Raw genomic sequence first — 57671 nt, 5'->3', positions numbered from 1 at the left:
CTTCATCGATTCAAGGGTCATCATCAGATTGATTCCTTCATTCTTGACCGCAATGATGACCGATACAGCCGGTACATTCGTTAGCATAAAGTTTAACCTCACTTACATTGGAAATACTAACTCGATATATACTTCCATAATAACCCAAATAAAACTATAAGTAAACATTTATAAAACTGTTAGCTTATTAAGTTTACCTCTCATATTCACTAATTTTATAGTAGGAGGGGTTATATGAATTATGATTCACTCGGCAAACGGCTGCGGCAGGAACGCCGCAAGATGCATTGGACCCAGGAAAAGTTGGCAGAGAGAATCGATGTCTCCGACGCATACATAGGGCAGATTGAGAGAGGAGAACGCAGCTTATCCCTCGATACGCTGATCCGGCTTGCCAACGAGCTGGGCGTAACGGTAGATTACCTGCTGCAGGACTCCATAGAAATCACAGATGATCAGTTCATAGACCAGCTCCGGCAGATCATGATGAACCGCTCCTCCAAGGAGAAGCAGATGGCCCTGGATGTGATTAAGCTAATGTTTACCCATCTTGATGAACTCTCATCATCCCCGTCCAAAGAATAACATGTCCAAAAGCCCCCGTCTCCGGGAATCCTAACTCCGGCTGACCGCGGGGTTTTTGAATCTGCGGCCGCATGAACGTTTCCCAAGTAGGGCTTAAACAAAAAGCCGAATCTTCTGTCTTAGAAGATTCGGCTTCTTATGTATATCTAATTAAATTACATAACGGAAAACCATGAAATATACAATAACAATCATCACAATAGCCAATACCGAGCTAAGAGTACGGATCTTGCCAATATGATCTGTGGCTTCCTTCTTGGCGCGGATAGCTTCCCCGGCAAGACGCAGCGGCTTGCCAATAATGCCGCTAAGTGCTCCGGCAGCCAGGAAGAGAACAATCACTACGACCATCCAAGTTACGGAATAGTTCCCTTTACTGATAAGGTATCCCCCCGTGAGGAACTGGAGAATCAAGCCGTACTGTCCAAAGCGGTTGAGTGTTCTTACTGCAGACACTGTCCCTTCCTGGGCGGGCAGAGACAGGCTGCCCACACGTCCGACAACAAATGGAAGAACAATGTAGAAGCCAAGTGCTAGTGAGCCAAGAACGTGCAGAAAAATCATCGCATTTGTCACAACATTTTGCCACCTTTCACTTATTTAGATTAATTATAAACTATTATATCCATTATCCAGATTAAAGAAAAGGTACAAGGGAGAGATAGAATAAGCAATCTGTTAAACCGTGAACATATTAAGACAAATCCCCGAATTAAACGGCTCAAATCACGGAAAATAAACCAAACCGGCCTCCAGTCCGCGTTTTCAGCAGATTGAAGGCCGGTAGTAGGATTGCCCGGCTTCGAAATCTTAGCCTTGGACAATCTTGATGACACTGCGTACCGATTCAGCCGACTTATCTAAAGCCGCTTTCTCATCCGCTGTCAATTCAAGCTCGAATACTTTCTCAATACCACTGCCGCCGAGAATCGCCGGCACACCCAAGAACAGATCGTTATACCCGTATTCCCCTTCAAGCAGGGCAATCACCGGAATAATCCGTTTCTTATCCTTCAAGACAGCTTCCGCCATCTGTACCAATGAAGCAGCCGGAGCATAGTAAGCACTGCCGTTGCCCAGCAGGTTTACGATTTCTCCCCCGCCAACGCGGGTCCGCTGTACGATGGCTTCAATACGGTCCTTCGGAATCAGAGTGTCAATCGGGATTCCACCGACGCTGGAGTAACGGACGAGCGGAACCATATCGTCGCCGTGTCCACCAAGCACGAAGCCGCGAACGTCTTCCACCGACACATTCAGCTCCTGGGCAATGAAGGTGCAGTACCGGGCGGTATCAAGCACACCGGATTGGCCAATGACGCGGTTCTTCGGGAAGCCTAAAGCTTTGTAAGCCGCATAAGTCATGGCATCCACAGGATTGCTCAGAATAATAACAATGGAATCCGGGCAATATTTCTTCACGTTCTCACAGACCGAAGTCACAATGCCTGCATTTGTGCTGACCAGGTCGTCGCGGCTCATGCCAGGCTTGCGGGCAATCCCGGCGGTAATAATCACAATATCCGAACCTGCGGCATCCTCATAGCTCGAGGTACCCACAATGTTGCTGTCGAAGCCCTGTACAGGACTTGCTTCCAGCATGTCAAGCGCCTTACCTTTAGTCGGATTCTCCAATTGAGGAATATCAAGAAGAACAACATCACCGAGTTCTTTCTGCGCAAGCATCAAAGCGGTAGTTGCGCCGGTAAATCCGGCGCCCACAACCGTAATCTTTTTACGTTGAATTCCCACTTGGACAGTCCTCCTACATGTTTTTGATAACTTGATTAGCGAACTCCGAGCACTTCACTTCTGTTGCGCCTTCCATCAGGCGGGCAAAGTCATAAGTCACGGTCTTATTGTTAATGGAGGTTTCAAGGCCTTTGTAAATCAGGTCTGCAGCTTCCTGCCAGCCAAGGTGCTCAAGCAGCATAACGCCGGACAGAATAACCGAACCCGGGTTGACCACATCAAGATCCGCGTACTTCGGAGCCGTGCCGTGAGTGGCTTCAAAGATTGCATGTCCAGTTACATAGTTAATATTGGCACCCGGAGCGATCCCGATACCTCCAACTTGCGCCGCCAAAGCGTCGGACAGATAGTCCCCGTTCAGGTTCAGCGTTGCGATGACATCAAAGTCAGTTGGACGGGTCAATACCTGTTGAAGGGCGATATCCGCAATCGCATCCTTAATCAGGATTTTGCCAGCATCCAAAGCTTCCTTCTGGGCAGCGTTCGCTGCATCCGTACCGGATTGTTCTTTAATTTGGTCATATTGTGCCCAAGTGAACACCTTGTCGCCGAACTCCTGCTCAGCAACTTCATAACCCCAGTTTTTGAAGGCGCCTTCTGTAAATTTCATGATATTGCCTTTGTGAACGAGCGTGACACTCTTACGTCCGTGATCGATAGCATATTGAACCGCGGCACGGACCAGACGCTTGGAACCTTCTTCAGACACAGGCTTAATTCCGATTCCAGAAGTTTCCGGGAAGCGGATCTTCTTAACACCCATTTCGTTCTGTAGGAAGGAAAGAACCTTCTTCACTTCTTCGCTGCCTTCCTTGTACTCGATACCGGCATAGATATCCTCGGTATTCTCACGGAAAATAACCATGTCAACAAGCTCAGGACGCTTCACCGGTGAAGGCACACCGTCGAAATAGCGAACCGGACGCAGGCAGACATACAGGTCAAGCTCCTGACGCAGCGCCACGTTCAGGGAACGAATGCCTCCGCCGATTGGCGTAGTGAGCGGTCCCTTAATAGCTACGATGTATTCACGGATCGCAGTAAGCGTGTCCGCAGGAAGCCATTCACCGTATGTATTGAATGCTTTCTCTCCCGCGAAGACTTCGTACCAAGCGATCTTCTTCTCTCCGCCATAGGCTTTCTCTACAGCAGCGTCAAGCACGCGTACGGAAGCTTTCCAGATATCCCGGCCTGTTCCGTCACCTTCGATGAATGGAATGATAGGGCGGTTTGGCACTTGAAGCTTACCATCTTGAATCTCAATTTTATCGCCTTCGGTCGGCAGGCTGAATTTCTCAAAGTTCGGCATATTACTTGTTCCTCCTCAAAAGTATGAATTATGATAGCAGGTCCAGTTAAGGCCTATACATGAAGAAGGGGTAGCCCGCATTTCTGCGGTACCCGCTTCTTCCGCTATATTCTAGCATAACTTGCATAATTATCTTAAATCAATCGGAATATACTTCTGATTGTAAAGCCCGGTATATTCGGCGCGCGGGCGGATAATCCGGTTGTCATCAAGCTGCTCGATAATATGTGCCGTCCATCCGGACAAGCGGCTGATCGCAAAGATTGGAGTGAACAGATCCTTCTCGATGCCAAGCAGGGTATAGACCGACGCGGAATAGAAATCCACATTCGGCTTAAGCCCTTTCTGGGAAGTAATCAGGGACTCAATTTTCACGGACATATCATAAAGCGTGGAATCCCCTTTCAGGGAGCTTAGCTCTCGCGACATCTTCTGCAGATGTTTGGCGCGTGGGTCCCCGTTTTTATATACACGGTGACCGAAGCCCATAATCTTATCCTTATTATCAAGCTTGCGTTGGATGTACTCTTCCGTTTTATCAATGGAGCCGATTTCGTTAAGCATCTGCATGACAGCTTCATTCGCACCGCCATGCAAAGGCCCCTTCAAGGTTCCGATCGCGGAAGTAACCCCGGAGTATATATCGGACAAGGTAGCTACGGTAACACGTGCAGAGAACGTGGATGCGTTCAGCTCATGGTCGGCATGCAGCACCAGGGCCTGATCCAGAGCTTTCACGGCTACAGAGTCTGGTTCCTCCCCAGAGAGCATATAGAGGAAGTTATAAGCCAGGCCTACCCCTTGCTTCGGCGCTACTGGCTCCTTCCCTTTGCGAATGCGGTCAAACGCTGCGATCAGGGTCGGAATCTGGGCCTGCAGCTTGATCGCCTTATTCTGGGTCGATTCATGACTGATATCGCCAGCAGTCTCATCGTACAGCGCAAGCGCAGATACTCCCGTACGTAGAGCAGCCATCGTATTCGTGGATTTGGGATAAAGCTTAATCTGTTCCAACACTTCGGAAGGAATAGCCGCATATTCACTCAATTGCTGCTTAAGCGCATCCAGTTCAGACTGGGTCGGCAGCTTGCCATACCACAGCAAATAAGCCACTTCTTCAAAACTGGCATGCTCTGCAAGCTCATCGATATTAATTCCCCGGTAAGCCAGCACGCCATCTTCGATAGAACTAATAGAAGAAGTCGCAGCCACAATACCCTCAAGGCCTTTGGTAGCTGTCATTATACATCTCTCCTTTGTCAGGCATAAATTGAGCAAATAAAATAATGTAAACAGTTACATTTTGAAAGATTAAAAGAATGCGGGTGTAAGAAATAAGATAATGTTACACCAGATGAAACTTAATTTCATCATACTGGATTTTCGAATGCATGGGAACAGCTGAATGGCCCGCTATTACATCAAATTGTTTTATCGCAACCATAAACAAAATATTAACCGCTTACAAAATTATATATTTAAATTGGTTCCAACGGCCTAAAGCAAGCCCTATTTGCCTTGACCGGGTCTTTTCCTGCATACTATAACATAATTAATAGATGGAATACATTCATCCGTAAAAGCCAATTCTTACAAAGGAGAATGCTTCTTGGACAATATTATTGTCAAACGCCTGCTTCGGGGGCTCTGGGTAATCACCGCACTTGCGCTGATTGGACTGGCATTCTACTGGCTCATCCCACTGCTCTATCCCTTTCTGATTGCCTGGCTGATAGCTTATGCGATGAATCCGTTAGTAGGCTTTCTGCAGAAGAAGGTCAAGCTTCCGAGATGGCTGGCCGTTACGCTCGGAATCCTGGTTTTCTTCGGAGGAGCTTCCGTTGTTCTGTCCGCGGTTGTTACCCGTTCCGTCAAGGAGCTCATTCATTTAACGCAGTCCTTTGACCTGCACATCGAGAAATGGAAAAGCTTCTTTATCAGCTGGACGCAAAGCGAAGGAATCCAAAACATTATTGGTGAGATCAACAAATTCATTAAGAACAATCCAGACTATCAGCACACGATTAACCAGAATATCAACCGGACAACAGAAACGATCAGCTCGGTGGTGACTAACATGGTCACCAGCTTCTTGAATGGCATTGTCAACCTGCTGACCTCGCTTCCTAATCTGGGGGTCATTCTGCTCGTCATCATTCTGGCTACCTTCTTCATCAGCAAAAACTGGGACCGGCACCTTAGGTCCATGACCGGATGGGTCCCTCTTCCTTTCCGCAAGACGGTCAAGGACGTATGGGGCGACCTGCAAAAGGCGCTGTTTGGCTATCTCCGGGCCCAGTTCATCATGATCTCCATTACCGCTGTAATCGTCCTGGCAGGACTTCTTATCATTGGTGTGGACTCCGCCTTTACCTTTGCCCTGCTGATCGGCTTCGTCGATCTGCTGCCGTATCTTGGCGTAGGAACCATTATGGTGCCTTGGCTGGTGTATGCGTATATCTCGGGTGATATCCGGCTTGGAATTGGCCTGTCTATTCTGTATGGTGTCATTCTGATCGCACGCCAGCTGATTGAGCCCAAAGTTCTTGCCAGCAGTGTCGGCCTCGACCCTCTCCCTACCTTGATCGGAATGTTCGTAGGTCTTAAGCTGTTCGGAGTCCTAGGGCTTATTATTGGGCCGGTCTCCTTCGTGGTGATATCCGCGGTGAACCGGGCCAATGTGTTCCGTGATCTGAGGAATTATATCGTGAATGGCAGGATTCATTAGACTGATAGCTATTAGCCAAAGACCGATAGCTATTAACCAAACGAGGCTGTCCTTAAAGGGGGGCCTCTGACTTTATTTAGGAGTGCGGTTTGTGTTCAAAAGGCTCCGAGAACGAAGCAGTCCTCCAATCGCTGTTACCCCCGAATATCCTGAACTCCTCTTATAAGGAAGATATATCGGAGGTAAAGCCTATGCTTTCGATGTTAGCTTTTCTTCGAAAAGCTCTTAGGCGACCGCTGCCGCTTTTCCGGAATCGCTTCGTCCTCTCCGCTGCTTCGTACATCCCAATTAAAAAACGCAAAAAGAAAACGTGTCTCTTCTTGATAAAATAGAAGTACTTAGCAACCATGCCAATGGAGTGCATCTTATTACTCTCAATTCTGCTGAAGATCTAGTAGACAAAATGACCGATCGGCAGGCCCTGGATAATCTCCTTGGCCTGCCGATCGGTCATTTTGCTTTGATATAAGATTGTCCTTTAAGCCTTGAAAAACGCCAAACAATCCAGTCAGCGCCGAAAAAAGGTAATCGAGCCGTCCTTCATTTTTTTGGCGACCCACTTCACCAGCCACAGCTTGTAAAGCGGCCGGGTCAGCGGAAATACCATGGTGAATCCGATAGCGTCTGTCACAAATCCAGGAATAAGCAGCAGCAGACCGCCAATTAGAATACAAAGCCCGTCAACAACCGTTCTTCCCGGAAGCTGCCCATTGTTCATCTGCCCACGGGCCGATTCGAGTACCTTCCGTCCTTCAAATTGAACCATAAGTCCGCCAAGAATGGATGTCGCCAGAGTAAGAAAGATTGTTTTCCCCACCCCGATGCGCTGGCCCACCCAGGCATACACGACATATTCAATAATAAACACAACCATAACTAACAGGACTGTCCATTTACGCATGAAATTGCCCCTTCTTCTGCAAGCCTTGCTTCCCAATCTGAAACCAGGTTATTGCCCTTGCCTGCGCTCTTTAAGTAAAATGCCATTAAGAGCATTGTACAGGTTCGGCAGCTTTTTATCCAGCCGGGCCGGTCTCCAGCTGAGGTCTACCCACACATGGCTGGTGGACCCGGTTACCAGAAGCTCTCCTGGCAGAGGCTCGTCATTTTCCCATATTTTCTTGCTCTGTTCCTCTCCAGGCTGCAGGCGTCTGACTTCATAAGCATAACCCAGCCGCAGCGGGGAGAAAGCTGTCATTCTCGTGAATACCGCAATCTGGTCATCATAACGGGCCGGCTGCTTGAATTTCAAATTCGCATCCACTACCGGGAGCAGAACTCCCTCTTCTTCCATCCCCTTATAGTCGAATCCAAGTGCGCGGATCATCTCGGTGCGCCCAATTTCAAACCAGTTCAAATAGTTGCTGTGGTATACCACCGCCATTTGATCCGTCTCCTGATAACGGACCCGTAGACCGGCCATATACCAGCGGCTGATTGCTTTATCCTTGTTCATCAGGTCCATTGCTGTTCTCCTTGTTCTGATCTTCATAGTATATTAAAACCGGCTTGCTATCATAACAAAAAAGCAATGGTTCAACACATCGGTTGTTCCATTGCTCTTGTTCCATTCATATTCTGATACGGCTAGCTGCGGATTTGACCGATCTTCACCAAATTCGTGGAACCCGAACGGCCCAGAGGCACGCCAGCTGTAATCACAACCAGATCGCCATCCTTCACCAGTCCGGAATCTACTCCACCCTTCATCGCACATTCGAACAGTTCGTCCGTTGAGGATGCCACGTTTCCTTTAACTGGGGTTACGCCCCATGCCAATGCAAGACGGCGCAGGGTTTGGTCAACCGTAGTAACCGCAATAATAGGCGATTTTGGACGGTATTTGGACACCATACGAGCGGTATATCCAGTTTCCGTTGAAGTGATAATAGCTTTAGCATTCAGGTCCAGCGCGGAGTTTGCAACAGCCTGGCTGATCGCTTCCGTTACTGTAGTCTGCTGTGCATGGCTTTGCTTCTCGAAAATTTCACGGTATTTCAAAGCCGATTCTGCTTTCTCAGCGATGCGGGACATGGTCAGCACCGACTCAACCGGATATTTACCGGCAGCAGTCTCACCAGACAGCATGATGGCATCCGTGCCGTCAAAGATCGCATTCGCTACGTCACTGGCTTCAGCGCGGGTAGGTCTTGGGTTGCGCTGCATCGAATCCAGCATTTGGGTTGCGGTAATAACCGGCTTGCCCACACGATTACATTTCTCAATCATCATTTTTTGAACCAAAGGCACATCTTCTGCTGGGATCTCAACCCCAAGGTCACCACGGGCAACCATCAATCCGTCGGAAACTTCCAATATTTCATCCAAGTTATCGACACCCTGCTGGTTCTCGATCTTGGAGATAATTTGAATATAAGTGGCGTTATGCTTCTCAAGAAGCTCACGAATCTCTAGCACGTCACTTGCTTTGCGAACGAAAGAAGCCGCAATGAAATCAATGCCTTGCTCGATACCGAAGATGATATCGTTGGCATCTTTCTCTGTAATACCCGGCAAGGAGATATGTACGCCCGGTACATTCACACCCTTCTTGCTCTTGATGGTGCCGCCGTTAACAATACGGCATTTGATCTCTGTACCTTGAATATCCACAACAGTCAGTCCAATCAGACCGTCATCGATCAGAATGGTTGAACCCACTTCCACATCGCTTGGCAGGTCTTGGTAGGTAACCGAGATCCGGTTCTTGTCACCAAGGATTTCTTGAGTTGTCAGGGTAATGAATTCATCCTGAACCAGTTCAATAGGCTCTACTTCCAATTTGCCGGTGCGGATTTCAGGACCTTTGGTATCCAGCAGGATCGCAACGGATTTACCTAGTTCCTGGCTGGCTTGACGAATGTTCTTGATCCGGCCGCCATGCTCTTCGAAATCTCCGTGGGAGAAGTTAAGACGGGCTACGTTCATGCCGGCAAGGATCAATTTCTTGATGTTCTCCAAAGATTCACTGGAAGGACCGATAGTACATACAATTTTAGTTTTACGCATTGGGGTTTCCTCCGTTTTCGGGTTTCTCTCTTTATCTTCTTTTTCCAACAATTAAATCTACTACAGAATTGACGATTTGTATAGGAACTTTGTCATATTAAATCATTACCCAGCTGGGCAAAATCTATAATAGGTGCGTTTTTATTTCTTTGCGACACCGAATTTTCCGATTTTCCGGAATTTTTGATACCTCTCTTCGCGCAGCTCGTCCGCAGACTTGCTCTTAAGCTCCTCCAGGTGGCGGACCACAGCCTCCTTGATGCTGTGGGCAGTCTGCTCGTAATCCTTATGGGCACCGCCCTTAGGCTCTGGAACAATCTCTTCTATGACTTCCATCTCCAGCAGGTCCTCGGCGGTAATCTTCATGGCCTCGGCGGCCTGATCCGCCTTAGATGCGTCTTTCCACAGAATGGACGCGGCTCCATTCGGAGAAATTGCGGAATAGATGGCATTTTCAAGCATCAGCACCCGGTTGCCTACCCCGAGAGCCAGAGCGCCGCCACTTCCCCCTTCTCCGATGACCACACAGATCACAGGCACACGAAGGGAAGCCATATCCCGCAAGTTGCGGGCGATCGCTTCTGACTGCCCTCTCTCTTCAGCTGTAATTCCCGGATAAGCCCCTTTAGTATCGATGAAGGTCACAATTGGGCGGCCGAACTTTTCGGCCTGCTGCATCAGGCGCAGCGCCTTACGAAACCCTTCAGGGTGGGGGCTTCCGAAGAAACGGGCGATGTTGTCCTTGGTATCCTTGCCCCGCTGTTGGCCCAACACAGTAACCGGCGTGTCATTCAGCTTGGCAATCCCGCCCACAATAGCGAGATCGTCACCGAACATCCGGTCTCCATGCAGCTCAATGAAATCCGTAAAGATAAGTTGGATCAAATCCAGCGAGGTCGGCCGCTGATGGTTCCTCGCCAGATGCATCTTCTGGGATGGCGAAATCGAGCTGTAGATCCCTTCCTCAAGCTCGCGGTACCTTTCCTCCAAGCGGTTGATTTCATCGCTGAAATCAATCCCCTTCTCGTCTCCGAACTGTTTGAGCTCATCAATCTTCTTGCGCATCTCCGTTAGAGGTGTCTCAAAAGGCATTTCTCCCGCCATTTAAACTCCTCCTTTCACGGCGTGCAGCTCAAGCAGCTTGGCCAGCATACTCTTCAGTTCCTTGCGGTGGACCACCAAATCCAACTGACCGTGCTGCAGATTGAACTCTGCGGTCTGGAAATCATCAGGCAGCTTCTGGCGGATCGTCTGCTCAATAACGATCCGTCCGGCGAAGCCGAATACAGCCCCCGGCTCAGCGATAATAATATCTCCAAGCATGGCAAAGCTGGCGGAAACGCCTCCGGTTGTCGGATCCGTAATCACCGAAATATACAGGCCTCCCTGCTCATTAAAGCGGGACAGCGCTGCACTGGTCTTAGCCATCTGCATCAGACTCAGAATACTCTCCTGCATCCGGGCACCGCCGGAAGTGGAGAAAATAATAAGCGGAAGTTTGCTTTCCGTTGCCGCCTCAATAGCCCGGGTAATCTTCTCCCCTACAACAGAACCCATACTTCCGGTAAAAAAGTCAAAGCTCATAACCGCCACAATTACAGGCTGGTCCGCAATCGTTCCTTGTCCTGTAACCACCGCTTCGCGCAGCCCTGATTTCAGGGTCTGCTGTTCCAGCTTGGTCGCGTAGCCGGGGAATCCAAGCGGATCCTCGGAAATAAGATCCTCGTCATATTCCACAAAGCTGCCTTCATCCATAATGTAACGAATCCGTTCCATCGCGTTCAGGCGCATGTGATATCCGCAGTTCGGACATACTTTGAGATTCTTGTCCAGCTCTTTGCTGTACTGGATCGTCCCGCAGCTGCCGCATTTGCTCATGAGCCCCTCGGGAATCTCACGTTTCGGGCGTTCGCCCTGCTCTGCGGTCATGTCACGACCGACCCGCTCTGAAGGAATGGTCGCGTACTTCCTTTTTTTCTGGAATAAGTCCTTAAACACAACTACACCTCTCCAGCCGTTAATTTGCTCTCCCGTATCTTGCAGTTAATCCTCTATAGCATTCTTCGCATTCTAATCTTCAGGAATGCAAGATAGAATTCAGCACTTCTTGTACTTCTTCAAGTTCCCCGGAAGGTACCAGAATTTCAAACTGCTGTTTGGATAAATTGACAGGACGTGTTTGGACAAGAAAGCCTTCTTCCGTCAGCCTATTTTTAATCCTGTCCGCAATTTTTGCGGTAGGCGCAATGTACATAACTGTCCACATGTCCTTCTCCAAGCCCCCTAACCCTCAGTTTTGAGCCCGTATAATAGAGTAATGATAACATAACCTTCATTTTTCCCGCAACAGAGGGAGACAGCGGCAGTGTCCCAAGCTTTCGGGCCGCCGCCGCTGATTACCAATATGGAATATCCAATTGTATGCCCCGCTTGTCCGGGATATTCATTCCAAAACCCCCGGGATCACACGGGGAGAGCACCGAAGTGCCCGCCATTTAACTAGGCTCGGGCACGTTCACCATCACTTCACCCGGACCGTCTGGGGTCCCAGCAGCTGCTCAATTTCCCGGAACAGCTCCGGTGAAGGCTTGATCTTGTAACGCTCGCTCAGCGCCAGCAGCTTCTGGGTGCTCTCATAGAACAGCACCGTCGGCATCACGCCCGGGTGCTGCACGAGCAGCTCCTTCAGCTGCTCCAGCATGGCCGCATGCTCCGCCGCGGCCGCAATCTTGATGAAGACCCGCTGCCCCGCAGGGGTCTTCACAGGCCGTGCGGGCGCCTCCGCAGGCGCGCCCGCGGAAGCACCCGCCGCCGCGCCAGCATGCTGCGGCGGCGCCGGCTTCACGGGCCGCGCAGGCGAAGCCGCGGCCCCGGTGCGTGCGGCCGCAGCTGTGCCCTGCGGCCGGGCGCCCTGACGGGCGCGTGCCTGCTGGCTGCGCCGCAGCTGCAGGAGGGCCTGCTCGCTTAGCGGGGCGACCTCGCCCGCGAGCAGCTTGAAGCCCTCATCCTGCTGCTGCACCGTGGCGCGCAGCGCGAGCAGCGCGCCCTTCTCGATCAGCCCGCGGCTCTTGTTCCACACCTCAGGGAACAAGACCACCTCGCAGCGCTCGATCTGGTCCTCTAGTTCCATGAAGGCCATCGCCTTGCCCTGCTTGGTCGTGATCGTCTTCAGGGACACCACCATTCCAGCCACAACCGTGCCGCTCTCATCCGGCGCTTCGGCCAGATCCATGAGCCGGTCGATCCCGTCCGCATCCAGAAGATGATCGTAATCATCCAGGGGATGTCCGGACAGGTAAAGCCCGAGAAGCTCGCGTTCAAAATCCAGCTGCTGAACCGCAGTGAACTTTGGAATATCCGGGTACTCGATATTCCAGTTCGGCGTCTCCACGAAGTCAAACAGCTGAATTTGCAGGTCGTCCCGCTCTTTCCGCCACTTCAAGGCCGCTTCCACCGTCTCATCCAGCATTGCGAGCAGCTGGGCCCGGTGACCTGGCAGGGAATCGAAGGCGCCTCCCTGGATTAAAGACTCAATGACGCGCTTGTTGCATACCCGCAGATCCACCCTGCGGCAGAAATCAAGCAGGCTGTCGAACGGCTGCTCCTTGCGGACCCGAAGGATGCTCTCCATCGCCTGGGTGCCCACATTCTTGATCGCCGCCAGGCCAAACCGGATTACACCGGGTGAACCCGCTTCGTCTGAGGCCTGCGGGGTAAACAGCACCCCGCTGTGATTCACATCAGGCTGCAGCACCTTGATGTCCATTCTGCGGCATTCGACAATATATTCCGCCACCTTGCGGTGGCTGCCCATCACGGCCGTAAGCATGGAAGCCATGAAATGCACTGGATAGTGCGCCTTCAGATAAGCCGTCTGGAAGGCAAGCACCCCATAAGCCGCTGCATGGGCACGGGGGAACCCGTAGTCTGCGAACCGGACGATCATATCATAAACGGCGTTCGCATCCTCAGCAGAATATCCCTGAGCGAGGCTGCCCTTTACAAAATGCTCCCGCTGCTCATCCAGCACCTCGCGCTTCTTCTTGGACACCGCCCGCCGAAGCAGATCCGACTCCCCCAGTGAGAAACCTGCCATGGATGAAGCGATCTTCATAATCTGCTCTTGGTAAACGATGATGCCGTAGGTATCGGACAGATAAGGCTCAAGATCAGGATGTGGATAACTGACCTCCTCGGCCCCGTGCTTGCCCGCAATATATTTCGGAATGAACTCCATCGGACCCGGTCGGTAAAGGGCGAGCACAGAAATAATATCTTCGAATTCCGACGGCTTCAGGTCCCGCAGCACACGCCGCATACCGGCAGATTCAAGCTGGAATACACCGGTTGTCTCCCCGCGCCCGAGCAGTTCATAGGTCGCAGGGTCCTCGTCTGAAATCCGGTGAAAATCCAGCTTCTCCCCGGTCTCCTCCTGAATCCACCGCAGACACCGCTCAATAATGGACAAGGTTCTAAGGCCCAGGAAATCCATCTTGAGCAGACCGATAGATTCGAGGCTCTCCATGGAATATTGGGTCAGTGCCGTTGTCTCGCTCCCTTCCTGAAGCGGAACGGCGTCTGTCAAAGGATCGCGTGAAATGACGACACCTGCCGCATGGGTTGATGCATGGCGCGGCATGCCTTCGACCTTCTTCGCCATATTCAGCAAATTTCGCGTACGCTGCTGGGATTCATACAAGGCTTTCAGATCGGGGCTTGACTCCAGCGCCCGGCGGATGCTTATCCCGAGATTCCCGGGAATCAGCTTGGCCACCTTGTCCACTTCCCCAAACGGGACATTAAGAGCCCGTCCGACGTCCCTAACAGCAGCACGGGCAGCCATGGTGCCAAAGGTGATAATCTGGGCCACATGCCCGGCCCCGTATTTGTCAACGACATAAGCGATAACCTCATCCCGGCGCTCGTCACTGAAGTCGATATCAATATCAGGCATCGTAACCCGCTCGGGATTAAGAAAGCGTTCAAAAAGCAGATTGTATTTCATCGGATCAACATTCGTAATCCGCAGAACGTAAGCAACCAGACTTCCGGCGGACGAACCCCGGCCCGGTCCGGTTGCGATCCCCTTCCGGTGCGCGTAGGCAATGAAATCCCATACAATCAGGAAATAATCAGAGAAGCCCATTCGCTCAATGACGCCGAGCTCGTACTCAAGACGCTGCTCCAGTTCCGATCTCCGCTCTGCATCGGTCCACCGCGGGGTCGCCTTGTAGCGCGCCTCCAGACCCTCCCGGCAGAGCTCTGCCAGATACCCGGACGCTGTCTTGCCTTCCGGGATGGGACGGTAGGCAGGCAGAATATGCCGGCCGAATTCGAGCTCAAGCTCACACTTATCCGCAATCACGCAAGTATTGCGGATAGCCTCTGGAATGTGGGGGAACAGACTGTGCATTTCCTGCTGATTTTTCAGATAGAGCTGGCTGGTCGGGATCTTCAAGCGTTCCTCGTCCTCTACCGATTTTCCCGTGCCGATACAGATCAACACATCCTGAACCTCGGCGTCCTGCTGCTCCAGATAATGCACATCGTTTGTGGCCACCAGACTGATCCCAGTCTCCTCGGCCAGCTGAACCAGCAGCGGATTGACCTTCTTCTGCTCAGGCAGCCCATGATCCTGAAGTTCAAGGTAGAAGTCCTCCCCAAACACCGACTGGAAACGCATGGCGGCACGCCTTGCCTCCTCATTCCGGCCGTTCAGCAGATGCTGCGGAATCTCTCCGCCCAGGCAGGCGCTGAGCGCGATAATGCCTTCGCTGTATTTCTCTAAGATCTCCCAGTCGATTCTGGGTTTGTAATGAAAACCTTCCAGATGCCCCATGGAGACCAGCTTCATCAGGTTCTTATAGCCGGTCATATTCTTCGCAAGTAGAATCAAATGATAGATCGGCTGATCCTTGCGGCTGCCTCTCTCCTTGCGTGAACCTGCCGTGAAATAAGCCTCACAGCCCAGGATCGGCTTGATCCCATGAGCCAGACATAATTTATAAAAAGGGATTGCCCCGTACATCACCCCATGATCCGTAAGCGCAAGTGCCTTCATCCCGAATCCTGCTGCCGTCTTGACCAGATCTTCCAGCCTGGCTGCCCCGTCCAGCAGACTATATTCGCTGTGCACATGCAGGTGAACAAAGTTGTCCATAAGCAGCTTCCTTCCTCCGTCACTTGAGGGCGGTAATCTTCAAAAAAATAATGTGATGCTTAACAAATATTTTATCATAGACCGTTCAAAAGCGCCCATACAATGGTATAGGAGAACCGGGACAAGCGAAAGCAAGGCTGCGATTGGATTTGGAGTGGACCACAATAGAAAAGGAGGGTAAGCATGAGCACATTTATCAGCAAGGCCCTGCTCGATTTCTTCATTGCGTTTGGCATCGTGCTGGGAGGATCTCTGCTGGGCGGGATCGGTGCCGTCGTCTCCCTTCAGCCGCCAACTCAGACGATGCTGGATGTCTCAGACCGGATCAAAATATGGGCGCTTGCGGCGGCCATTGGGGGAACCATTGATCCGATGAGGGTGATTGAGAGCAACTTTTTTGACGGCAACCTGTCGCCGGTGATCAAACAAATTCTGTTTCTGTTGTTTGCTTTCATCGGGGCCCACCTTGGCTCAGAGCTGGTCAAGTGGGTCTGCGGCGGGGGGAAGAACTGAATGGAGACCGGAAATCCAAGGAATCGTGTCCGCATCTTTGCCCAATTCACAGGGATATTTATATTAGGAATGGTTATAGGCTCAGTCATATACAACGGGATCTTCCATCTAAGCTACAATCAGCTGTGGATTGAGAACAAGGATCTGCAGATCGAACTGAACCAGGCGCTTGACGAGATGAAGACCATGAAAAAGTTCAGCAAGCGCCAGACCATTATCAAGTCCATCAAAATCCGCGTGGAAGAGAGCGAGCACACCCTGGACGCCGTGGCTTCCAAGGAAATCGTGCAGAAGCTGCAGGAGGAGCTGCAGGTTCTGCGGGGACGGAGCATGTTTGAAATCGATACTGATGCCAAGATGGCCCGAACCTTTCTTAATCGCAAAATCTATATCGTTCGTGAGAAGGAATTCTCCGTACAGATCAAGACCATGCTCGTCAGTGAAGGCGTCCTGCAGATTTGGATTGAGGTGAAACCGTATGTCCGGAGCTGATCTTTCATGGTACAATCAGTTCAGACTGTTCATTTACAAAGGAGCTGCTCTTGTACATGATTCAAACGATTGAATATGTTCTGTACGCTATACTCATTATCGCATGTGTGGGCTCGGTCTATTTCAGCCTGCGCTCTCGCCGGTCTACCGATCCTGCAGCACGCGGCCTGTACGCAGCCAAGATGAATGTAAGCATGGGTGTGATGCTGATCGTGCTTGCCATTATCCAGATGTTCATGTTCAGCGGATCAACGATCCGGGTAATCATCGGGGCCTTGTTTATGGTGCTTGGAGCCTTTAATATCTTTGCCGGTCTGCGCAATATCGGCTTCTATTCACGCAGACAGCCTTAAGAAGCTTACGCATGATCTATAGACTGGAGCGTCATCACCGCTTTAGCAACCAGACTGTCTTGATGGGTCATGGCGATTTCCAGTTTGCATGCGCGGCGGCTTATCTCCAGTACAACTGGAGAGATGACCACCGGATTCTCAATTTGCACCGGGCGCACGAAATATGTGGTCATATTATCCACAATATGATCATTGCCGCTCACATCCTTGGCGGCGCTAAGACCGGCCTGACTCATCAGGGCGGTCAACACTCCTTCTGAAATCGTCCCCAGGTTGGTTGACATTTGCGGTGTGATCATCCCGTGAAAAAACAATCTGCCGTCCTCTCCTCGCTCCTCCGCGAACCCGTTCCACATTAGATGCTCAAAGGTTTCTCCCAGTTGAGGCTGATTGCGGGCGTCCCGCATCGCCTGCAGAACCTCCTTGCGCGTGACCGAGGAGATCAGCTTGCGGTTGCGGTCCACAATCGGCAGGAAATCGATTCCTTCCCACATCATGATCTGTGCGGCTGAAGCCAGGGAAGTCTGCATGCCTGCCGTAATCGGGTGACGGGTGAGCAGCCTCTCAATGCTGGAATCTCCCGGCATATCCTCCACATCCTTACGGCTGATAATCCCGATGACCCTGTTCCACTCATCCACAACTGGAAAACGCTGATAACCCGTCTCTTCAGCCAGCTTCTCGAAGTCTGACACATTGCTGCTGACCTTCAAGGTGTTCACTTTAACCCGGGAAGGGACAATATCCTCCACCAACATAATTTTCTTCTTGATCAGGCGGTCGAAGATCGCGCGGTTGATCATGGATGCTACGGTGAACGTATCATGCCTGGAAGAGATAATCGGCAAGCTCAGCTTGTCGGCGAGCTGTTTCACCTCACGGCTTGTCCCGAATCCACCGGTAATCAGAACTCCCGCCCCCTGCTCCAGCGCCAGGAAGTGAGCGTCTTCACGGTTGCCGACGATAAGAAGACTTCCCGCGTCAATATAACGGGCCATCGCATCAATCTTCATCGCTCCGATGACATATTTGTGCAGCGTCTTCTGAAGGCCCTCTTCAGCTCCGCCAAGCACATGGCCTTCCACGATGTCCACAACCTCCCCAAAGGTAAGCTGTTCGGAAATATTTCGCGGCTTCTTCTCTACCCGGACTGTACCTATGCGTTCTTTGGTAATGACAATGCCCAGGTTCTCCGCTTCCTTCACTGCCCGGTAGGCGGTGCCTTCACTTACTCCCAGGTGCTTCGCCAGCTTGCGCACCGAGATTTTTGTACCAATCTGAAGACTTTCTATATGCTGAAGAAGCTGCTCATGCTTGCTTATGGATTCCTCATGGCCTTCCAACTGTTATACCCTCCGATCAAATCTGTACTATTCTGTATCTATTATACATCTCTGAACGGCAAAATACACACCGCTTAAGTCTATCTGCCTGCAACAGCATAAAAAAGACGGTGCCTTCAAGACACCGTCCCTTCCGTTATTCCGCAGCCGGAGCTTATGAGCTTGGGCGCTCTTCATTCCGCGCCGCCCATTTTCGCTGCCATTCATTCAGCTTTGCCCTGCGTACCTGTTCAAGCGCCCGCTGCTTCTCGGCGTCCACACCGAGAATGAAATGCAGATGGGCTCCTATGACCAGAAAGGCAAAAGCTGCCCATACCATGCCAAATGCGGACACCCAGCCCGCTCCGGGCGAGAATGAGATCATGGGCAGGGCATACACGAGCATCCCCAGCGCAATCACCAAATAAATAATGTGCTTCCACTTGCTTGGCTTCGCCATCATTCAAACATCTCCTTCACTCTCTTAATCTATATTTCTACTCTATGAAGGAGATGTTCCAATTATGAGACAAGCACAAAAAAAATATGGATCAGCCGATTAGCCTGCCTCTTATTCCGAATGACCGTACAAATGCTGAAGGCTGTCGGCGATGATTTTGTTCACATCCTGAATAATCACGCTAAGGCGCTGTTCCGCTTCAAACAACCGGCGGATGTTCAGGTTAAGGCTGAGCACCTCGAACTGCTTCTCCATCTGCTCCATCTCTTCTGGTGAAGGCATGTCCCCGGACATCATCCGCTGCTGAAGCTCGTTCTGACGAGTGCGGAAATTATCCAGCATCTCTTTGCTCTGCGGATCGGCATCAATTAGCTTTACGGCAGCCATAATTTCCTGTACCTCCGGGCTGTCCTTCATCGCTTTTGCCAAATCGTGGGCCTTATCGTAAATGTTCATCTGTTGTTCCTCCTGATTCATTGTCATGATTTGTGCTGCAAAATAATCTGTCCAGCAGGAAGCGGGTCAATCACCAAGGTATATATGTCCTCATATAGTGAATTACATGCATTCCGCAGATATCCTGCTTCAAGGGCTGGATGACGGCCGCAAGCGGCATTCATCCGGCAAAATTGTATCTACCCTGATGGAATGAACCACGGCTTCATCCGGTCATTCCATAGCCTGCGGTTGGAAGGAGATCCACTTCATGTCCTCCAAAAAAATATCGGTAAAGATCATGAATCCAGGTGTGCTGGACGAAGATACCATAATCCTCGGGGAAATGATGGTCAGAAGGTGGAAAATTCCGACGAACTTCCCTATTCAGCTTTCCTTCGGATCGTTCAAACAGAACGTACGGGTGGTATCTCTCGCCAAGTATAGCGGGATTCGGGTCAGTCAGGGATTGGCGCACAAGATGGGCCTTTACTCCAAATCCACTCTCCATCTGTCCTATAAACCCGGCTCTTCCCTGCTTCGTCTCGGGCCTGTGATCGGTGTGCTTGTCAGCCGGCACGATCCTTCATCCGCTGAAAGACCCTTTGGTCCAATCACCATGTTCTGCCGGGAACTGGTAGGCGCCTGTCTTAAGCAGGGAGCCTATGTCTATTTCTTCACGCCGGATCATATCGGTACGAATCCTGGGCAGGTCAAGGGATGGGTGTACAGTGACGGCTGGCATCAGGTGGAGCTTCCCGCCGCCGATGTATTCTACAACCGGCTGACCTCCCGCAAGCTGGAGAACAAACCTAGCGTACAGCATTTCATGAAAGAAGTAAAATCCCGCTACGGCAGCCATTTTTTCAATGAGAAGTTTCTAGACAAAACGGAAGTGTTCGACGCCTTAAAGCTGGACGCCTCTCTGCTCCGCTATCTGCCCGAATCTCACCAGTTCCGCAATTATGCAATGCTCAAGGCCATGTGCACCCGTCATGCGGTCGTCTTTCTCAAGCCAGTCAGAGGCAGTCTGGGCAAAGGAATCATCCGTATCACCCGGAATCCGGAAGGGACTTACCAGACCGTGGCCACCCAAGTGGGGGGCACCCGAAAAATGAATTTTGATTCACTGACAAAGCTGTTCGCCTCCCTATCCGGCAAAATGAAAACCACCCGCTATCAAATCCAGCAGGGGCTATCCTTGATTGAGGTGTCGGGAAGACCTGTGGATTTCCGCGCCTTGGTTCAGAAGAACCGGCTCGGCAAGTGGGACGTCACCTCCATTGTCGCACGCATCGCAGGCACCCAGCATTTCGTCTCCAACCTGGCAAGAGGTGGAACCCTCAGCACCGTGAAGGACGCTGTTGCCAAGACGACCCTGCCCTCTGACGTCAAGGCTAAGTCAGGAATCAGGCTGAAGAAGGCCGCACTCGATATCGCCCAAGGCATCGACGAGCAGATTCCGGCCCACTTCGGGGAGCTGGGGATCGATCTGGCCATGGATACCAATGGTAAAATTTGGCTGTTGGAAGTTAACTCCAAGCCATCCAAGAACGATAATACCCCGCTGATGGGCGGCAAGATACGTCCATCCGTCACCCGGATGCTTGACTATGCCGCCTATCTTGCCCGTCAATAAAGGAGGAATGGAACATGAGCAGTTCTGCACCCAGGGCCTTGATGGGGGTGATGGTGACCGAAAACACGAGCGCATCGCCTCCAATCGGGGAAAGCCTATTCTGCCGCAGATTAACCCTTGCGGGAACGCGTCATGACATGACTGTGTATGTATTCACCTCCGATGGAATTGGAAGCCCGGATCATACCATTGAAGGCTACCGCTTCACTCCGGATGGATGGGTTCAGGGCACCTTTCGGGTACCGGATATCATCTATGACCGGGTCTCCTACCGGAGCAGCCGCCACCGGGGAAGCACGCGGGAGAAGCTGGCTGCTCTTGCGGAGGGCAGGCGCAAATTCCTGTATCTGGCCAGAGGGCTATCCGGCAAATGGAATGTGTATCAGGCCTTAAAGCGGGCACCTGCTCTCACCCCGCATCTCCCCGAGACGGTCCGGTATAAGGGCACTGCCAGCCTGATCCACTGGCTGTCGCGCCATGGCGGCCATGCATTCCTCAAGCCTCACAGCGGCACCCACGGTAAAATGACCCTGCATATCCGCCAGGCTGAGGATAGCCGCGGGCTAACCCTTATTGGCCGGGACCCGAATAATAAGCTTATTCATAAGCATTTTGAGGACCGGGCTGAGGGGGCAGCCTGGGTAGAGCGCTTCACCGGGGACAGAGCCTATATCATGCAGCCCTACTTGGAACTGACCAGCTCTGATGACAGGCCGTTCGATATCCGTGTGCTGGTACAGAAGAATGAATCCGGAAGGTGGAGCTTTACCGGCATGGCCGTCCGGCAGGGAGAGAAAAACGCGCTGACCTCCAACCTTCATGGTGGCGGGACCGCACTGGAACCGGTCGGCTATTTGACCCAAGAGTTCGGCGAGACCATGGCTCAAGAAGCCATCTCCACAATACGGCGTCTTTCCAGCCAGATTCCCGACCAGCTTGAGGGCAGCTTCGGCCGGCTTGCGGAGCTCGGCATCGATTTTGGCGTAGACCGTCAGGGGAAGGTGTGGATTATCGAGGTAAATTCCAAACCGGGACGTTCGGTTTTTTTTCAAATCGGAGACCAGAAGAGCGCACGGAAATCGGTGGAAAATCCGATTGCATACGCCCGCTATTTATGGCTCAGGCAACTTAGGAGGATAAATTCATGAGCATGACCTTTTGTAATGTTCATTTCACCCAGCAGCCCCAAAAGATCGTATACGTCTCAGGGGCACTGATGAAAAGCCTTAAGCTCGCCGGAAAAAAGTCCGTAAAGCTCAGGCTTGGCGGAGAGCGTATTCCTGCTTTGGTCAAACCGATCAGCAAGCAGGGCAATCACCTCTATCTGGCATCCGGCATACGTAAAGGCATAAAAGTACCTATGACCGGCGGAGTCTTCCTCCGAAACCTGGACGAGGAAGAAATCCAGCTCGGCCCGCTGATCGGGGTTTTGTCGGACGGCAATACCGGATCGCTTGTTCAGCCGTTTGGGTCCCGTACCGGTTTTATCAAGCAGCTGCTTCGGGAGGGCAGCAATCAGTCTTATATCTTTGCTTTTACTCCCCGTGACATTGACTGGCAGAATGAGACGGTCAACGGATATTTCCTAACCGATACGGACCGCTTCATCCGCAGACGGGTACCCCTGCCTGATGTGGTATATAACCGCCTGCCGAGCCGGCGTGCAGAGACATCCAGCTCCATCAATCAGCTTAGGGAGCGGTTTATCCGCAAGCGGATTCCTTTTTTCAATTGGAGCTTCTTCAATAAATCTGATATCTACAAGCTGCTGGAGAACGATCCTGCGGCAGCCGAATTTATTCCCGAGTCTCACATGAACCCTTCGCCGGAGCAGATTAAGGATATGCTCGACCGCCACTCCTTCGTCTATTACAAACCTTCGGCAGGCAGCCTTGGTAAAGGCATCTACAGGTTATCTTATGTTCCCAAACGCGGATATTATGCCCGTTACCGGAGCACCAAAGGAAATGTGCTTCAGCGGTTCGGGTCGTTCGCCAGTCTGATGCGGACACTGCAGACCAGACACGGCCGGACGCTGCGCAGCTATGTGGTCCAGCAGGGAATCCGGCTGATTGAGATCGACAGCTGTCCGCTTGATTTCCGCTTCCACATGCATAAGAACGGGAAGAACCAGTGGGTTGTTGTCGGAATTGGCGCCAAGAAGGCCGGCAAGGGCAGTGTGACTACCCACCTGAAGAACGGAGGCTCACTTCTTACCCCACAGCAGGCACTCAGCCGCGTGTTCGGGGCAAGAGGCGAAGAGGTGCTGAACAATGCCAAGCGAACAGCCATTACGATAGCCGAAGCGATCGAGCGGCGGGACCAGCATTTAATTGGGGAGATCGGGTTTGACTTCGGCATTGATAAAGACGAGAAGGTATGGATGTTCGAAGCCAACGCGAAGCCCGGCCGCTCTATCTTCCGCCATCCTTCCCTGCGCGCGGAGGGCAAGGCCTCAGTAGAGCATATCCTGGAACACTGCCTATACCTCAGCAAGTTCCGCAGGAGGGAGGTTCTATGAGCGTCCGGTCATTTGATGAACGTAAACCGGTTATCGGCATATTAACGATTCATGACGGACGCAAGCAATTCCGGGGCAACCGCAAGAACTTCCGCGATATCGTCAAGACGGGCAAGGAACTCGATATTCCCGTCTTTGTCGTTACCGCCAAAGACCTGAAGCTGTCCGGGAACCAGATTCTCGGATATACGTTCGTACCGGAGACCAAGCATTGGGTAGAACAGTGGTTCCCGATACCTGATGTAATTTATAACCGGATCCCCCTCCGCAAGGAGGAAGAGAAAGCTTCGGTCCGTCGAAAGATTGAAGAATGTCTTGCCCATCCTCATATTCATATTTATAACCCGTTCTATTTCAACAAATGGGAACTGTTTGCCTGGCTGAAAAAATCACCTTCCACCAAATCCTTCGTGCCTGCCACCAAACGGCTGACCGGATACAAGGCTCTAGCCTCGATGATTCAGAGCTATCCGAGCCTGTACCTTAAACCGGAGAGCGGCAAGGCCGGCAAAGGAATTATGAAGCTCAGGCTGGTGGACCATGAGCGGAGTCCACTGCAGCTGACGATTCAGTCCCCCCGCAAAATTACCGTGGTGAAGTCCGCCTCACTCCAAACGATCTGGAGACGAATCAGCATGGAGATGGGAAAGACCCAATACATTGTGCAGGAGGGGATCGAGCTGGTCTCCCATGCCCAGCGCCAGTTCGACCTGCGTGTGCTGGTTCAGAAGACCGGGAAAGGACAATGGCTCGTTACAGGTATCGGCGCAAGGCAGGCGGGCCGCCGCAGAATTACCACCCATGTGCCTCAGGGTGGAACCGTCGAAGACCCTGAAGAACTGCTGTCCCTGGTCTTCGGCAGGGAAGCCATACCCGGGTTAATGAACCGGGTTAAATCCAATGCCCTGCTGATTGCCCGGCAGATCGAACGCGCTTCCGGGCACAATCTGGGCGAGATGTCGCTGGATCTCGGCGTGGACATGAACGGGAGCGTCTGGTTCTTTGAGGCTAACGCCAAGCCGATGAAATTTGATGAGCCGCATATCCGGCGCAAGTCGCTGGAGCGTATTTTTCAATACAGCCAGTATCTCTTTAAACAATCCAAAAACGCCTAAGAGGATGACCACTATGGACATTTCTAAAGTTATTCCTGATTCGGCCCCGGTATGGAGCAGACTCCACAGCAGCCTGCTGGCCTTCACCCGCAAATACGGGGCCGGGCGTATTACCCAAGAAGCCTACCGCAAATTGCAGAAGCTTACCCCGGCAGCCATGAGGCTGCCGGGGTGTGCAGTGTTCATAGCTACCGTCTGTACAGAAGACGGCCCAAGGCTGGCAGGACTCTCCTTGGTCACCGCATACGGGGATGACACCAGTATAGTGGTGGTTCATCCGTTATACCGCGGGAGACAAATCGGAGCCAGGCTGCTGAAGGCCCAGCTTGCCGAGATGGGCAGAATCCGGTGCAGAGTGGCCTTGGATAACGTGCCTAGTCTTAAGATGTGTTTCAACGCCGGACTGACGGCCGGACAGATGATTCAAGGCCCTACGGGCAAGCCGACACTTGTTCTCGAGAAGAGCAGATCAGCTCCCGAAGCCACGGCTACTTCCGCAAACCTGATCTGAAGAAGGTGAGTTCACTTGTCACAACCTGTTCTAGGTATTTTGACTTTATATTTAGATGAAAAGAAACACCTGGAAGAACGCAGCATCTATGGTCGGATGATTACAGAAGCCGAACGTATCGGGCTGGACGTTTTCGTCTTCACGCCTGCAGATGTGAATGACAGCAAGGGCATGATTCATGCGCAAGTATATGATCCCAAGACCCGGAAATGGTCCAGGAAATGGCGCAAATTCCCGAATCTGATCTTCGACCGCTGCCGCATTCAGAAAAGCCACCGTTTTGAACAGCTTAGGCAGTTCCGTGCCCGCTATGGCCACCTGCAATTTTTAAACCGGCCTCTCCGGGACAAGTGGGTCATTCATCAGGTCTTGTCGAAGAAGGCAAGATTCCGGAGCTACCTGCCCGAAACGGCGCTCTTCCACCATGCCGGTGACGCCTTCCACCTTCTCAAACGAAGTCCTTGTGTTTATATCAAGCCAATTAACGGTACCGGGGGGCGGGGTATCCTCCGTATCGAGCAGATGAGCTCCAAACATTACTTGGTCCAAGGCCGCAACCATCAGAGAAGGATTATATCCCCGCAAAAGCTGCACTTGTCCAGACTTGGCCCTTTTCTCATGAACTGGAAATCCAAGAGCCGGTACATTATACAGGAAGGCATACAGATCAAGCTGCCAAACGGGCGGGTTCATGATTACCGAATGCTCGTACAGAAGAACGGTTCCGGGGAATGGGAGGTGACCGGCGGGGCCGGTCGGGTGGGAGTCCCGCGAAGTGTGACTTCGAACATTCATGGTGGCGGGAAGGCCGTGCCGATGAACACGCTGCTGAAATCATGGTTTGCTTCTGAGGAGAAGCGCAATGAAATCCGCAGGGAGACTGAGAAGCTCAGTCTGGATATTGCAGCTTACCTGGAAGAAACCTACGGGGCGCTCTGTGAGCTCGCGCTGGATATCGCGATTGACAAGAGCGGCCGAATCTATGTGCTTGAGGTTAATCCCAAGCCAGCACGTGAAGTGTTCTCGCTTATAGGGGATACAGAAGCCTACCGCAAAGCTATTGTAAGACCGCTTGAATATGCGCTGTGGCTTTATCGTAAAAAGAACAACAAACAGACCGACGCTGAATAGCGAAGGTCTGTTTGTTTCTTTCTTTTCACATGAGTTAGACTGTCATCCGATCTTGATCTCACCCGGCACGATTCCCAATTGCTAAACCGAACCCAAGTACAGCTCCAGCAGCTCAGGAAATGAGCTGATAATCCGGTCTGAGCCCTCCAGCTCCCCGGCTCTGCAGAATCCTGCATAAGCGCAGCCGATAACGGTCAGACCATTCTCCTTGCCTGCCGCCACATCCGAGGACCTGTCCCCGACCATCCAAGCCTTCGAAATCCCGTGATTGCGAAGAAGCAGGTCCACCAAATGCACCTTTGATGCGGTCCTGTACTCTCCCGCACTGTAGATATGCTCAAATAATGAAGAGATCTGGTGAGCTTCGGCCACGCCTTTTACATACTGCTCAAGCCCATTGCTGGATACGAACAGCCGGACCCCCTCCTGCTTCAGCTTGGCCAAAGTCTCAGCTACCCCGGGATAGAGCTCGGTGTTAATCCTCTGGAGGCCGCGAAGCTCATTTTCCAGAAACCAGGCATCCGCCTTTCTGCGGACAGCCTCCTCATGATCCGGCAGCACTTTCGCCCAAATCTGATCCATGACCATACCCAGACCACTGAGCATCACTTCAACAGGTGGGGTCTTCCCCTCATACAGCCCCTCTTCCCGAAGCCGGTCGAACAGCTCATGGTACGCAGGCACCACCAAAGACTCTGTCTTGAACAAGGTACCGTCCATGTCAAAAATAATCGCTTCCGGCTGGCTCAGCCGTACGGTTCTGTTCATGATTTCACCCTCTCTGCAAAGGAAGGCACAGGTGTTATCCCCCGCACCCACCACCTTTATGCAAGTAATATAAGCTGACTCTATGATAGGGTATATATGGTATATAGTGCAAAGCATAATTGAAATTAGCAGTCCCATGTTAGGCGAAGCCCCTCTGATCCACCGTCGCATCCTTGGTCAGCTTATAGATCAAGGAGGCAATCACGTTGCCTGTATAATTTGGAGGTGGTAACATAAAAATAGAAATAAGGAGAGGCGCTACCCTCTCCCTGGACAACATAGTGCCTCACGGCGCATCTGTACTTGTACAGCAAAACCCACCGCAGGCGGTCAACCTTTAGCGGTGGGTTTTGAGTTTGATACGTCTCTTCCTGGTCTATCGGTTTAGCTTACGCGAGCTAACCAAAGGCTTAGAAGCGCGGCAATTACTATTAATACGAAACCGCCCTGTATAGAATGGAGACCCATCCCTGGTGCGGTTTCTGTCCATATGATTGATTTTGACGGCGGCTTGCTAAATACAAACCATACGCCCCTTTGCACGGTTCAACTGTTAGAAAAACGTCTTCTTATCCCGTTCATCCTTCAGAATCTCGACCGCTTCCCGGAAACGGAGGGAATGGATAATCTCGCGCTCTCTCAGGAACTTCAATCCATCCTGCAAATCGACGTCATCTGTCATATCGATCAGCCATTGATATGTAGCCCGGGCCTTTTCTTCAGCGGCGATATCCTCGTACAAATCCGCGATCGGATCACCTTTAGCTTGAATATAGGCAGCTGTCCATGGAACACCGGCCGCATTCTGATAGAAGAGGGCATGATCATGGGCAACGTAATACTCTCCCAAACCTTCCGCATCCATCTGCTCCACCGTCGCATCCTTGGTCAGCTTATAGATCATAGTGGCAATCATTTCGAGGTGTGCAAATTCCTCCGTGCCGATATCGTTTAGCAGCCCGATGACCTTATCAGGTATTGTGTAGCGCTGGTTCAAATAACGCAGTGCCGCGGAAAGCTCACCATCCGCTCCACCGTATTGCTCAAGCAGATATTTCGCCATTCGCGGATCACACTTGCTGACCCGTACGGGATACTGCAATTTCTTCTCGTATACCCACATGGTGCACATTACCTCCTTCAGCTTGAACTCCCATCACCTAAGGCAATGAGTGATTGCGCGCGGTTGCGCCGCACCGCTTAATTTCTGCATCAGAAAGAAAGGCAGGTGCTACACCTGCCACGGCCACGGGCTCTCCGACCACTGCCATGGAAATTTGGAATAAGCACGGCCAAAGTTCTGAAGCGGGCCGTACAGTCTTTGGAAATGTTCGGCGAGTTGGGTTCTTTCTCTGGTTAGAATATTGAACTGCTGGATAGACTGCAGATCATCCGGGTGCGTATCCAGGAAGAGATTCAGCTCTACAAGAACAAAGTCTAACGCCTGGAGCTTCTCAAGAAGCTCATAGTATTGCGGATCACACACTGTTTTTTCAGGAGTGCTCATACTCTCACCGTCCTTTTCCCCACTTGGATTCATACGGGCTGTACAGAGCCGGCCATAAGGTGCCATGCATCAGAGCATCCCTCGGACTGAACTGGGGCAGATTCAGCGGCTGGAACGGCATGAATAGGTGTGGCGGCGTGGAGTATGTTTTGCAGGTAATCGGCGGACAAGGATCACACGGGCCTATAAAAGGGTACCAGGCAATTTCCTGCGGATGGGACACGTAGCTTTCCTCCTTTTTTGAGAAAGTCCGTAATCAGACATACATGATCATTCAAAAACTTCCCTTCTTGTTTAACATATGTCATCCGCCCAGAATTCGAACCTCAAAATTCCTTTTCAGCAAAAAAAGCTCCTTCCGGCACGGAATATCCCGTCCAAAAGAAGCTGATCTGACAAGCTTATAAATCATATATCCCCTGGCGGATACCACTCAGGAGTACAGCCTGAATTCCAAAAACTCATTTTGATTCAAAAAAAAGACCCCATCCCAAGCATAGTAATACGCTCTTAGAACAGGGGTCATTCTCACCATTTTATTGCTGTAATCCGGGCTCTGCCCCGCTGTCTTCCGGCTTGACGATCTGGCGGATATGAATTCTTGTAATTCTTAGCCGGGTGGCTTCGGCTACCTCAAAGCATACCCTTCCTACCTGGACCTTCTTCCCTTTAACTGGAGCCCCCTCCAGCTCCTTAAAGAGCCAGCCGCCGATGGAGTCCACCTCATCATCCTCAATCTCAATGCCGGTAAGATCATTTACATCTTCAAGCAGAATTCTGCCGTCCACCGAATAACTCCCGTCCGCAAGCAATTCAATCTCGGGGCGCTCGTCTTCAAATTCGTCATGGAGATCGCCGACAATCTCCTCCAGAATCTCTTCAGCCGTCAAGAGCCCGGCTGTTCCGCCGTACTCATCAACCACCAGCGTGAGCTGTGAATGCTTCTTCTGCATGAGTCTCAGCACCTGGCTGATCTCCATAGATTCCGGCACATTTAAGATCGGGCGAATCAGCTGCCCCAGATTGTTTCCATGACTATGATCTGGGAGAAGCAGGTCGGTAATATGAACGAAACCGATGATCTGATCCTTATCCTCCACTGCCACCGGATACCGGGAATGCTTCGTCTCACTGACAATCTTCATATTCTCTTCCCAGGAGAGGTTCGTATACAAGCAGTCCATATCTGTACGCGGAAGCATAATCTCCCGGGCCAGCAGGTCAGAGAAATCAAAGATATTATCCATCAGCTTGATTTCATCCTTATCAATCACACCACTCTTGGCGCTTTGATTCATCAAGATCCTTATTTCTTCCTCCGAATGCGCAGCCTCGGCCTCGCTGGCCGGCTCAATTCCCGCCATTCTCAGCATGCCGTTAGCGGCTGTATTTAGCAGCCAGATCACTGGCATAAACACCTTATAGAAGTACATCAGCGGGGCCGACAGCCACAAGGTAGCCGATTCCGTCTTCTGTATGGCCAGGGATTTGGGAGCCAGCTCCCCAAGAACGATATGTAAAAAAGTAATAATACAGAACCCAAGCGCAACCGACACGGTGGAAATCAAGGTCTTATCTGTAATACCCAATTTGTACATGATAGGTTCAATAAGCAGCTCCGATATCGCTGGCTCACCGACCCATCCAAGACCCAGTGATGCCAAGGTAATCCCCAATTGAGTTGCCGAAAGATAGGCATCCAGTCGTTGATTCACCTTCAAGGCAAATCCGGCACGCCGGTTCCCCTCGCTAACAAGTTGGGTTAGCCTGGACTGGCGCATTTTGACCAGAGAGAATTCAGCAGCAACAAAAACTCCATTTAAGAACACCAGAATAAATACAACAAGAAGATTCAGAACCAGTTTTCCAAGTTCAAATTCATGCGGCACGACCAACGCCTCGTTTCTATAATGTAATCGCTGTGCGCGATTTGAAATCTGTGTCTTGGTAATACATATCTTTCACAAGCAGATTCGGTCCACAGCATCCCGCAGCATCACAATGACAATTCACGGTCTGGTTGAGCGGATGGGTATGAAGCCATTTGTTAAAGATTTGATCCAGACTTTCACCTTCCACATTACCGAACGAAGGAATGGCTGCGAAATCCGTAACGAACACATCTCCCGTGAACATGTTCACATTGACTCGATTTCTTCCATCGGGATCATTCCGGACCGTCACATTCGGCTCATTTCTTAAGCGCCGGATCAGCTGCAACTCCTGCTCATCTCCGCTGCATGCGAAGAAAGGCAGTGTCCCGAAGAGCATCCACGTGTTAGGATCACGCACATCAAGCAGGGATTCAATTCCGTTTCGCATATCCTGCAGAGACAGAACCGGCAGTCCTTCCGCAAAATCAGCCGCGTACATCGGGTGCACCTCATGACGCTTGCAGCCCATATCAAGAATCAGGCGATGAATCTCAGGCAGCTTCTTGTGGGTACGGTAGTTAATCATAGTCTCGGCAGAGATAAACATCCCCGCTTCACTAAGCCTGATCGAATTCTCAATCATGGTATGATACATCCGGTCAGCCACTTCCCGTTTCACAGGATGTCCGCTGCGGGCAAACCCGACTTCGTAGAAGTCATCGCTGCTTGTGTAGTTGAACGAGATATGCATCACGTCCAAGTAAGGAAGCAGCTTCTCGTAACGCTCGTAGTCCAGAGTCAGGTTAGAGTTGATTTGGGACCGGACTCCCCGCTCTTTCGCATACCGCAGCAGCGGAATAATCTTCTCCTCAACAGTCTGTTTCCTAAAGGTCGGCTCCCCTCCGGTAATACTGATTGTCTGAAGGTGCTCAACTTCATCCAGCCTCTTCAGCATCAGCGCGAGCGGGATCTGCTCAGGCTCTCTCATCACCAGACTGTCACCAACTGCACAATGCTCACAGCGCATATTGCACAGATTGGTTACGGTCATTTCCACACTCGTCAGCACATGGCGGCCATATTTGCGGAGCGATACAATCGGATCCCATGGATCATTATTCGGATGAATCGCATTTAAATTGCTTTGTGAAAAATTAGTTATACTCATGATTTACACACCTTATTTCTTTTATTAACCTAATTCTCATTTTTCTTAATCTCCATCTTATCACGATCTGTCAAAATGCGCACAGCGGACACAGCACAAAACCCGTCCACTAAGGGACGGGCAGAACGAGTCTAGTATACGGCTATACATGAGCTATTTCAGGCTCGGTGCCTTCGACATATGTAATGACCACGGACAGTTTAACCGCCAAGTTCACTTCATACGGGGCTTTAAGCTCCTCTCCCTCTGGTCCCATAAACACCCGGATAACAGGACGCTGAGGGATGTCAGGATTGATTCGGACTACAACTCCGCGTTCTCCTGTACTTAACCCTACGGTTATTCCAATTGGATAGATCGCCACAGAGTCCCTGAAAATCTCGAGCTTCGACTTCTCATACAAAGTGTCGCAGCCAGCATACAGAATTTCTGTCGCTTGATGAGGCAGCAGAGCTGACCGGTATATCCGGTGTGTGGTCATGGCGTCATAAGAATCGGCAATGGCAAGCCACCGTGCATATTCATGGATTTCGCTCCCTTGAATGCCCCGTGGATATCCACTGCCATTGAGCCTTTCATGGTGCTGAAGGGCACAGTGCGCTGCAACCAGCGGGACACCTGGCTCGTCCTTGAGCATTTGGAAGCCGATTTCCGTATGCTGCTTAATCAAGTCAAATTCATGATCCGTAAGCCTGTCAGGCTTAAGCAGCACCGATGCCGGGATTTTGGTCTTTCCGATATCATGCAGAAGTGCCCCGAGTCCAAGCACGGAAAGGGCATCGTTACTATAGCCATGAACCTTACCGAGCAGCAGCGTATAGACACATACATTCAGAGAGTGACGGTATAAATAATGGTCCGTACTGTTAATATTCATCATCATAATCATGACATCTTCCCGGGAGCTGAGGTCCGATAGAATGGACTCCACCACCTTAAGAAAAGTCTTACCAAGGTAGGGATATACTCTTCCTCTCAGAGCCGGCTCGGTAACTTTACGAAAGTTCGTCCGGATCTCCTGCATGGCTCTTCGGCGTGTTTCTTCGGATATCATTTCCGGGATTACAATGTCATCTGTGAGACGATCAGCAATATAGACCTGGTTAAGACCAAGTTCCTTCAGTCTGCGAATCAACCCTTTAGTCAGTTCGGCATTTTCCGAGAGCAGAATAAGGCCTTCATCATTATATATTTTTTTGGCCAGCTTCATTCCCGGCTGGAGCGAGTTAATAGATATTAGCCGCAAGTGGGTTCACTCCGTATCCTAAAACAATTTCACGAACTGCCGGTATATGCGTGCTGACTCCCCGGATTAGAAGAGAATAGCCTCTAAATTCGCAGTACTTAGCGCATAATAAAGATCCAGAACACAGCTGCAAGCACAAAACGGTAGTATGCAAAATGTCTAAGTTTGATTTTTTGAAGCAGTTTGAGGAAAGCCACTACGACGACATAGGCCACAACGAAAGATACGATGAATCCAAGAACGAAATACCCAAGAGTGCTTCCCGTAATATATTTGTAGGAATCCAGCAGTTCATAACCGGAAGCCGCACACATCATTGGAATTGCGATAAGGAATGAGAAGTCTGCAGCAGCTCTGTAGCTGGCTCCACTCAGCATCCCCCCGGCAATCGTCGAACCGGAGCGGGAGAATCCAGGCCACAAAATCGAGATGCACTGGTAGACTCCAATCAGAAGCGCCTGCCCGTAAGAAAGATCATCCAATTCTTTGGCTGAGACACGGGCCTTGTTGTTCCCGAACCATTCCGCAAAGATCATAAAGATACCGCCCGCCACCAGTGCCCACAGTACAGTGCTGGTGCTGAACAAATCCTTAATTTGATGACGGAATAAGAATCCTACCGCAAGGCCTGGCAGACAGCCGAGAATTACATGAACCAGGTTCAGTCTCCGGGCCGGAATCTGCGAGCTGAATATCAGCTTTTCTTTCTTCAACCCGAACAGCCTCAAGATACGCTCACGATATACAATCGCAATAGCTAGAATTGCGCCGAGCTGGATAATAATTTCGAACGTCTTCATTTCCGGAGACTGATCGTTGTAACCCATCAGCTTGGACGTAAGGATCATATGGCCTGTTGAGGAGACCGGAATGAATTCGGTAAGCCCCTCGACGATACCCAAAATAATTGCCACGATTAAACTCATACATTCCTCCTAGATTATATCGGGTGATGTGAGGTATTTTTTTACTTTCCACCCTAGATTGTTAACCATCTTGCCAAAAAGCTGCTCTCTACGGCCCCCGGCTCCTGGAGCTCCATCCGCAGCAGATCACGGATAAACTCGGGCAGCATGTACACCTTGTCCGTCCCCTGCATCAGCCGCTGATATCCGATGCCAAACGTGAACATATCAAGTGTGCCTACCGAGTATATCTGGTCGGGCTCAAGCGGAACGCCTGCGAGATTAACCTGGACGATTCTATGATAAGGCTTAGCTAGCGGATTATACAACACCTCGAGCCCGTCTACACACAGATTTCCAAGAACTTTCCCTCTGAAACCGTAACCATAAATAACTTTCTCCGTCATTTCCGGCAGAAGAGACTGCTCCAGACTGTACAGAATATGTTCCCCTCTCAGGCGGATCCGGCAGGGGTTAATCGGTGAGGGGCAGCGGGCATGGAGCATGCCGGCGCTGATCTCGCCCTCAGGCAGCCCATCCAGGAGCTGGCCGGAGTTGACAATCGACAACTCGGCACCCGTAAAACGTCTTACCGCTTGGGCAAGCAGATTGCCAAAAGGGGATTCTTGATTATAATCCACCTTTAGTTCATTTGCCGTAATAGCCACAGTCTGTTTTAGACGATCCTGAGCATGCCTGCGGTGGATGGTTATGGCCTCTCCCACCTCAGCATTCTCCGGGCCGTTCTCAACCGGGAGACACCGCCCGCTCTCCACAGATACCCTGCCGTTCACCGGATCCCTGACGAGCTGGACAAGCCCCAGATAATGGCCAAATTTCTCTGCGGCCGACAGATAAGCATCGCCAATCCGCAGCGGTTCTTCTAATAAATGATGGGTATGACCTCCGAGGATGAGGCCGATTCCTTCCGTGGTCTGGGCTATTTCTTTATCGGTATGAATCCCCAAATGTGATAACAGCACAATAAAATCTGTCTTGTCCTTTAACAGATTAACCTGGTCGGCTATTTCCGGGGCCGCATCCAGGACATCCCAGCCCAGCAGTCCATAAAATTCGGTGTAAGGGGCAGTGGCTCCAATCACACCGATCCGGAAGTTCCCTTTATGTAGGATTAGATGCTTCTTCATCCATACTGGTGCTTCCCCGGAGCTCCGTTCGCGGACATTGCAGCATACAACCGGGCACAGCAGCCCCGAATAGGCCTCTTCAAGCAAATCAGGGGTAAAAGTAAGGCCTTCATTGTTCCCGATGGTTACGGCATCATAGCCCGTCAAATTAAGCACATCCACATTAGCTTGTCCCATGGACCCTTCCGTTTCCACAGCCATCCGGTCCATATGATCCCCGATATCAAACAACAGAAACTCGCCTTCCCGTGTGCGCTCCTCTTCTATCATGGAGGAAATCCGGGCCATAACGCCAAAATGGCTGTGCAAATCGTTCGTATGAAGTATAGTAAGCCTGTTCTGATCCAATTCCGGCGGCATGAACACTCCTCCTTAATCGTTTGGATATTTCCCCAGATACCTTAGTGCTCCCTACCTATGATATATTAAAAGAGTCCAGAAAGCATACTGAGGTGAGAAATTATGCAGTTAACGATAAAATTATTCGCGGGGCTTGCCGACCGTATGGGCTCATCCATAATTCAGGTTGAGCTTCCCGGTGACTCCGTGACCGCGGGGGAGCTGAAGCAGCAGCTGTCTGAAGCTTATCCCGCAGCCGATTCCTTGATTGCTGTATCTTTTGTAGCGGTAAATCAAGAATATGCAGGCTTAGACCATTCCATTACAGCATCGGATGAAGTCGCCTTGATACCTCCCGTCTCCGGCGGTGAATCCGTTACGGGTACGGATCATGAAGTCCGCCAATCTGAGGACGGTTTGTATGTTATAAGTTCACTTCCCCTCTCCGTGGAAGAGGTAACCGCCAAGGTCATTCATGCCAATCACGGAGCCACGCTGTCTTTTGTGGGAACCACACGGGAAATGACTGGAGAACAGCGTACCGTTCACCTTGAATATGAAGCCTACGTGCCCATGGCCTTATCCGGTCTTCAGAATATAGGCCGGGAAATTCAGCTCAAATGGCCCGGCACCCTTACTGCCATCAGCCATCGGATCGGACGGGTGGACATAACCGAGACCAGTGTTATTATTGCGGTCTCCTCCCCACACCGGGATGCCTGTTACGAAGCCAGCCGATACGCGATCGAAAGGCTGAAGCAGATCGTCCCGATTTGGAAGAAGGAAATATGGGAAGATGGGTCTGAATGGAAAGGTCATCAACAAGGACCTTGGAATCCCAGAGCCCCTCTGTAGACCCTGAAACAGCGTGTCTTTCAGCCTATCAAAATCATTGTCAGTCCAAATATTTCCTGATATATTAATAGCAAACAGGGTCGAATGAGGGGGAAATTTATGAGACGACACGTGATGGAGCTGGCTCCAGGTGATCGGATAGAAAATGATATCTTTAATAGTAATGGGGTTTTTGTTCTAAAGAAAGGGACTATGCTCACCAATGAATCCATCGTGAAACTTGTTCAGCACAGTATCGATTACGTAGATGTCGATTTGAGCTCCGAAACAGAAGCTTCCCCTGTAGCCTCGATTCAAAAGATGGAGCTTCAATTCAATGATGCCATCGATGCTTTCGAAAGCATCTTTCTTGAATCTCTGGCTACCGGCAAATTCGACCAGAATGACGTCGACGACTTACTCATGCCTCTGATGGAGCAGCTCACATCACAAAAGGATGTTGTATCCCTCCTCCTTCTGCTGGACAACAAGGATAACTATACTTACAACCACTCCATGCAGGTAGGCATGCTGTCATATTATATCGCCCTGTGGATGGGATATCCTCATGATGAGGCATACAAAGCTGGCAAAGCAGGCTTTCTGCATGACATCGGCAAAAGTATGGTTCCTCCCGAAATTCTTAATAAACCAGGCAAGCTGACAGAAGAAGAGTTCGAGGAAATCAAGCGCCATACCACTTATGGTTATGAAATTATTCGTAATTCCACAACGGATGAGATCTCCGCTCTGGTTGCCCTCCAGCATCATGAACGCGAAGATGGAAGCGGTTATCCGCAGGGCCTAACCAGCTCAGAGATTCATCCGTTTGCCAAGATTACCGCCATTGCGGATGTATACAGCGCCATGACCTCTAACCGGGTCTATCAGAACAAGCAGGAGCTTATAACCGTTCTCCACGAACTGTATAGACTCAGCTTCGGCAAGTTCAGCCCCGAACCAACTCAAGCCTTCATCCGCCACATGCTGCCGAACTTTATCGGCAAGCGCGTACGTCTGACGTCCGGGGAGCTGGGCTCTATCGTTATGACCAATCCATCCGATTTCTTCCGTCCACTTGTGAAAACGGATACCCGCTTCGCGGACCTGTCCCGGGAACCGAACATCGACATCCAGGAAGTGTTTGTGGAGTAGGGAGGAAAATCAAAACGGACAAATTATAGAACGACAGGACAGATTAATAGAAAAAACAAAAAGCCTAAGAGCATCATTGCTTTTAGGCTTCTTTCTCATGTTCTGGTTGTAGCGGAATCTAATTAGGCCAAAGACCAGGACAAAACCAGCCGCCTGTCCACTAGTCTTAAACGGAGCAGGACGGAACCTACTTGCTTATGCGGGGTTGGTCGATGGATATCCGCTACAAGTTTGAAAAAAATAATCCTACACAAAACAATTAATTACATGAATAAAACAATTAATTACATGATTAGTCAATTTTGTTTAGACTTGTAACCAACGGAGGAGTAATATTCATTTGTTATTATTTAAAAGAAAAGGGGAAATTTAATTTGAAGAAGTTTATTTCGTTCCTAGTATTATCACTCTTTGTTTTATGCCTACCAATTTCTAATGCATCTGCAGCACAAACTGACCTTTTACGTGGATTGCAACCGGAGGTAGTCCATTGGACACTATTCATTACTCCAAAAAGTAATGCAACAGATGGTGATGACAGTACATATACTGAGACAAAACCCTATAAGGAAGATGTAAGTTTTGCATATAAATATATTCTTGCTGCTCCAACTACTCTTAACAAAATTAGAATTAAAGTGGATAGTTTAGGCGGCCTAGGGTCCAAAATTAGTTTGTTAGATTCTAATTCTAATCTAATATCAAATATTCCTCTTACCTCAACAGAGCAAGTTGTCATCTTTGATCCCGTTGATAACGTAAAATATATACAAATAAATGGAGTAAACAACACAAATTTAAAACTATATACATTAGAAGCTTATTCCAAAGAAGCTCAACCACCAGCAAAACCTAGCACGCTAACAACTAGCGGTGGTGACGGAAAAGTTAATCTAACATGGGATTCTGTGCCTAATTCCACTGGTTACAATGTTAAAAGATCAACCACGGCTGGCGGTCCCTATGTTACAGTTTCCAACAATGTCCCTGATACTAAATATGTTGATACTACTGCAGTTAACGGCACTCAATATTACTATGTTGTAACAGCTTTAAATGCTGACGGCGAAAGTGCGAATTCAAATGAAGCTTATGCAACACCTTTGGCGTCACAACCAAACCCTAATCCACAACCAACTGGTGACCGTGCTATCCTTACGATAACTATGACAAACGGTTTAGAGAAGGAATACGATCTCTCAAATAATGAAATAACTAGCTTTATGAGCTGGTACGATGCTAAGGACGCTGGAAGAGGTCCTTCCTTCTTTGCAATAAATAAAGGAACTAATAATAAAGGGCCATTTAGCGCGCGCAAAGACTATGTGATCTTCGATAAAATTCTTACGTTTGAAGTCAGCGAATACAATTTGAGCAAATAGTAAAAACAGAAAGAGCCCCTAACGGCTCTTTTTTAAATTTAGGCTTTAGCCAGTTGAGTGCGTGAAACACGCGAAACAAAAAACCACCCGCTATGCGGGTGGAGGGAACGAGGGTTTGACCAACAAGACCATCCCGAATTGAGATGTTCAGGCTCAAAGAAAGGATGGTCTTAGATGGCAAACAAGAGCTATAGTTTAGCTCACACAAAGTGGATGTGCAAATACCACATTGTATTTACTCCGAAGTATAGACGGAAAGAATTTATAATCAAGTGAGGAAAGATTTAATTGAAATATTCAAACGTTTATGTAAGTACAAAGGAATAGAGATTATAGAAGTTCACATGATGCCAGACCACGTTCACATGCTAGTAGCGATACCCCAAAAATTTCAGTATCATCCTTCATGGGATATCTGAAGGGGAAAAGTTTGCTCATGATCTTTGAGAAGCATGCGCAGCTAGAGTATAAATATGGGAATCGGAAATTTTGGGCAGAAGGATATGATGTCAGTACAGTGGGCTTAAATGAAGCAACTGTAGCCAAGTACATTCGTGAACAGGAAGCACATGACCAAGCCATAGATAAACTGAGTGTAAAAGAGTATAAAGACCCGTTTAGCAGTAACAGGAGCAAAAAGAAATAAACCAGTTTAACTGGTAAGTGAAAGTGACAAATTACACTGAGCCTGAACAGATTTGTGGTCACGCTAGCGTCTTTAGGCGCAGTTTGGCAACAGGGGTTATACCCCAAGAGCAAACCACCCGTTGGACGGGTGGTTATGATTTTGCCTCTGTTATTTAGCGGTTAACAGCACGACAGCTCGTGGGACCGCAAATAAAAAGAATCCGCAGAAAAGATCTACGGATTCAATAACAGTATATTCGTATCCGGCAAAGGTGTTGATAACTACCTCGTAAAAGAATGCGTCACGATGATATCAAGCAAACTACCGACACGTACGCCCACCTTTATACAGAGAGAAAGAAATAATGAGCATATTCGATTGAACGGTATCATATCGGTATGTCACTAACACTATTTCTTTGTAAACCTCCCGCCCTGCTTAATTCCTTCTTAACCAATACTGCCTTCCATCTCAAACTTGATAAGACGGTTCATCTCTACCGCATATTCCATCGGAAGCTCCTTCGTAAACGGCTCGATGAAGCCCATAACGATCATCTGTGTAGCTTCAGCTTCGCTTAAGCCGCGGCTCATCAGATAGAACAGCTGCTCTTCAGAGACCTTGGAGACGGTCGCCTCATGCTCAAGCACAATGTTGTCGTTCATAATCTCGTTGTATGGAATAGTATCTGAAGTGGATTCGTTATCCAGAATCAGCGTATCACATTTCACGTTCGCTTTGGCACCTTCAGCTTGGCGTCCGAAGGATGCAAGGCCACGGTAAGTTACTTTACCGCCGTGCTTACTGATCGACTTGGATACGATCGTTGAAGTCGTATCTGGTGCCAGGTGAATCATTTTCGCTCCGGCATCCTGATGCTGGCCTTTACCTGCAACCGCGATGGAGAGCACGCTGCCTTTAGCTCCACGGCCCTTCAACACCACCGCAGGGTATTTCATAGTCAGCTTGGAACCGATGTTACCATCTACCCATTCCATCGTTGCATTCTCTTCAGCCACGGCACGTTTGGTTACCAGGTTGTAGATGTTCGGTGCCCAGTTCTGGATCGTAGTGTAACGAACGCGGGCGTTCTTCTTACAGATGATCTCAACTACAGCACTATGCAGCGAGTTTGTGCTGTAAATTGGAGCTGTACAGCCTTCAACATAGTGGACGAAGCTGTCTTCATCCGCAATGATCAGCGTACGCTCGAACTGACCCATGTTCTCCGAGTTGATACGGAAGTAAGCCTGCAGAGGCACTTCACATTTCACACCTTTAGGAACATAGATGAAGCTTCCCCCGGACCATACCGCACTGTTCAGTGCCGCAAATTTGTTGTCCGCAGGAGGAATCACAGTACCGAAGTACTCCCGGAAAATTTCCGGATGCTCACGCAAAGCTGTATCAGTATCTGTGAAAATAACCCCTTGATCCTCAAGGTTCTTCTGCATGCTGTGGTAAACAACCTCAGACTCATACTGGGCGGATACCCCGGCAAGGAACTTTTGCTCCGCTTCCGGAATTCCGAGCTTGTCGAAGGTCTCTTTAATTTCGGAAGGAACTTCTTCCCAAGTCTTCCCCTGCTTCTCCGAAGGACGAACATAGTACTGGATATCGTTGAAATCCAGATCGTCCAATTCCCCGCCCCAACGCGGCAAAGGCATTTTCTCGAATTGGGCAAGTGATTTCAGACGGAAATCAAGCATCCACTCCGGCTCATTCTTAATACGGGAAATTTCAGTGACGATCTCACGGGTCAGTCCTTTACCAGACTGGAAAACCGCTTTGTGCTCATCACGGAAGCCATATTTATACTCTTCCAAATCTGGCGCTTTTTTAGCCATAGTTAATACCTCCTAAGTTCTCTAGTACTGCTGGGTGAAGCCGTTGTACCTATCTATATGTCGTAATCAGTCATCATGGTCAATGCCCTTGCGCAGCGCATTCCATGCCAACGTTGCACACTTGATGCGGGCAGGGAATTTGCTCACGCCGGACAAAGCTTCCAAATCCTCATAGTCGTCAAAAGTCACGTCTTCCCCCTTCATAAGGGAAGAGAAGCGGTCGGCAAAATCCAAGGCTTCTTCAAGCTTTCTGCCCTTTACGGCTTCCGTCATCATGGATGCGGAGGACATGCTGATAGAGCAGCCTTCTCCAGTAAACCGGGCATCCTGGACAACTCCATCTTCCAGCTTGAGCTGAAGCGAAATCCGGTCACCACAGGTCGGATTGTTCAAATCCACCACTACCGTATCCTCTTCAAACTTGCCACGGTTACGCGGGTTTTTATAGTGATCCATAATTACACGCCGGTAAAGATCGTCCAGTTGTGTCATGCGAAGTACTCCTTTGCTTGAACTAAAGCATCGGCCAAGCGGTCAATATCCTGTTCGGTATTGTACAAGTACAAGCTCGCTCTAGCGGTAGAGCTCACCTGCAGCCAGCGCATGAGAGGCTGGCAGCAGTGGTGTCCTGCACGGATAGCCACACCGTAAGAATCAAGCACAGTTGCCACATCATGAGGATGCACATCACCAAGGTTGAAGGTAACCAGGCCAACCTGCCGTTTGGCTGGACCGTAGATACTTACTCCGTCAATCTGGGACAAGCGGTCCATGGCATATCCGGCAAGCTCTTTCTCATGGCGTTCAATTTGCTCCATACCAACCTCGGTAAGGAAATCGATGGCTGCCCCAAGGCCAACAGCGCCGGCAATGATCGGAGTGCCGCCCTCAAATCTCATCGGTGCGTCTTTCCAGGTCGACTCGTACAGCCCGACATCATCAATCATCTCACCGCCGAACTCAATCGGCGGCATCGCGCTCAGCAGAGCCTTCTTACCATATAATACCCCAATGCCCGTTGGACCGCACATTTTATGGCCTGAAATGGTGTAGAAGTCGCAATCCAGATCCTGTACATTCACTTTCAAATGAGGCGTGCTCTGTGCCCCGTCTACAACCATAACCGCACCGTTACGGTGAGCCACTTCAGCAATTTGCTTAACCGGGTTGATAACCCCCATAACATTCGACACATAAGCCATCGCTACGATCTTGGTCTTAGGAGTAATCGTCTTCTCAGCAGCTTCAATCGTTACTGTACCGTCCTGTTCGAGTGGAATAAACTTCAGCGTAGCGCCTGTTCTCAAGGCAAGCTGCTGCCAAGGGATAAAGTTGCTGTGATGCTCCATTTGGGTGATCACAATTTCGTCCCCTTCGTTTATAACAGTAGGTCCATAAGATGAAGCTACCAAATTAAGCGCGGTTGTCGTTCCCCGGGTAAAAACGATCTCTTCGGACCGCTTCGCCCCAATGAACTTGGCGACCTTCTCCCGGGCGCCCTCATAGGCGTCGGTCGCCCGGCTTCCCAAGGTATGCACGCCGCGGTGAACATTTGCATTATCCCATTCATAATAATGCTTGATTGCTTCAATAACAGCACGCGGCTTCTGGGAAGACGCCGCACTGTCCAAATATACAAGTGGATGGCCATTGACCTCTTGGTTCAGTATGGGGAACTGTTCCTTGATCCACTGGCTGTTCATTGTCCCAGCTTCCTTTCGACCAGGCTTTGAAGCTGAGTCTGAAGCTGTTCAAGTGGAATCTCGGACACAACAGGTGCAAGGAAGCCATAAATAATCAGACGCTCCGCCTGCTCCCGGGAAATTCCACGAGACATAAGATAATAAATCTGCTCCTGATTGACTTGGCCGACAGAGGCAGCATGGCCAGCTGTAACATCGTCCTCATCAATCAGCAGGATTGGATTGGCGTCCCCACGGGCTTTCGGGCTAAGCATAAGCACTTTCTCTGTCTGCTCGCCGTTAGCCTTGGTTGCGCCTTTCTCGATCTTGGTAATCCCGTTGATAATAGCGGTTGCTTGCTCACGCATCACGGCACGGGTGATCATTTGGCTGTCCGAGCTCTTCCCGAAGTGAACCGCTTTAGTGGTATAGTTCAGCTTCTGGTCACCTGATCCAACCGCAATAACCTTCGCATCAGAAGTGGAGCCATTTCCTTTAAGGATACTGAGGGTTTCACTCATGGCATCTCCACTGTTCATTTCACCAATGATCCATTCAATACTGCCATCGTTCTCAACAACCGCACGGCGGTAAGTCAGGTCCGTAATTTGTCCGGCAAGGTGATGGACGGAAGCAAACTGCACTTTAGCGCCAGCCTTAACAAATACCTCAGCCGCACCGTTATGAACGAGTTCGCCGCTTAGGTCACCGGAAATGTAGTTATCCACGTAAGTCACCCGGCTGTTGCTGTCCGCAACAATCAGCACGTGTGGAGTGAAGCCTTCAGCCGCGTCATCGATCAAAAATACAGCCTGAAGCGGAATTTCAACTTCCACATTTTTGGGCACATACAGGAACACGCCGCCGTTCCACATTGCCGCATGAAGAGCTGTCAGCTGGTTCTCTTCCGCAGGCACCGCAGTGAACAAATGCTTCTGCACCAGATCAGCATGCTCGCGCACAGCAGTTTCCAGGTCGGTAAAAATCACACCTTGTGCAGCCAATTCCTGCGACAATTGAGTGAATACCACTCCTGAATTGCGTTGAACAATCAGATTGCTGTGTTCATTAATTTCCACCAGGCTGGACAAGCTTTCAGGAAGTTCCTGTGAAGCTTGCGCGCCTTGACGAAGCTTTCCGTAATTGGACAGCGTCCAGCGGTCCAGTCTTGTCTTTTCCAGTTTTGGCAGTTCAAGTCCGGCTGCAAGCTCAAGTGCTTTGGCGCGGCTCTCGGTTACCCAAGATGGCTCGCCGTTTGACTTGGAGAATGCCTCCAGGGCTTCGCGGTCAACCGGAAGAATGGTTTGTGTAGTCATGTATTCTCCTCCTTCCGCTTACGCCTCTTGACCTACAGTCTCGTCAACAATTCCAAGCTCTTCTTTAACCCAGTCATATCCGTCCTTCTCCAGACGCTCAGCCAGCTCAGGTCCACCGGACTTAACGATACGGCCCTGCATCATCACGTGTACAAAGTCAGGCGTAATGTAGTTAAGCAGGCGTTGGTAGTGAGTAATAATCAAGAAACCACGCTCTTCACTACGCATGGTGTTTACCCCGTTAGCCACAATGCGGAGTGCGTCGATATCAAGACCGGAGTCAATTTCATCAAGCACAACAATTTTCGGATCAAGCAGCATCATTTGAAGAATTTCATTCCGCTTCTTCTCACCGCCGGAGAAGCCTTCATTCAAATAACGGTGTGCAAATTCAGGGTTCATTTCAAGCTCTTTCATCTTACCTTCCATTTGGCGGATGAACTTGATCAGGGATACTTCGTTACCTTCCCCGCGGCGTGCGTTGATAGCACTGCGAAGAAAGTCGGAATTCGTCACCCCTGCGATTTCACTAGGGTACTGCATAGCCAGGAACAAGCCGGCACGGGCGCGCTCGTCAACTTCCATCTCGAGCACATCTTCTCCGTCCAAAGTGACTTTACCATCCGTTACTTCATATTTAGGATGCCCCATTAAAGCCGAAGCCAGAGTACTCTTACCTGTCCCGTTCGGTCCCATAATGGCGTGGATTTCGCCGCCCTTGATCTCCAGGTTGATTCCCTTCAAGATTTCCTTGCCTTCAATCGTAGCTTTCAAACCTTCAATCGTAAAATGTGTAGCCATGATTTACTGCTCCCTCCGTCAATGTAAGTGTCATTAGATTCCACGTATATTTGAAACGGGACGTCTCCCATACTGCCTGCAATTGTACCATAATGAGTATCAAATTAGAATTATTCTAAGTGATTCTCAATGATTCTCATTTCATTCTACCCTACTTCCTAACGTTTATCAATCTGTCCCATACGCCTTGGACCTCGTCTATTCAGCTTATTTGTCCTTAAATATCCAGCCTTTCGGCAGCTATCCCAAAATAGATCAGGCCTGGCTAAAATTCAGCCAAGCCTGAGAGCTTATTTAGACCTGCAGTATCCGCTTGATAGCCGCTGCCTTATCCCCAAACTCCTTGGTTCCCAGCACAGGAGTCATGGGCCCGGCTTCAAACTCAGCTGGCAGCTCAATCCAAGATTTGCATCCAATATAAGCCGGGAGAACAGGAAGCGTAACGGGCTTATCCAATACATATATTCTCAAAAGCAGCACATGAAGAGGATCACGGGGCTTCCATCTCAAACGCTCCTCGGCGAAGGTGGGCATCCACATGTGAAAATCCTGCAGCCGCCTGATCTTTTCTTCGCTGCTTAGTTCGATATCCTCGGCAACTTCTGCGAAGAGCTTGATTGTGACCATCTGGTCTTCCTGGTTCCTGTCCGCAATAGACTCATCAACCAACTTTCTAAACTCCGGTTTGACAAGCTCGCGGCGCTGATGCTCATAGGACGGGTATAAATAAAAGGAGGGACTTTTCACCTCAAAGTGTCTGGTCTCCTCCTTGATTCCACCCTTACGCATCAAAAGGATCTGCTGACCGCTCTCCAATACGGAGAGGGCCGAAGCCCATTCCTTCAATGCCAGAACTTTATGATTCATGGTTATCCCAAATAAGAGCGCAGCATCCACATATGTTTTTCAAACTCTCCCTTGAATCCAGTCAGCAGGTCGCTCGTTGCTTCATCTTCAGCCTGGTCCGCCAGCTCAATCCCTTCAGAGAAGGATTCGGACAGGGTGGCGAAATCCTCGATCAGGTTCTGCACCATGGTATTAGGATCTTCCTTACCTGTTGCTTCCTGAATCGTTGCGAGGTCAAGATATTCCTTAAGCGTTGCAGCCGGGCTTCCCTTGATAGCGAGAAGTCGTTCGGCAATCTCATCCATTTTCAAAGCCACTTCGTTATAAAGCTCCTCAAATTTCACATGCAGCGTAAAGAAGTTGTTTCCTTTAACATACCAATGGTAATTATGGATCTTTACATACAATACATTGAGATTAGCGATCTGTTGGTTAAGCACCTGTTCCAATCCAGATGTGTTCGTTTTGCTGTTTGATTTAGAATCTGTTTTAGCCATGTTAAATTCCCTCACTTTTCATTGGAAATTGAATTTATGATCATTCCACCGGGTTACCCCGTGAATGATAGGTCATGTTGTCTGGAACAGTATCGTCCCATGACTACTTTTACCCTGCCCAGTTCTGGACGAAACAATCTCTATTCCATTAAAAAAAGATACAAAAAGGGTTACTTTTCCGATATACTAACTTCAAGTTATTTTTACCCATAAAATATTAAGACCTATAAGTGTCCCCGGAGGTGTTCTGTATGTCCCAATATCATCCTCTGTCTTTAGATGAGGCAGTTGCTTTAGCACAATCGATCCCTGGCCATTTCCGTGAGGATGCGGAATTGTCGGTCCGGGAGATCGGAGACGGCAATTTAAATCTCGTGTTTCATGTTACGGATGAAGCAGGCGGTAAAGGGCTCATTATTAAGCAGGCGCTGCCTTATGCCAAGGTTGTCGGAGAGTCCTGGCCGCTTAGCCTGGACCGTGCAAGGATTGAACGGGAGGCGCTTCAAATTCAGCATGCTTACGCCCCCGACTTGGTGCCGGCCGTTTACTCCTACGATGATGAACTGGCCATCACGGTGATGGAGGATCTCAGCGACCATACGATTATGCGCAAAGGCTTGATCGAGGGACAGGAATATCCTCTGTTCGCCAAGCATATCGGAAGATTTATGGCCTCCACCCTCTTCTATACATCGGATCTTGGGATGAATCAGCAGGAGAAGAAGCTGCGGGTTGCCCAGTTTATTAATCCGGATCTGTGCAAAATCACGGAGGATCTGATCTTCGAAGATCCTTACCGGGATTCACCTAACAACAATTTCAGCGAAGACATCCGGCAGGATGCCGAAGCTCTGTGGCATGATGATGAACTCCGTCTTGAAATCGCCCTTCTGCGCGAGAAGTTCCTGACTCATGCCGAGGCCCTGCTTCACGGGGATCTCCACACAGGAAGCATTTTTGCAACTCCCGACTCCACCAAGGTGATTGATCCGGAATTCGCCTACTATGGCCCAATGGGCTTTGATATCGGGGCGGTAATTGCCAACCTCCTGCTTAACTATGCAGCACAACCAGGCTGGAGTCCTTCCTTGGAGGAACTGCAGGCCCGCCGTGGGCGGCTGCTTCAGATGGTGGAGAGCGTATGGCGCCATTTTGAATCAAACTTCCGGGAGCTGTGGAACCGTGACGTGGTGGATTTCACCGCCCGGACCGCCGGATACCAGGATATGTACGTACAGAAGATTCTTCGCGATACCATCGGCTTTGCTGGCGCCAAAATGATCCGGCGTATTGTTGGTTTATCCCATGTGGCGGACATCGATACGATTGAGGATGCCGCACTGCAGCGGCAGGCTAAGCAGGCTGCTCTTCAGATTGGCACAGCACTTGTGCGGCGCGGACGCTTTGCAAGCTCTATTGAAGAGATCGCCGCAATTGCCAAACAGGCAGCAAAGGAGGAACAAGTGACCCTATGAGCATACATCCAGATTTAAACCAATCGCCGAATCCAGAAGGCCAAGGTCCTTTATTAAGTCTTCGCTGGGAGGAGAACCGGCTGTTTCTTCTGGATCAGCGCCTGCTTCCAGAACAGATTGTGTTTCATGAACTGACTTCACCTGAGGAAGTGTGGGAAGCCATTGCTTCCATGAAAGTAAGGGGTGCTCCAGCCATCGGAATCTCCGCCGCTTACGGCGTAGCGCTGGCTGCTCAAAGTTACAAGGGTGACGCATCCGGCTGGCTTGAGCATATTACGAAAGCGGCTGATTATTTGGCCACGTCACGTCCAACCGCAGTTAATCTGTTCTGGGCGCTCGACCGGATGAAGAACCGGGCAGCCCTTCTTGCTGAAGAGCAGCCTGAGCTTGAGAACCGTTATTTGGGGCTGCTGGCGGAAGCGATTTTGATTCACCAGGAAGATGAAGAAGTGTGCCGCTTGATCGGGGAGAACGCCCTGCCTCTGTTCGAGAGCGGCATGGGCGTGCTGACCCACTGCAATGCAGGAGGACTTGCAACAGCCAAATACGGTACCGCTCTGGCCCCATTTTACCTTGCCAAGGAGCGCGGAATCCCGCTTAAGGTGTTCGCGGACGAGACCCGCCCTGTCCTGCAAGGAGCGAGGTTGACTGCTTTTGAACTCCAGCAGGCCGGAATTGACGTCACCCTTCTGACGGACAACATGGCTGCTGTGGTTATGACCAAAGGCTGGGTTCAAGCCGTAATCGTCGGAACCGACCGGGTCGCGGCCAATGGCGATGTCGCCAACAAGATCGGTACCTATGGGGTTGCCGTCCTGGCAAAATCTCATGGAATCCCTTTTTACGTAGCATCGCCCCTCTCCACCATTGATCTGAATACACCTACCGGCCAGGATATTCCGATTGAAGAACGCCCGGAGAGCGAAGTGACCGAAGGCTTTGGTAAACGTACAGCCCCGGCAGGCGTAAAAGTATTCAATCCCGCTTTTGATGTGACACCGAATGAGTATGTAACCGCCATCATCACCGAGAAGGGGATTGTGAGACCACCTTATCATAAGAACTTGGCAGCGCTTTTTTCATAAGAATTCAGATGTATGAAATTGGCACTAATCAGGGTTTTCTAAGGCTTTGCTCCTCCATAAAATAATGGTATGATTTATAGAAAAACCAGGATATGAAGGGGCCTATGACTAACAAGAATAATAACGATGAACTTGCCTACTTGTTTAATGTCGATATTTTAATTAAAAGTAAATCCAATGCTCTCGCCCTCCAATCTTTGATTGAGCTGCTTAATCAAGGAAAACTGGTAGATTACCGGATCAAGTCCGGTGTGGAGCTTGGCGAAATTATTGAAGCTACATTATCGGCAAAGAGACAAGCCATGATATCCAAAGCATCTAAGAATCCAGGCGAAGATCTCACATCCAAAGAACCAGTTAGGGAAGAGGTTAAGAAACCAGCACCGAAACCATCTTTGGAAGTGGCTGACAAGCTCAGTTCTATGGTCAACATGAACGAGGCCGCCATCCAGTCTTGGATCCAGAACTATGTAGCCAATAATAAGCTCGTGCGCTTGTCCATTGAACGCAACCGGGAGAGAGTTACGCTGCCCTGCCGTATTTTGAACTATGCGCCGGATACCCGGACGATAAATGTGTACCATGTTGATGAGAAGCAGGTTTATACCTTTAGGCTCAGTGAAATTATTGATTTTGTGGATGCATAAGTGCAAAATCAATAACAAAGGGCGTTCTTCAGTTGAATCCGAAGAACGCCCTTTCCCTTTTACTTTTACTTTTTAAATGCCGCCATTGCAAACAGCAGCCAGCCTATAATAAAGGCCACTCCACCAAGCGGAGTAATCGCCCCGAGTACTTTGATACCGGTAATGCTCAGCACATACAAGCTGCCTGAGAACAGAATAATACCGGCTACCATCAGCCTGGCCGCCCAGAGCAGCTTGCGTGATTCTCCCCACTGTCCAGCGGCGAGGGCGATCAATATAATACCAACCGCATGAATCATATGGTAATGAACACCCGTTTCATAGGTAGCTTTATAATCCCCTAGAATTTTCTCTAGGGCATGGGCACCAAATGCCCCGATCGCCACACTTAGCAGGAGCAGGAGCGCTCCTATGCCAACATACTTCCGGTTCATGCTAATTTTCATCTCCTCTATCCCAATATTCCTGTCTTACCTGCTATCTTATCGTATTATCAGCCTTCTCTGCCACACAACCCTTTTGTATAGAAGAATTAATAAGCATATAATTACAAAGATTCCTTGATTTTTTTTGGAATTTATGAAAAATTAAAACGAGGTTAAGAAGTGTGAGAATTGTAAAGGAGATCATTAAATGGATAATCACAACATCTCAGGACCAGGCCTGCCTGAAGGGAAGCTGAAACACTCGGGACCTGGGATTGCCTCTTTCATTGTAAGTATCGTTGCCCTGTTTGCTTACGTCGCCGCAATCTCTATTATAGTTGTAACGGCTCATGATTTGCTTAACGCTGCAAAATCCGTTCCCACAGAAACTATCGTAAATCATCCCGGTGTTGTACAGGCTGGTGTGACTATATTGGCAGCTATGGCCCTCACCCTGGTATCTGTTATACTCGGTATTATTGGCCTGACCTTAGCCAACCGGAAGAGGCTGTTTGCCATTCTGGGCGTCTGTATTGGGGCATTGCCTCCAGCTCTTATGCTTGTACTCTTCCTCATTCGTGCCAGCTAAACTTTAATACGGTTCAAAAGATTGCATCAAACGCGGAAAGGTGAATCGCAATGGGAAATATAAAAATTTTTGCGGACAGTACTTCAGATCTTCCTCCAAATCTAATTAGCGAATATAACATAGGCATCATCCCCCTGTATGTCGTTTTTAATGACCAAACGTTTCGGGATGGCGTTGATCTGACTCCTCCACAGTTATACGAAAAGGTCAGTGAGACAGGGAAACTCCCGAAGACTGCTGCCCCCTCTCCAGCTGACTTTATTTCGGCCTTTACCCCATCGATAGAAGCCGGGGACCAAATTATATACATCAGTCTGTCTTCTGAGCTCTCTTCTACATACCAGAACGCGGTTATAGCTTCTAGCGAATTTCCGGACGGGCAGGTTACCGTGGTGGATTCTTTAAACTTGTCCACCGGCATTGGAATTCAGGTGCTTCGGGCAGCTAAGGCTGCGCAAGCCGGTCAAACCGTTAGCGAAATCGTCGCCCTCCTGGAGCGTATCCGCCCGAAAGTTGATACCGAATTCGTTATTGACTCTTTGGACTACTTATACAAAGGGGGAAGATGCTCCGGCATGCAGAACCTTGTGGGCAGCCTGCTTAAGATCCGTCCGGTCATTAAGGTTCAGCAAGGGAAGATGACACCTGCTTACAAGGTGCGCGGCAGTCGTGAGAAAGCTTTAGACCAGATGGTCAGCAACGCCCTTTCCAGAGCCGGGCAGATGGATAAAGAAACCATCTTTGTGGTTCATACTATGGCTGAACAGGACGCCATCGACATGGCCGAGCTTATACGTGAGAAGACCGGTGCCCGTGAGGTTCTCTTAAGCGATGCCGGCTGTGTCATCTGCAGCCACTGCGGGCCAAAGACAATCGGAATTATCTATCTGGCTGAATAGTCTTAAATCAAGAAGAAGCCCTCCCGGCTTAATCCGGCGAGGGCTTCTTCTTGGTCTAATAGTTATGGTTAAGGCATAATTATGGGTACCTTAGCTCCAGAACACTTTTCCATTCCTGCAATTTGCGCTGGATCTTCTCGGGAGTTAAGGGCTTCTTCATGAAATCCTCCATCCCGCTTTCCAGACAAAGCTTCCTGTCCTCACTGTAATCATAAGCGCTGACGGCTATAATTACCGGCTTCTCCCCTTCAGGTACCAGCTGTCTAATAATCCTTGCTGCTTTAATCCCATCCATCACAGACATGTTGATGTCCATAAAAATAAGGTCATAGCGCTGCCTTGAGACCGCCTCCACAGCTTCCACCCCATTGCGGGCAATATCAGGGGCAATCCCAAGCTTACGAAGCATCTGAACAAACACCTGACGGTTCACCGGGTGATCTTCCGCAATCAGCACCTTAAGATGGCGCTCAGTCTGTAAAGGCTGAATACTTAAGGGCTCACTTCCCTCTTCCCCCTGATCCCCGCGAATAAGGGTACCCGAGAAGTCTGAGTCTTCTTGAATCAGATTCGCATCAAAGCTGATCACCGTAAAACGAAAGGTCGACCCATGTCCTTCCGTGCTCTCCACAGAAATGGACCCGCCCATGAGCTCAACGATTTTTTTGCAGATGGCTAGTCCTAACCCAGTTCCTCCATACTTGCGATTAATACCTGGATGCAGCTGGGAGAAAGACTGAAACAGCCGATTAAGCTTATCCCTAGGTATACCTATCCCTGTATCTGAAATGCTAAATTCCAGCAGCAAGCCCGTAAATTCTGAAGCAGGGATGCGGGACACATGGATCGTAATTTTCCCCGATTCCGTAAATTTAAGGGCGTTGCCAACCAGATTAATTAAGACCTGCCTTACCCGGGAAGGATCACTGATGATCATTTCAGGAATGGATGGGTCAATGCTGTAGGTAAGAGCCAGTCCTTTCTCCGCAGCGCCAGGAGCAAAGAGATCCACCACACTTGCCACGGAAGCCCTCAAGTTGAACGAGTCGTATTCCAAGGCCATTTTCCCTGCCTCAACTTTGCTGAAATCAAGCACGTCATTAAGAATCCGGAGCAGTGCCCGTCCGCTATCCGAGATAATGTGGGCATATTCCTTCTGTTCCCCTTCAAGCTCCGTTTCCAACAGAAGATCACTCATCCCGATAATGCCATTCAACGGGGTACGAATCTCATGACTCATCATCGCCAGAAACTCTGATTTAGCCTTGGTCGCACGCTCCGCCGATTCCTTGGCCTTAATAATTTCGCGCTCGTTAGTAATGTCATTAAACACAACGACCGTACCAACAATTTGCTCACGGTCGTACAGGGGGGTTACCCGGTAAGTCACCAGGAAGCTTGAGCCGTCTTTTCTCCAGAACACCTCTTCGTTCACATACCGGGGCGTGCCATCCCTAAGCGTCTGATGGATAGGGCATTCTTCAATTGGATAGGAGATTCCATCACTTCGGGTATGATGGATAAGTTCATGGTTGATCGTGCCAATGACCTCTTTTACCGTGTATCCCAGCATTTTGGAGGCAGCCGGATTCATAAAGATAGTCCTTCCCTCCTCATCCAGGCCATAGATCCCTTCAGATACAGAATTAAGGATTAAAGCGTGCTGATAACTCAACTGTTCAATTTGCTCAATGTACCGTTTGCGTTCGGTGATATCGCTAGCAATTCCATATACACCAACCACCTGATCATCTACGATGATCGGCACATTGGTAACACTGAGTTCCACTGGTGTTCCATTCTTGTGAATAAGAGTGGTCTCGTAGGTCTGAGGCTGCCCTTTCATAGACAAGCCAAAATGGTACAAGGTTTTGTTTAATTCCGGCCCGTGAATCAGTTTTTTGAAGCTCTTTCCCACAAGCTCATCCTTGCTGTAGCCGGACAACGCCTCAAGATTAGCGTTAACGGTCTTGTATCTCCCGGCCAGATCAAAAGAATACACCGCCGACGGGCTATGCTCAAACAACGATTTATAGCGCTGTTGGCTCTCCTGCAGCCTGCGCTCACTATTCTTGCGTTCTGTCACATCGCGGGACACAGCTATGACGTCAAGACGTTCCCCAGTCTGCTCATCGTAGGTATACTTGCCAGTACTCTCAAACCAGATGTATACCCCATCTTTCCGGCGGATGCGATAGGTCACCGTATACTTATCACGAGCTGAAAGCTGTTCAGATAAGTATTCTTTGACCAGTTTATAATCATTTGGATGGAAATAATCAAACGCACTGGTGCCTACTAGCTCTTCGGGAGTATAGCCGAGCAGAGTGATACAAGCTGGAGATGCGTAAGAATACGTATTTCCTTCGTCCGATTTATGTCTTGAAATGAAATCAAGGGAATTCTCAGAGATTAACCGGTACTGCTTCTCACTGTCGCGGAGCCTCCGCTCCATCTGATACCGCTCCGTGATATCCTGTACAATACCGAACAAGCGGGTAACTTTCCCGGACGCATCCAACTCAATATCGGTTTGACTGAACAGAACTTTCTCCTTATAATCAGCGCCTGTAATTCTAAATTCCAATTCAAATGATCTTCTGCCCAATAAATTTGCACTTTGGATAAAATTCCTTATCCTCACGCTGTCTTCCGGATGAACTGCCTTAAGCCACTCTTCCATCGGGTTTTCGGCCTTGCTAAAATCCACTCCATATATGCTTACGAATTCTTGGGAGCAGATCAGCTCATCCTGTGCGGCTTCCCACTGCCAGGAACCGATATGGGCTATCCTCTGAGCCCGGGCGAGACTCTGCTCGCTGATGCGCAGTTGCTCTTCCGCTATCATTCTGGCTGTAATGTCACGGGCAATGATAAGCAGCTTATCTGTGCTGTCCCCTGTATTCCGGACCTTCTGGATACTAGCCTCCACCCATATCTCATGACCTTTTGCATGTTTGAGCCTTCCGGTAACAATTCCGCTCGTTTTATTCAGCTCATATTTATAACGTGAATTCTGGTCTGCAAACAGCTCCTTAAGGGAGGTGCCCACCAATTGCTCAGGAGTATAACCCACCAGCTCTTGAATAGCAGGAGAGATGGATATACAGATACCTTCCTCAGAGGTGAAGGCAATAACATCCTTTGCGTCATTCGTAATAACTTGGTATAACTTCTCAGATTCCAGTAAGCGCTGCTCTATTTCCTTTGTAGCTGTAATATCTTTAAATACAGAATAAACGCCAACAATTTCATGACTTAATTGGATCGGAACATAGGTTACATACAGGTCAAGCAGCCTGCCATCACCACATTTAAACTTGATTTCGAAACTGTTAGACTCACCTGATAATGCCCGCTTAAAATAATACTGTCTAAGCCGCTCACCTTCCGCCGTGAATAAATGGTCTGACGGGATACGGACAAACTGTTCCAGCTCATAGCCGGTAACTCTCTCGGCTGCCGAATTTGCTTGAATGTACTTACCGGTGGTATCCATTACAGAGATGGCATCAGGATGGTTCTCATAGAGGGATCTATAAGCGCCCCCTTCTGAAATCAGCCGATGTAACAGCTCGCTCTTCGAATTCGTCAAGGCCGATTTTCCTTTCTATGCATTATAAAAGAGAGCTTTAGTACAGATTATAATAATTCTAACCGTTTGTCTCAACAATCAACCAGGTTGCCAGTCATGAGATTTCAAGAAATTATATGGAAATATGAAAAAAGAACGTTACGATATAAATCATCATAACGTTCTTTCCTGAACATTAAAAGCGGGTGATGGGAATCGAACCCACGCTATTAGCTTGGAAGGCTAAAGTTCTACCATTGAACTACACCCGCAAAATTAGTGGTCGGGACGACACGATTTGAACATGCGACCCCCTGGTCCCAAACCAGGTGCTCTACCAAGCTGAGCTACGTCCCGTTACTTGAATGACTACACTTGCAAAATCACAATCGGGACGACACGATTTGAACATGCGACCCCCTGGTCCCAAACCAGGTGCTCTACCAAGCTGAGCTACGTCCCGATATAATGGAGCGGACGACGGGAATCGAACCCGCGACCCTCGCCTTGGCAAGGCGATGCTCTACCGCTGAGCCACGTCCGCATATCTGGTGCGCGTGGAGGGACTTGAACCCCCACGTCAAAGACGCTAGATCCTAAGTCTAGTGCGTCTGCCAATTCCGCCACACGCGCACATGTCTTGCATACCTACCCTTTAATACAAGGTAAATGGTGAGCCATGAAGGACTCGAACCTTCGACACCCTGATTAAAAGTCAGGTGCTCTACCAACTGAGCTAATGGCTCAAATGTTACCGGCCCCCGAAAAGTATTCGGAATCTGCATCAAAGCATACGCTTCACTTTTTGGGGTGATAATGGCTGGGGATATAGGATTCGAACCTATGCGTGACGGAGTCAAAGTCCGTTGCCTTACCGCTTGGCTAATCCCCAATAAAAGGGCGATCGATGGGACTTGAACCCACGAGTGCCGGAGCCACAATCCGGTGCGTTAACCCCTTCGCCACGACCGCCATAAATCACAAACTATAAAATTAAAAAACTGGTGGAGGCTGATGGATTCGAACCACCGAACTCGTAGAGAGCAGATTTACAGTCTGCCGTGTTTAGCCACTTCACTAAGCCTCCATGAAATGGTGCCGGCGAGAGGACTTGAACCCCCAACCTACTGATTACAAGTCAGTTGCTCTACCAGTTGAGCTACACCGGCACGGTGTTGAAAATTAATTCAATTCATCCCGATACAAAAGGATGTTAATGGCGGAGCCGACGGGATACTCTTCACTTCGTTACGAGACTGCGATGTATTCCTAACGAAGTCAATGCTCCGACGAACCCTTATGGGTTCAAATCCCGATACAAAAGGATGTTAATGGCGGAGCCGACGGGATACTCTTCACTTCGTTACGAGACTGCGATGTATTCCTAACGAAGTCAATGCTCCGACGAACCCTTATGGGTTCAAATCCCGATACAAAAGGATGTTAATGGCGGAGCCGACGGGATTCGAACCCGCGGTCTCCTGCGTGACAGGCAGGCATGTTAGGCCTCTACACCACGGCTCCACACTTTTCAGTAATCCCGTATTCTTAAGAGCAGGATTAAATTGCGGGGGCAGGATTTGAACCTGCGGCCTTCGGGTTATGAGCCCGACGAGCTACCGGGCTGCTCCACCCCGCGTCAGTAAAAATATATTATGGTGGAGGCTGAGGGGATCGAACCCCCGACCCTCTGCTTGTAAGGCAGATGCTCTCCCAGCTGAGCTAAGCCTCCATAAATATCAATGAAAGTGGTGACCCGTAGGGGATACTCGTTTTTCAAACGAGACTGCGATGTACTCCTACCGAAGCAGATGCTCCGACGAACCCTTATGGATTCTCATCCCCACTTGAAGCTGTTTAATGAAAGTGGTGACCCGTAGGGGATTCGAACCCCTGTTACCTCCGTGAAAGGGAGGTGTCTTAACCCCTTGACCAACGGGCCATACTAAAATAGTTGAAAACACATGGCGGAGAAAGAGGGATTCGAACCCTCGAGACGCTTGTGACGCCTACACGATTTCCAATCGTGCTCCTTCGGCCAGCTCGGACACTTCTCCATGTTAGAGGTTGTTGTTCCGGGAAATATTATATTCCCCGGAACGGTACTCCCCGAACAGGACTCGAACCTGTGACAACTCGATTAACAGTCGAGTGCTCTACCAACTGAGCTATCAGGGAATATGGTGGAGCCAAGCGGGATCGAACCGCTGACCTCCTGCTTGCAAGGCAGGCGCTCTCCCAGCTGAGCTATGGCCCCTTATTCACGTCAAAAAGTAATGTGTGGCTTCAAAGTCTATCCCAGTTACTTTCAGGAATCCCAGAAGTACACAAATTATGGTGGGCCTTAGTGGACTCGAACCACCGACCTCACCCTTATCAGGGGTGCGCTCTAACCAGCTGAGCTAAAGGCCCTCATTATGTAAACCATTTTTTAAGGCTACTTTTTCCTGTAAAAGGAATTTTGCTTGGCGGCGTCCTACTCTCCCAGGACCCTGCGGTCCAAGTACCATCGGCGCTAGAGGGCTTAACGGTCGTGTTCGGGATGGGTACGCGTGGAACCCCTCCGCCATCGCCACCAAACGGGATTTTTCCGGGTCAATACTCCCTGAATCACTCCAGGAAAATATCCAACCTTAGAAAACTCATCGCTGCGAGAAAATATCAGTCCTTGATAAAGGCCCCACATCTTCTCCTCAGGCTTGATCACCTGAAAACTAGATACGAAACGAACTTGCGCACCCTTCTAGGAACTGCGTCCTTCGGGTATTTGTTTGGATAAGCCCTCGACCGATTAGTACTGGTCAGCTCCATGCATTGCTGCACTTCCACCCCCAGCCTATCTACCTCGTCGTCTTCAAGGGGTCTTACCTATTGGGAAATCTCATCTTGAGGGGGGCTTCACGCTTAGATGCTTTCAGCGCTTATCCCTTCCGCACTTAGCTACCCAGCTGTGCTCCTGGCGGAACAACTGGTGCACCAGCGGTGCGTCCATCCCGGTC

The 57671-nt window shown here is 49.8% G+C and carries 52 protein-coding genes, 18 tRNA genes, 2 rRNA genes and 1 pseudogene (1 of these 73 running past the window's edge); 20 read left to right on the top strand and 53 right to left on the bottom strand.

Annotation, left to right across the window (positions count from 1 at the left end):
- Nucleotides 1-87, bottom strand: the 5' portion of a protein-coding gene (locus KJS63_RS06185; RefSeq protein ID WP_213618379.1) for a glycosyltransferase. The gene continues 801 nt to the left of window position 1, outside the view; 87 of the gene's 888 nt are visible here — the first part of the coding sequence; the start codon lies at nt 85-87; its stop codon lies off the left edge, out of view.
- 147 nt (nt 88-234) lie between these two features.
- Between KJS63_RS06185 and KJS63_RS06180 the strand changes: the two genes are divergently transcribed.
- Nucleotides 235-585: a helix-turn-helix domain-containing protein gene (locus KJS63_RS06180; protein WP_068619907.1), complete on the top strand. Its 351-nt coding sequence runs from the start codon at nt 235-237 to the stop codon at nt 583-585.
- A gap of 150 nt (nt 586-735) precedes the next feature.
- Here the strand turns inward: KJS63_RS06180 and KJS63_RS06175 are convergent, their stop codons facing one another.
- The 4 genes from KJS63_RS06175 to KJS63_RS06160 all read right to left on the bottom strand — a co-directional run bounded on the left by KJS63_RS06175 (nt 736) and on the right by KJS63_RS06160 (nt 4888).
- On the bottom strand, nt 736-1161 hold the full coding sequence (locus tag KJS63_RS06175; protein ID WP_089153565.1) for a hypothetical protein: 426 nt from the start codon (nt 1159-1161) through the stop codon (nt 736-738).
- Nucleotides 1162-1395: 234 nt separating this feature from the next.
- Nucleotides 1396-2337: a malate dehydrogenase gene (gene mdh, locus KJS63_RS06170; RefSeq protein ID WP_213618378.1), complete on the bottom strand. Its 942-nt coding sequence runs from the start codon at nt 2335-2337 to the stop codon at nt 1396-1398.
- A 13-nt stretch (nt 2338-2350) separates the two neighbouring features.
- The gene (gene icd, locus KJS63_RS06165; protein ID WP_213618377.1) at nt 2351-3646 is read right to left on the bottom strand and encodes an NADP-dependent isocitrate dehydrogenase; all 1296 of its coding nucleotides are present in this window, start codon (nt 3644-3646) and stop codon (nt 2351-2353) included.
- 129 nt (nt 3647-3775) lie between these two features.
- Nucleotides 3776-4888, bottom strand: a complete 1113-nt coding sequence (locus KJS63_RS06160; protein WP_068619910.1) for a citrate/2-methylcitrate synthase — start codon at nt 4886-4888, stop codon at nt 3776-3778.
- A gap of 367 nt (nt 4889-5255) precedes the next feature.
- Here KJS63_RS06160 and ytvI point away from each other — a divergent pair, with 367 nt between their 5' ends.
- Complete coding sequence (gene ytvI / locus KJS63_RS06155) at nt 5256-6374, top strand: sporulation integral membrane protein YtvI (RefSeq protein ID WP_213618376.1); 1119 nt, start codon at nt 5256-5258, stop codon at nt 6372-6374.
- Nucleotides 6375-6882: 508 nt separating this feature from the next.
- On the opposite strand, the gene KJS63_RS06150 is transcribed toward ytvI, so the two are convergent.
- The 7 genes from KJS63_RS06150 to KJS63_RS06125 all read right to left on the bottom strand — a co-directional run bounded on the left by KJS63_RS06150 (nt 6883) and on the right by KJS63_RS06125 (nt 15543).
- Nucleotides 6883-7275, bottom strand: coding sequence for an FxsA family protein (locus tag KJS63_RS06150; RefSeq protein ID WP_213618375.1), 393 nt, complete (start codon nt 7273-7275; stop codon nt 6883-6885).
- A gap of 48 nt (nt 7276-7323) precedes the next feature.
- The gene (locus tag KJS63_RS06145) at nt 7324-7839 is read right to left on the bottom strand and encodes an acyl-CoA thioesterase (RefSeq protein ID WP_374706258.1); all 516 of its coding nucleotides are present in this window, start codon (nt 7837-7839) and stop codon (nt 7324-7326) included.
- Nucleotides 7840-7961: 122 nt separating this feature from the next.
- A complete protein-coding gene (gene pyk, locus KJS63_RS06140) occupies nt 7962-9383 on the bottom strand; it encodes a pyruvate kinase (protein WP_068619913.1) in 1422 nt (473 codons plus the stop codon).
- A 141-nt stretch (nt 9384-9524) separates the two neighbouring features.
- Nucleotides 9525-10487, bottom strand: coding sequence for an acetyl-CoA carboxylase carboxyltransferase subunit alpha (locus KJS63_RS06135; RefSeq protein WP_068619914.1), 963 nt, complete (start codon nt 10485-10487; stop codon nt 9525-9527).
- On the bottom strand, nt 10488-11381 hold the full coding sequence (accD, locus tag KJS63_RS06130) for an acetyl-CoA carboxylase, carboxyltransferase subunit beta (protein WP_213618374.1): 894 nt from the start codon (nt 11379-11381) through the stop codon (nt 10488-10490).
- 79 nt (nt 11382-11460) lie between these two features.
- On the bottom strand, nt 11461-11649 hold the full coding sequence (locus KJS63_RS26135) for a glutamate decarboxylase (RefSeq protein WP_068619916.1): 189 nt from the start codon (nt 11647-11649) through the stop codon (nt 11461-11463).
- Nucleotides 11650-11904: 255 nt separating this feature from the next.
- Nucleotides 11905-15543: a DNA polymerase III subunit alpha gene (locus tag KJS63_RS06125; RefSeq protein ID WP_213618373.1), complete on the bottom strand. Its 3639-nt coding sequence runs from the start codon at nt 15541-15543 to the stop codon at nt 11905-11907.
- Between the two features lie 183 nt (nt 15544-15726).
- Between KJS63_RS06125 and KJS63_RS06120 the strand changes: the two genes are divergently transcribed.
- Genes KJS63_RS06120 through KJS63_RS06110 form a run of 3 tightly spaced genes read left to right on the top strand, consistent with a single transcriptional unit; the run spans nt 15727 to nt 16901 of the window.
- The gene (locus tag KJS63_RS06120; RefSeq protein ID WP_068619918.1) at nt 15727-16056 is read left to right on the top strand and encodes a YtrH family sporulation protein; all 330 of its coding nucleotides are present in this window, start codon (nt 15727-15729) and stop codon (nt 16054-16056) included.
- On the top strand, nt 16057-16548 hold the full coding sequence (locus tag KJS63_RS06115) for a sporulation membrane protein YtrI (RefSeq protein ID WP_213618372.1): 492 nt from the start codon (nt 16057-16059) through the stop codon (nt 16546-16548).
- A 56-nt stretch (nt 16549-16604) separates the two neighbouring features.
- Complete coding sequence (locus KJS63_RS06110; RefSeq protein ID WP_068619920.1) at nt 16605-16901, top strand: YtpI family protein; 297 nt, start codon at nt 16605-16607, stop codon at nt 16899-16901.
- 5 nt (nt 16902-16906) lie between these two features.
- Here KJS63_RS06110 and KJS63_RS06105 read toward each other — a convergent pair whose 3' ends face one another.
- The 3 genes from KJS63_RS06105 to KJS63_RS06095 form a co-directional block, all read right to left on the bottom strand.
- Entirely contained in the window at nt 16907-18244 is a 1338-nt protein-coding gene (locus tag KJS63_RS06105; protein ID WP_213618371.1) for a DRTGG domain-containing protein, read from the bottom strand.
- 154 nt (nt 18245-18398) lie between these two features.
- Nucleotides 18399-18686 (bottom strand): hypothetical protein, encoded by a 288-nt coding sequence (locus KJS63_RS06100; protein WP_068619922.1) that lies wholly within the window; start codon nt 18684-18686, stop codon nt 18399-18401.
- A gap of 108 nt (nt 18687-18794) precedes the next feature.
- Complete coding sequence (locus KJS63_RS06095; RefSeq protein ID WP_213618370.1) at nt 18795-19139, bottom strand: YlbF/YmcA family competence regulator; 345 nt, start codon at nt 19137-19139, stop codon at nt 18795-18797.
- A 250-nt stretch (nt 19140-19389) separates the two neighbouring features.
- Here KJS63_RS06095 and KJS63_RS06090 point away from each other — a divergent pair, with 250 nt between their 5' ends.
- The 6 genes from KJS63_RS06090 to KJS63_RS06065 are packed head-to-tail and all read left to right on the top strand — an operon-like array spanning nt 19390 to nt 26035.
- Nucleotides 19390-20757, top strand: a complete 1368-nt coding sequence (locus tag KJS63_RS06090; RefSeq protein ID WP_213618369.1) for a YheC/YheD family endospore coat-associated protein — start codon at nt 19390-19392, stop codon at nt 20755-20757.
- Between the two features lie 14 nt (nt 20758-20771).
- Nucleotides 20772-21905: a YheC/YheD family endospore coat-associated protein gene (locus tag KJS63_RS06085; protein WP_213618368.1), complete on the top strand. Its 1134-nt coding sequence runs from the start codon at nt 20772-20774 to the stop codon at nt 21903-21905.
- Entirely contained in the window at nt 21902-23278 is a 1377-nt protein-coding gene (locus tag KJS63_RS06080) for a YheC/YheD family endospore coat-associated protein (protein WP_213618367.1), read from the top strand. Before KJS63_RS06085 ends, KJS63_RS06080 begins: the two co-directional genes overlap by 4 nt.
- Nucleotides 23275-24393 (top strand): YheC/YheD family endospore coat-associated protein, encoded by a 1119-nt coding sequence (locus KJS63_RS06075; protein ID WP_068619927.1) that lies wholly within the window; start codon nt 23275-23277, stop codon nt 24391-24393. Before KJS63_RS06080 ends, KJS63_RS06075 begins: the two co-directional genes overlap by 4 nt.
- A 13-nt stretch (nt 24394-24406) precedes the next feature.
- Nucleotides 24407-24904 carry a GNAT family N-acetyltransferase gene (locus KJS63_RS06070; RefSeq protein WP_213618366.1) on the top strand — a complete coding sequence of 166 codons (498 nt, stop codon included), beginning with the start codon at nt 24407-24409 and terminating at the stop codon, nt 24902-24904.
- 15 nt (nt 24905-24919) lie between these two features.
- Complete coding sequence (locus KJS63_RS06065) at nt 24920-26035, top strand: YheC/YheD family endospore coat-associated protein (protein ID WP_213618365.1); 1116 nt, start codon at nt 24920-24922, stop codon at nt 26033-26035.
- 81 nt (nt 26036-26116) lie between these two features.
- On the opposite strand, the gene KJS63_RS06060 is transcribed toward KJS63_RS06065, so the two are convergent.
- From KJS63_RS06060 to KJS63_RS06020, 9 genes are all read right to left on the bottom strand, one after another.
- Complete coding sequence (locus KJS63_RS06060; RefSeq protein WP_213618364.1) at nt 26117-26803, bottom strand: HAD family hydrolase; 687 nt, start codon at nt 26801-26803, stop codon at nt 26117-26119.
- Nucleotides 26804-27356: 553 nt separating this feature from the next.
- Nucleotides 27357-27926, bottom strand: a complete 570-nt coding sequence (locus KJS63_RS06055) for a manganese catalase family protein (protein WP_213618363.1) — start codon at nt 27924-27926, stop codon at nt 27357-27359.
- Between the two features lie 108 nt (nt 27927-28034).
- Nucleotides 28035-28310, bottom strand: a complete 276-nt coding sequence (locus KJS63_RS06050) for a spore coat protein CotJB (RefSeq protein WP_213618362.1) — start codon at nt 28308-28310, stop codon at nt 28035-28037.
- Between the two features lie 4 nt (nt 28311-28314).
- Nucleotides 28315-28533 carry a spore coat associated protein CotJA gene (locus KJS63_RS06045; protein WP_068619933.1) on the bottom strand — a complete coding sequence of 73 codons (219 nt, stop codon included), beginning with the start codon at nt 28531-28533 and terminating at the stop codon, nt 28315-28317.
- A 313-nt stretch (nt 28534-28846) separates the two neighbouring features.
- On the bottom strand, nt 28847-30199 hold the full coding sequence (locus tag KJS63_RS06040; protein ID WP_213618361.1) for a hemolysin family protein: 1353 nt from the start codon (nt 30197-30199) through the stop codon (nt 28847-28849).
- Nucleotides 30200-30215: 16 nt separating this feature from the next.
- A complete protein-coding gene (gene yfkAB / locus KJS63_RS06035; RefSeq protein WP_213618360.1) occupies nt 30216-31352 on the bottom strand; it encodes a radical SAM/CxCxxxxC motif protein YfkAB in 1137 nt (378 codons plus the stop codon).
- 142 nt (nt 31353-31494) lie between these two features.
- Nucleotides 31495-32598, bottom strand: a complete 1104-nt coding sequence (locus KJS63_RS06030) for an HD-GYP domain-containing protein (RefSeq protein ID WP_244862511.1) — start codon at nt 32596-32598, stop codon at nt 31495-31497.
- A 98-nt stretch (nt 32599-32696) separates the two neighbouring features.
- Complete coding sequence (locus KJS63_RS06025; protein WP_213618359.1) at nt 32697-33524, bottom strand: undecaprenyl-diphosphate phosphatase; 828 nt, start codon at nt 33522-33524, stop codon at nt 32697-32699.
- Between the two features lie 53 nt (nt 33525-33577).
- Nucleotides 33578-35011, bottom strand: a complete 1434-nt coding sequence (locus KJS63_RS06020; protein ID WP_213618358.1) for a bifunctional metallophosphatase/5'-nucleotidase — start codon at nt 35009-35011, stop codon at nt 33578-33580.
- A 102-nt stretch (nt 35012-35113) separates the two neighbouring features.
- On the opposite strand from KJS63_RS06020, the gene moaD reads away from it, so the two are divergent.
- The 4 genes and pseudogenes from moaD to tnpA all read left to right on the top strand — a co-directional run bounded on the left by moaD (nt 35114) and on the right by tnpA (nt 39007).
- On the top strand, nt 35114-35845 hold the full coding sequence (gene moaD, locus KJS63_RS06015) for a molybdopterin converting factor subunit 1 (RefSeq protein ID WP_213618357.1): 732 nt from the start codon (nt 35114-35116) through the stop codon (nt 35843-35845).
- 99 nt (nt 35846-35944) lie between these two features.
- Entirely contained in the window at nt 35945-36979 is a 1035-nt protein-coding gene (locus KJS63_RS06010; RefSeq protein ID WP_213618356.1) for an HD-GYP domain-containing protein, read from the top strand.
- Nucleotides 36980-37353: 374 nt separating this feature from the next.
- Nucleotides 37354-38361: a fibronectin type III domain-containing protein gene (locus tag KJS63_RS06005; protein WP_213618355.1), complete on the top strand. Its 1008-nt coding sequence runs from the start codon at nt 37354-37356 to the stop codon at nt 38359-38361.
- Between the two features lie 174 nt (nt 38362-38535).
- Nucleotides 38536-39007, top strand: a pseudogene (tnpA, locus tag KJS63_RS06000) (IS200/IS605 family transposase).
- 431 nt (nt 39008-39438) lie between these two features.
- Here tnpA and sufB read toward each other — a convergent pair.
- The 7 genes from sufB to KJS63_RS05965 form a co-directional block, all read right to left on the bottom strand.
- Nucleotides 39439-40836, bottom strand: coding sequence for a Fe-S cluster assembly protein SufB (sufB, locus tag KJS63_RS05995; protein WP_068619944.1), 1398 nt, complete (start codon nt 40834-40836; stop codon nt 39439-39441).
- Nucleotides 40837-40902: 66 nt separating this feature from the next.
- The gene (gene sufU / locus KJS63_RS05990; RefSeq protein ID WP_213618354.1) at nt 40903-41328 is read right to left on the bottom strand and encodes a Fe-S cluster assembly sulfur transfer protein SufU; all 426 of its coding nucleotides are present in this window, start codon (nt 41326-41328) and stop codon (nt 40903-40905) included.
- Complete coding sequence (locus tag KJS63_RS05985) at nt 41325-42539, bottom strand: cysteine desulfurase (RefSeq protein ID WP_213618353.1); 1215 nt, start codon at nt 42537-42539, stop codon at nt 41325-41327. The genes sufU and KJS63_RS05985 overlap by 4 nt, the downstream gene beginning before the upstream one ends.
- Complete coding sequence (gene sufD, locus KJS63_RS05980) at nt 42536-43834, bottom strand: Fe-S cluster assembly protein SufD (protein WP_068619947.1); 1299 nt, start codon at nt 43832-43834, stop codon at nt 42536-42538. The genes KJS63_RS05985 and sufD overlap by 4 nt, the downstream gene beginning before the upstream one ends.
- 18 nt (nt 43835-43852) lie before the next feature.
- Nucleotides 43853-44635, bottom strand: a complete 783-nt coding sequence (gene sufC, locus KJS63_RS05975; protein ID WP_068619948.1) for a Fe-S cluster assembly ATPase SufC — start codon at nt 44633-44635, stop codon at nt 43853-43855.
- Between the two features lie 294 nt (nt 44636-44929).
- Nucleotides 44930-45502, bottom strand: a complete 573-nt coding sequence (locus KJS63_RS05970) for a DUF1802 family protein (RefSeq protein ID WP_213618352.1) — start codon at nt 45500-45502, stop codon at nt 44930-44932.
- Nucleotides 45503-45504: 2 nt separating this feature from the next.
- Nucleotides 45505-45978 carry a Dps family protein gene (locus KJS63_RS05965; protein WP_213618351.1) on the bottom strand — a complete coding sequence of 158 codons (474 nt, stop codon included), beginning with the start codon at nt 45976-45978 and terminating at the stop codon, nt 45505-45507.
- A 251-nt stretch (nt 45979-46229) separates the two neighbouring features.
- Here KJS63_RS05965 and mtnK point away from each other — a divergent pair, with 251 nt between their 5' ends.
- The 3 genes from mtnK to KJS63_RS05950 all read left to right on the top strand — a co-directional run bounded on the left by mtnK (nt 46230) and on the right by KJS63_RS05950 (nt 49185).
- Nucleotides 46230-47453, top strand: coding sequence for an S-methyl-5-thioribose kinase (mtnK, locus tag KJS63_RS05960; RefSeq protein ID WP_213618350.1), 1224 nt, complete (start codon nt 46230-46232; stop codon nt 47451-47453).
- Nucleotides 47450-48538, top strand: a complete 1089-nt coding sequence (gene mtnA, locus KJS63_RS05955) for an S-methyl-5-thioribose-1-phosphate isomerase (RefSeq protein ID WP_213618349.1) — start codon at nt 47450-47452, stop codon at nt 48536-48538. Before mtnK ends, mtnA begins: the two co-directional genes overlap by 4 nt.
- Before the next feature lie 104 nt (nt 48539-48642).
- Nucleotides 48643-49185 carry a hypothetical protein gene (locus tag KJS63_RS05950; RefSeq protein ID WP_213618348.1) on the top strand — a complete coding sequence of 181 codons (543 nt, stop codon included), beginning with the start codon at nt 48643-48645 and terminating at the stop codon, nt 49183-49185.
- A gap of 65 nt (nt 49186-49250) precedes the next feature.
- Here the strand turns inward: KJS63_RS05950 and KJS63_RS05945 are convergent, their stop codons facing one another.
- Nucleotides 49251-49619 (bottom strand): DUF423 domain-containing protein, encoded by a 369-nt coding sequence (locus KJS63_RS05945; RefSeq protein ID WP_068619954.1) that lies wholly within the window; start codon nt 49617-49619, stop codon nt 49251-49253.
- Between the two features lie 199 nt (nt 49620-49818).
- Here KJS63_RS05945 and KJS63_RS05940 point away from each other — a divergent pair, with 199 nt between their 5' ends.
- Both KJS63_RS05940 and KJS63_RS05935 read left to right on the top strand, forming a co-directional pair.
- On the top strand, nt 49819-50199 hold the full coding sequence (locus KJS63_RS05940; RefSeq protein WP_213618347.1) for a hypothetical protein: 381 nt from the start codon (nt 49819-49821) through the stop codon (nt 50197-50199).
- A 50-nt stretch (nt 50200-50249) separates the two neighbouring features.
- Nucleotides 50250-51098, top strand: a complete 849-nt coding sequence (locus tag KJS63_RS05935) for a DegV family protein (RefSeq protein WP_213618346.1) — start codon at nt 50250-50252, stop codon at nt 51096-51098.
- A gap of 79 nt (nt 51099-51177) precedes the next feature.
- Here KJS63_RS05935 and KJS63_RS05930 read toward each other — a convergent pair whose 3' ends face one another.
- The 21 genes from KJS63_RS05930 to KJS63_RS05830 all read right to left on the bottom strand — a co-directional run.
- Nucleotides 51178-54693, bottom strand: a complete 3516-nt coding sequence (locus KJS63_RS05930) for a PAS domain S-box protein (protein ID WP_213618345.1) — start codon at nt 54691-54693, stop codon at nt 51178-51180.
- Nucleotides 54694-54873: 180 nt separating this feature from the next.
- Nucleotides 54874-54944: transfer RNA gene (locus KJS63_RS05925), tRNA-Gly, on the bottom strand.
- Nucleotides 54945-54952: 8 nt separating this feature from the next.
- A tRNA-Pro gene (locus KJS63_RS05920) sits at nt 54953-55029 on the bottom strand.
- Nucleotides 55030-55061: 32 nt separating this feature from the next.
- A tRNA-Pro gene (locus tag KJS63_RS05915) sits at nt 55062-55135 on the bottom strand.
- 6 nt (nt 55136-55141) lie between these two features.
- Nucleotides 55142-55216, bottom strand: a tRNA-Gly gene (locus tag KJS63_RS05910).
- Nucleotides 55217-55221: 5 nt separating this feature from the next.
- Nucleotides 55222-55305 (bottom strand) — tRNA-Leu (locus KJS63_RS05905).
- A 37-nt stretch (nt 55306-55342) separates the two neighbouring features.
- A tRNA-Lys gene (locus KJS63_RS05900) sits at nt 55343-55418 on the bottom strand.
- Nucleotides 55419-55489: 71 nt separating this feature from the next.
- Nucleotides 55490-55564: transfer RNA gene (locus tag KJS63_RS05895), tRNA-Gln, on the bottom strand.
- A gap of 7 nt (nt 55565-55571) precedes the next feature.
- A tRNA-His gene (locus KJS63_RS05890) sits at nt 55572-55644 on the bottom strand.
- A 30-nt stretch (nt 55645-55674) separates the two neighbouring features.
- Nucleotides 55675-55759, bottom strand: a tRNA-Tyr gene (locus KJS63_RS05885).
- Between the two features lie 6 nt (nt 55760-55765).
- A tRNA-Thr gene (locus tag KJS63_RS05880) sits at nt 55766-55841 on the bottom strand.
- Between the two features lie 278 nt (nt 55842-56119).
- A tRNA-Asp gene (locus KJS63_RS05875) sits at nt 56120-56196 on the bottom strand.
- Between the two features lie 41 nt (nt 56197-56237).
- A tRNA-Met gene (locus tag KJS63_RS05870) sits at nt 56238-56311 on the bottom strand.
- Nucleotides 56312-56328: 17 nt separating this feature from the next.
- Nucleotides 56329-56404: transfer RNA gene (locus tag KJS63_RS05865), tRNA-Val, on the bottom strand.
- A gap of 135 nt (nt 56405-56539) precedes the next feature.
- Nucleotides 56540-56614 (bottom strand) — tRNA-Glu (locus KJS63_RS05860).
- Nucleotides 56615-56637: 23 nt separating this feature from the next.
- Nucleotides 56638-56729: transfer RNA gene (locus KJS63_RS05855), tRNA-Ser, on the bottom strand.
- A gap of 48 nt (nt 56730-56777) precedes the next feature.
- Nucleotides 56778-56850, bottom strand: a tRNA-Asn gene (locus KJS63_RS05850).
- Between the two features lie 3 nt (nt 56851-56853).
- A tRNA-Ala gene (locus tag KJS63_RS05845) sits at nt 56854-56929 on the bottom strand.
- Nucleotides 56930-57007: 78 nt separating this feature from the next.
- Nucleotides 57008-57084 (bottom strand) — tRNA-Ile (locus KJS63_RS05840).
- A gap of 51 nt (nt 57085-57135) precedes the next feature.
- Nucleotides 57136-57252: ribosomal RNA gene (gene rrf / locus KJS63_RS05835) — 5S ribosomal RNA — on the bottom strand.
- 191 nt (nt 57253-57443) lie between these two features.
- Nucleotides 57444-57671 (bottom strand): 23S ribosomal RNA (locus KJS63_RS05830); the annotation flags it as partial.

The organism is Paenibacillus sp. J22TS3 (genome assembly GCF_018403205.1).
GTDB lineage: Bacteria > Bacillota > Bacilli > Paenibacillales > Paenibacillaceae > Fontibacillus > Fontibacillus tuaregi.
This window is presented reverse-complemented; position numbering and strand designations above follow the sequence as displayed.

Coding starts and splice junctions, on each gene's coding strand:
- KJS63_RS06180 (WP_068619907.1), top strand. CDS start 235: ATGAATTATGATTCACTCGGCAAACGGCTGCGGCAGGAACGCCGCAAG.
- icd (WP_213618377.1), bottom strand. CDS start 3,646: ATGCCGAACTTTGAGAAATTCAGCCTGCCGACCGAAGGCGATAAAATT.
- KJS63_RS06160 (WP_068619910.1), bottom strand. CDS start 4,888: ATGACAGCTACCAAAGGCCTTGAGGGTATTGTGGCTGCGACTTCTTCT.
- KJS63_RS06150 (WP_213618375.1), bottom strand. CDS start 7,275: ATGCGTAAATGGACAGTCCTGTTAGTTATGGTTGTGTTTATTATTGAA.
- KJS63_RS06145 (WP_374706258.1), bottom strand. CDS start 7,839: ATGGACCTGATGAACAAGGATAAAGCAATCAGCCGCTGGTATATGGCC.
- pyk (WP_068619913.1), bottom strand. CDS start 9,383: ATGCGTAAAACTAAAATTGTATGTACTATCGGTCCTTCCAGTGAATCT.
- KJS63_RS06135 (WP_068619914.1), bottom strand. CDS start 10,487: ATGGCGGGAGAAATGCCTTTTGAGACACCTCTAACGGAGATGCGCAAG.
- KJS63_RS26135 (WP_068619916.1), bottom strand. CDS start 11,649: ATGTGGACAGTTATGTACATTGCGCCTACCGCAAAAATTGCGGACAGG.
- KJS63_RS06125 (WP_213618373.1), bottom strand. CDS start 15,543: ATGGACAACTTTGTTCACCTGCATGTGCACAGCGAATATAGTCTGCTG.
- KJS63_RS06120 (WP_068619918.1), top strand. CDS start 15,727: ATGAGCACATTTATCAGCAAGGCCCTGCTCGATTTCTTCATTGCGTTT.
- KJS63_RS06115 (WP_213618372.1), top strand. CDS start 16,057: ATGGAGACCGGAAATCCAAGGAATCGTGTCCGCATCTTTGCCCAATTC.
- KJS63_RS06110 (WP_068619920.1), top strand. CDS start 16,605: ATGATTCAAACGATTGAATATGTTCTGTACGCTATACTCATTATCGCA.
- KJS63_RS06100 (WP_068619922.1), bottom strand. CDS start 18,686: ATGATGGCGAAGCCAAGCAAGTGGAAGCACATTATTTATTTGGTGATT.
- KJS63_RS06095 (WP_213618370.1), bottom strand. CDS start 19,139: ATGAACATTTACGATAAGGCCCACGATTTGGCAAAAGCGATGAAGGAC.
- KJS63_RS06090 (WP_213618369.1), top strand. CDS start 19,390: ATGTCCTCCAAAAAAATATCGGTAAAGATCATGAATCCAGGTGTGCTG.
- KJS63_RS06085 (WP_213618368.1), top strand. CDS start 20,772: ATGAGCAGTTCTGCACCCAGGGCCTTGATGGGGGTGATGGTGACCGAA.
- KJS63_RS06080 (WP_213618367.1), top strand. CDS start 21,902: ATGAGCATGACCTTTTGTAATGTTCATTTCACCCAGCAGCCCCAAAAG.
- KJS63_RS06075 (WP_068619927.1), top strand. CDS start 23,275: ATGAGCGTCCGGTCATTTGATGAACGTAAACCGGTTATCGGCATATTA.
- KJS63_RS06070 (WP_213618366.1), top strand. CDS start 24,407: ATGGACATTTCTAAAGTTATTCCTGATTCGGCCCCGGTATGGAGCAGA.
- KJS63_RS06060 (WP_213618364.1), bottom strand. CDS start 26,803: ATGAACAGAACCGTACGGCTGAGCCAGCCGGAAGCGATTATTTTTGAC.
- KJS63_RS06055 (WP_213618363.1), bottom strand. CDS start 27,926: ATGTGGGTATACGAGAAGAAATTGCAGTATCCCGTACGGGTCAGCAAG.
- KJS63_RS06050 (WP_213618362.1), bottom strand. CDS start 28,310: ATGAGCACTCCTGAAAAAACAGTGTGTGATCCGCAATACTATGAGCTT.
- yfkAB (WP_213618360.1), bottom strand. CDS start 31,352: ATGAGTATAACTAATTTTTCACAAAGCAATTTAAATGCGATTCATCCG.
- KJS63_RS06025 (WP_213618359.1), bottom strand. CDS start 33,524: ATGAGTTTAATCGTGGCAATTATTTTGGGTATCGTCGAGGGGCTTACC.
- KJS63_RS06020 (WP_213618358.1), bottom strand. CDS start 35,011: ATGCCGCCGGAATTGGATCAGAACAGGCTTACTATACTTCATACGAAC.
- moaD (WP_213618357.1), top strand. CDS start 35,114: ATGCAGTTAACGATAAAATTATTCGCGGGGCTTGCCGACCGTATGGGC.
- KJS63_RS06010 (WP_213618356.1), top strand. CDS start 35,945: ATGAGACGACACGTGATGGAGCTGGCTCCAGGTGATCGGATAGAAAAT.
- sufB (WP_068619944.1), bottom strand. CDS start 40,836: ATGGCTAAAAAAGCGCCAGATTTGGAAGAGTATAAATATGGCTTCCGT.
- sufU (WP_213618354.1), bottom strand. CDS start 41,328: ATGACACAACTGGACGATCTTTACCGGCGTGTAATTATGGATCACTAT.
- KJS63_RS05985 (WP_213618353.1), bottom strand. CDS start 42,539: ATGAACAGCCAGTGGATCAAGGAACAGTTCCCCATACTGAACCAAGAG.
- sufD (WP_068619947.1), bottom strand. CDS start 43,834: ATGACTACACAAACCATTCTTCCGGTTGACCGCGAAGCCCTGGAGGCA.
- sufC (WP_068619948.1), bottom strand. CDS start 44,635: ATGGCTACACATTTTACGATTGAAGGTTTGAAAGCTACGATTGAAGGC.
- KJS63_RS05970 (WP_213618352.1), bottom strand. CDS start 45,502: ATGAATCATAAAGTTCTGGCATTGAAGGAATGGGCTTCGGCCCTCTCC.
- KJS63_RS05965 (WP_213618351.1), bottom strand. CDS start 45,978: ATGGCTAAAACAGATTCTAAATCAAACAGCAAAACGAACACATCTGGA.
- mtnK (WP_213618350.1), top strand. CDS start 46,230: ATGTCCCAATATCATCCTCTGTCTTTAGATGAGGCAGTTGCTTTAGCA.
- mtnA (WP_213618349.1), top strand. CDS start 47,450: ATGAGCATACATCCAGATTTAAACCAATCGCCGAATCCAGAAGGCCAA.
- KJS63_RS05950 (WP_213618348.1), top strand. CDS start 48,643: ATGACTAACAAGAATAATAACGATGAACTTGCCTACTTGTTTAATGTC.
- KJS63_RS05945 (WP_068619954.1), bottom strand. CDS start 49,619: ATGAACCGGAAGTATGTTGGCATAGGAGCGCTCCTGCTCCTGCTAAGT.
- KJS63_RS05940 (WP_213618347.1), top strand. CDS start 49,819: ATGGATAATCACAACATCTCAGGACCAGGCCTGCCTGAAGGGAAGCTG.
- KJS63_RS05935 (WP_213618346.1), top strand. CDS start 50,250: ATGGGAAATATAAAAATTTTTGCGGACAGTACTTCAGATCTTCCTCCA.